Raw genomic sequence first — 50,993 nt, 5'->3', positions numbered from 1 at the left:
CCTGGCTCTACATCCTCTGGCACTGCTGGCACGACGAAGTCGCCTACGATCCCACCCAACACAGGGCCCTCCAAAAGCTGATCAACCAGGATCAACCCAGGGCGGCTTGACACAGGGCAACTCATGCCCGGACTCCTCTGCGCATGGAGAACCGACGCCCGCTGCGCCGAGCCGAAAGCTGGTGTGCAGCACGGTAATCGGCGATGGCCCGGCCGTACCCGGCCAGCAGAGCGTCGACGGTGTGGGACCAGGAGAACGTGGCGGCGTGGTCGAGGGCGGCGCGGCTCATCGCGGCCGCGTCGGCGGCGAGCACCGCCGACAGCGTCGACGCCCATGCGCGGGGGTGGTGGCCATCGACGAGGGCGCCGCTGACACCGTCGCGCACCGCGACCGGGAGTCCGCCGACCGCGGCGGCCACCACCGGCGTCCCACACGCCTGGGCCTCGACGGCGACCAACCCGAAGGACTCCGAGTGGCTGGGCACCGCGACGATGTCCGCGGCCCGGTAGACCTGCACCAGTTGGTCGCGCGACTGTGGGGGAAGGAAGGTCACCCGCTCGGAAATACCCAGCTCCGCGGCGAGATGAACCAGGTTGTCCGGAGTGGCCAGTCCCGACCCCGACGGGCCACCGGCGATGACCACCTGCACTCCCGGCAGCAGGGCGGCCGCGCGCAACAGCACGTCGGGAGCTTTCAGCGGCTGGATCCGGCCGACGAACGCCACGATCTGCGCTTCGATGTCCAGCCCGAGAGCGGCCCGGGCGGCTCTGCGCTCGCCGGGTGTGAAGGTCTTCAGATCGACCCCGGGGTGCACCACGTCGATGCGCGACGGATCGGCCTGGTGCAGCGAAACGAGTTGGTGCTCTTCGTGTTCGGTGTTGACGATCAACCGGTCGGCCTCGTCGACCACCTGCTGCTCGCCGATCGAGCGCATCGGCGGCTCCGCGGTGTCGCCGTCCGCCAGCGACGCGTTCTTGACCGCCGCCAAGGTGTGGGCGGTGTGCACCAGCGGCACGGCCCACCGGTCAGCGGCCAGCCACCCGACCTGGCCCGACAGCCAGTAGTGGGAATGAAGCACGTCGTAGTAGCCGGGTTCGTGGGTGGCCTCGGCGCGCAGGACCCCGGCGGTGAACGCGCACAGCTGCGTCGGCAGGTCGTTCTTGTCCAGCCCCTCGAACGGGCCCGCCACGACGTTGCGCACCAGCACCCCGGGCGCGACCGGCACCACCGGCTGGTCGGACGACGAGGTGGCCCGGGTGAAGATCTCCACGTCGACCCCGCGGCTCGCCAGTTCCAGCGCGGTCTGCAGCACGTAGACGTTCATGCCGCCGGCGTCGCCGGTGCCCGGCTGGGCCAGTGGGGAGGTATGCACCGACAGCACCGCCACCCGGCGTGGCTGGGGCAGTCCGGACGGTAGGCCAGCCGGTTCGGTCGCTAGACGCACATCGTCATGTCTACACCGCCGGGCCGCGGGCCGACCTCAGGCACTGACTTCGGGCCTGCGAGCCGCCCGCCGCATCGCGCCGATCGGGTCCGCGTACAGCCCGCCGAGGGACACGATGCCCGCGCCGGCTTCCTGGATGCGGTTGCCGAACGCCGTCACCCGGATGTCGCGGTGCGGCAGCGCGGAGCGGGCGGCGAACGCGGATTCGACCAGTGGCATGCCTTCGGGGTATTCGGTGAAGGCCTGGCCGCCGACCACCAGGTCGTCGGGGTTGAGCATGTCGCGCAGCAGGGCGACGGCCTCGCCGAGGACCCGCGCCCGTTCGGCCACCAGCGCGGCGGCCTGCTCGTTGCCCTGCCGGGCCGCGCGCAGCACGGCCGTGACGGTCGACGCCGGCCCCTCGGCGGGCACGATGCGCGCCCTGCGAGCCGCGGTCAGTACCGCCTCGTCGCTGACAGTAGACTCCAATTGCCCTGTGCCGCCGAGGAGTTCAGAGAACGCGGGCAGTCCGGCGATGGTGCCCGGACCGCTGGCCGGCGAGTGCACCCGACCCCCGATGGACAGCGCGTAGCCGACGGTTTCGCGGGCGTACACGTACAGGCTGGTGGAGGTGGTGTCGGGCTGGCGGCGCACACCGAGCAGCAGTTCCGCGCCGGCCATCGCGTCGACGTGCGACGCGACCGACACCGGCAAGCCGATGGCCTCGGCGAGCACCGGGCCGACCGGCGCGTCAGACCAGCCCAGGCGCGAGTGGTCGAGATAGCCGGTGGTGCTGTCGACGACGCCGCCGGTGGCCACCCCGACCCACAGCGGGCGGCGACGGTGCCAGCGGCTCAGGTAGCGGCGGGCGCTGCCCGCGATCGCCGTCAGCGCGGCGGACTGGGGGCCGCGCGGGGTCGGCGTCTCCACGACGTCGAGCGTGCGGCCGAATAGATCGGCGGCCACGATGATCGTGGTGCGGGCGCCGATGTGGATGCCCAGCGTCAGGAAGGGTTCGTGGTTGACCTCTACCGGGACACGGGGCCGGCCGATGGCGCCGGACACCGCGAGATCGGCGCGCTCGCGCAGCATGCCGGCGTCCAGGAGCGCGGTGACCTGGCGGTTCACCGTGGCGATGCTGAGGCCGGTGACCTGGGCGATGACGTCACGGGCGATGGGCCCGCGCTGGCGGGCCGCGGCGAACACCGCCGCCGCGGCGGCCTCGGGGACGCGCAGCGCGGGGGCGACGATGTGGTGCAGCAGCGCCTGCGGGTAGCGGCCGCCCCCGGCAGCCGGCTTGACGCTCTTAGGCGGTGCGGTGCGGGAGCGTGGGGCGAGAGTGGCAGTGCTCACGGAGCTGTCCTTCGTCGAGTCGGGGATGGTCTGGCAGATGCCACACCTGGCGACTCAGCAGGACGTGATCAGTCCGGGCGCAGTCAGGCGCGGCGAGGTGCGCAACAACAACACGCACGCCGCGCGGCAGCGGGAACTGCCTGACTGTTCGGAGACATGGCGAGAACTTAGCACGGCTTCGCGGGCCCGCGCGACGGTCGGATGCGTGCGCCTAGGCTTGGCCTCATGACGACGCCATCAGATGCCCGCCGGGTCGCAGTGGTCACCGGAGCCAGCGCCGGAATCGGCGAAGCGACCGCGAGAACGCTTGCTGCACAAGGCTTTCACGTGGTCTGCGTGGCCCGCCGGGAAGCTCCGATCCAAGCGCTGGCCGCCGAGCTGGACGGGACGGCGATTGTGGCCGACGTCACTGATCCGACGGCCGTGGCGGCGCTCGCCGGACGGCTCGACCGCGTCGATGTGCTCGTCAACAACGCCGGCGGAGCCCGCGGACTCGAGTCGGTGGCCGACGCCGACGTCGAGCACTGGCGCTGGATGTGGGAGGCCAACGTGCTGGGCACCCTGCACGTCACCCGCGCGCTGCTGCCCAAGCTGATCGACTCGGGTGACGGGCTGATCGTCACCGTCACCTCGATCGCCGCGGTGGAGATCTACGACAACGGCGCCGGCTACACCTCGGCCAAGCACGCCCAGGGTGTGCTGCACCGCACGCTGCGCAGCGAGCTGCTCGGAAAGCCGGTCCGGCTCACCGAGGTCGCCCCGGGCATGGTGCGAACCGACTTCTCGCTCAACCGGTTCGACGGTGACACCGAACGCGCCGACAAGGTGTACGAGGGCGTGACGCCGCTGGTCGCCGAGGACATCGCCGAGATCATCGGGTTTGTGGCAAGCCGCCCGCCCCACGTCGACCTGGATCTGATCGTGGTCCGCCCGCGCGACCAGGTCAGTGGCGCGTCCGGGTCACGGTTCAACCGGGTGACCTGACCTCCGCCGAAATTGCATTCCACGCGCGTCAAGTCGCACTTGACGCGCGTGGAATGCGATTTCGGCGGGAAAACCGGTCAGCGGCCGGGGCGGTCGCCCACCGGCTGCGGCGCCTCCGACGGCGTCACCGGCGCGGTGCTGGGGATGTTCTCCGGAGCGTCGCGCTCCGACAGCGCCGACATCGAAACCCATTCGTCCCAGGGCACCGCCCAATCCCAGATGTCACCGTCGGCGTAGGACAGCGGGATGCGGGTGCCGGTCACCTCGACGGGATCGCCGTAGATCGCGACGTTGAAGTACTGCTCGGCGTCCTCGAGCGACAGGTTGATGCAGCCGTTGGTGACGTTGCTGTTGCCCTGGGCGCCCGAACTGGCCGGGTTGGCGTGGATGAACTCGCCGTTGTTGGAGATCCGGACCGCGAACCGCTCCCGAACGTTGGCGTAGCCGGCCGCCGGGTTGGTCATGTAGAAGTCCTCGTACTTCTCGGTGACCACGTGGATCCCGCTGCGGGTGACGTTGCGGTCAAGATCTCCCTCGCCGTAGCTGCACGGGAAGTCCATGATCACGCCGGCGTCGGTGAGGACCTGGATCCGGTGTGAGGACGCCTCGGCCTTCACCACCTGGAACCGGCCGACGGAGAAGTCCAGCGTCGAGTCCGCGGCCCCGTAGGCGCCGTCGCCGAACGGCACGCCGTAGAGCTTCGCGTCGACGTGCACGGTGGTGCCCGCCGGGTAGTACTCCCTGGTCCGCCAGTGCACCCGGGACCCCGCGGCCTCGTCGGGCAGCCAGGCCCAGCTGCCCTCCACCGGCGGCGTGGTCGTCACCGTCAGCGCCTTCTCGACTTCGGCGCGGTCGTCGTCGGCGATCGCGGAGTCGAACTGCAGGATGATCGGCGCCGCCACCCCGACGGTCTGCCCGTCGGCGAGCTGAAACCTACCGTTGACCTGCACGGACGGGTCGACGGTGGTGAACGACGCCTCCACCGGCACCGACTTACCGTCCTTGCCGACCGCGGTGCCCGCCCAGGTGTACTCGACCCCGTAGCCGAGCGGTTCGGTGACGGTGAACACGGTGCGGTCCCGGTTCAGGGCGCCCTGGACCACCTTGCCGCCGGCATTGGTCAGGGTGACCTTCTGGAACCATCCGTCGGTGACCTCGACGCTGACCGGCGTGTTGGGTTTGACGTCGTCGGCCGCGTTCGCGGGCTCGAAGCGCAGCGTCGGATCCTTCGCCGCCTCGCCGGCGTCGGATCCGCCGGGCGGGCCGTTGTCGCTGGACGCGCACGCTGCCAACGCACCGGGTACGACGACGCCGACCGCCAGGGCGGCGAGGGCACGCCGCCGCGTGATCGACGGCAGCGATTCAGCAGGGCTCACGTGAAGCCACGGTACCTAGAGAGAGCAGCCGACCAGCACCGGCTCGGGTGTGAGGTCGATCCCGAACGCGGCCCGCACACCGTCGCGCACCGCCCTGGCCAGCGCGATCACCTCCGCGGAGGTGGCGGACCCTCGGTTGGTCAGCGCCAGCGCGTGCTTGGTCGACAGCCGGGCCGGCGCACCGTCCCCGGGATGGCCCTTGGCGAATCCGGCGCGTTCGACGAGCCAGCCGGCGGCGAGCTTCACCCCGCCCGGGGCGGGATAGTTCGGCACCGGACCGTCGACGGACGCGGCGAGCCGGTCGAATTCGGCACGGCTGACCACCGGGTTGGTGAAGAACGAGCCGACGCTCCAGGTGTCGTGGTCGGCGTCGTCGAGAACCATGCCCTTGCCGGCCCGCAACGACAGCACCGCCGCCCGCACCCGGGCCGGTTCGGCACGCTCCCCCGGTGCGACGCCCAGTACGGTGGCCAGCTCCCCGTAGCGCAGCGGCGCGCTGCGTCCCGACGGGTCGAGCGTGAACTCCACCTCCAGCACCACCCAGGCCGACGAGTGCTTGACAATGCTTGTGCGGTAACCGAACTGCAGGGATTCCGGGGTGACCCAGCGGTCCTCACCGGTGCGGCGGTCGAGCAGCCTGACCCCGGTGATGGTGTCGGCCACCTCGGCCCCGTAGGCGCCGACGTTCTGCACCGGCGTCGCACCCGCCGATCCCGGGATACCGGACAGGCACTCCAGACCGCCCAGACCGTGCGCCAACGTCGCGGCGACGACGTCGTCCCACACCGCGCCGGCTTCGGCGCGCACCACGGCGCCGTCGATGTCGATGCCGGTGTTGGCCAGCCGCACCACCGTCAGATCGGCCAGGTCGTCGGCGATGACCACGTTGGACCCGCCCGCCAGGATCAGCGCGTCCGGTCCGGCCTCGCGAACCGCGGGACCGATCTGCTCAGTGGTCTCGCAGGTGATCAGGCAACGCGCCGAGGGACCGACACGCAGCGTGGTCAGCGGTGCGAGCGGCACGTGCTGGGCACACGGCACGCCGCCGGACAACGAACTGACCACGACAGCTAACGGTAGCGTGGCCAGCTATGCCTCGTTCATTCGACATGGCCGCCGAGTACGAGGGCACGGTCGAACAGGTACACAACGCGTTCAGCGACGAGCACTACTGGCTGGTCCGGCTCAGTGACTCCGGTGCCGATCACGCCTCGCTCGACGAGATGGTGGTCGACGAGGCGGGAAACGTCCGCGTCAAAACCACCCAGACGCTGCGCGCCGACCGTCTGCCCGCGGTGGTCACGCAGTTCCACCGCGGTGACCTGAGCTTGGTGCGTGAGGAGATCTGGACACCGATCAGCGACGGGCGCGCCTCGGGGGTGGTGCGCGGCTCGATCCCGGGTGCTCCGGCCGAGCTGACCGGCGAGGCGCAGCTGGGGCCGGCCGGCGCCGGGGCGCGGATGACATTGACGGCCACCGTCGAGGTCCGGGTACCTCTGATCGGCGGCAAGATCGAGAACTTCATCGGCAGTCAGCTGGTGGATCTGGTGATCGCCGAACAGCGGTTCACCACGGTGTGGATCACCGAGAACAGCTGACCGGGTCTCTACCATTCACGCCATGGCTGCCCCGCTCGGACAGGTGACCCGGGGCACCACCGGCCACAACCGGCTTCGGCGCAGCGACCGTTGGCTGGTCCACTCCTGCCGGGTCCGCACCGCGCTGCAGTCGACGGCCGACCCGCTGGTGGTCGACCTGGGCTACGGCGCCAAACCGGTGACCACGCTGGAGCTGGCGATCCGGCTGCGCCGGGTTCGCCCCGACGTACGGGTGATCGGACTGGAGATCGACCCGGAGCGGGTGCGCGCCGGTCAGGCCGCGGTGCGGGACGGGACCCCCGATGGCGTCGAATTCGCTTTGGGCGGCTTCGAACTGGCCGGACACCGGCCGATCCTGGTCCGGGCGTTCAACGTGTTGCGTCAGTATCCGGTCGACGAGGTGGACGACGCCTGGGCCGCGATGCGCCGCGGCGTCGCCCCCGGCGGCCTGATCGTGGACGGCACCTGTGACGAGCTGGGCCGGCTGTGCTGCTGGGTGCTGCTGGACACCGCCTCGCCGGTCAGCCTCACGCTGGCCTGCGATCCGTTCGCGATCGAGCGCCCGTCGGATCTGGCCGAACGCCTGCCGAAGGTGCTGATCCACCACAACGTGCCGGGTCAGCCGATCCACACACTGCTGCGTGCCGCCGATCGCGCCTGGGCCAGCGTCGCCGGCCACGGCGTGTTCGGTCCGCGGATCCGGTGGCGGGCAATGCTGGAATTGCTTGCCGGCGAAGGGTTTCCGGTGACATCGCCGCGCCGCAGTCGGCGCGACGGCGTCCTCACGGTGCCGTGGGACGCCGTCGCACCGGTCAGCTGACGGGCTCGGGCTCGGGTTCCTTCTCGAAGCGGTCCGCATCGTCGAGGACGTCGTCGAGATCCTTGGCGACCTGTATGTCGAGACCCCGCATGTGCGCGGGCGGGGTCATCAGTGCCACCACGACATAGGTCAGCAGACCCGCGAGGAACGCGATGAACGTCGGCCAGCCGTCGAAGGAGGCGCTGATGAGGTCGTTGGGGATGTACAGGATGGTGTTCTCGACACCGAACATCGTCGGGGTGAGCGCGAAGAGCGCGATCCGGACCGCGAAACCGACGGCGATCGCGGCGACGGCCGCGGTGGTGGTCCCGCGCCGCCACACCAGACCGAGGATGAACGGCACGATCAGGCAGGCCAGCATCAGGTCGAATGCCAGCGTGAGCAGAATTCCCGTCTGCTGCACGTAGATCGCGAACAGGATGGAGAACAGGGTCATCGGCGCCATCGCGATGCGCGCGGCGCGCAGCAGTGGATCCTTCTTCCCGGGCACATGCACGCGCCGCACCCCGCCGAGGTTGCGCACGCACACATTCGAGATCGCCAGGATCGCACCGTTGGCGGTCGACATCGACGCGCCGACCAGCCCGCACAGCACCAGCACCGTCAGCCCGGCCGGCGCGTACCGGTCCAGCAGCACGAACAGCACCGGCCCGTCGAGTTCCTCCGGCAGGAACGAATGCGCGGCGAGCACGACCAGTCCGAACGGGATGCAGATCGCCACCGTGCCGGCCGCCGCGGTGAAGCAGGCCTTGCGGGCGGCCTCGGGCGACTTCGCCGAGAACACCCGCGCCATGAAGTCGATTGCGACGATGTCGCCGATCCCCAGCGCAATCAGTGTCGCCCAGTTGATCACCGCACCCTGAGCCGGGTCGGAGAGCTGACCGAGCGCCAATGGTCCCGTGCCCTCGGCGATGTCGAGCCCATGTGTGCTCGTCATCCAGATGAACAGCCCGATCGCGCCGACCAGGATCAGTGCCATCTGGATGATCGCGGTGTACGCGTCGGCGATCAGTCCGCCGGTCCCGGTGTAGGCCACCGCGACGGCCGCGATCAGCACCACCCCGAGCCAGTACGGCATACCGAGGAAGTAGTTGAACAGCAGGCCGCCGGCGACCAGGTTGCCGGCCACCAGCATGCAGAACGCGACCACGAGAAGCAGTGAGGCGCCGATCTCCACCGAGCGACCGAACCGCAGCCGGTAGTAGTCGGGGAACGACGTCAGCCCCATCCGGTTCATCGGCTTGGCGAAGAAGATGCCGGTGATCGTCAGGCACAACGCCAGCCCCAGCGGCAGACAGGCACCGGCCCAGAATCCGAATTCGAAGGCCAGATCGGTGTTTCCGAGGGTGGCGTTGGTGTCGACCGCCGCGCCCATCAACGCACCGCCGACGAGCCAGAACGGCAACATCCGGCCGCCGACAAGGAAATTCGCGCTGTCGCCTTCGATGCGCCGAGACACAGCGAAACCGACGGCCACCACGATGGCGATGCTGATCGCCACACCGAGAAGGATCATTGGGGATCTCCCGAGATCACGCGGAGACCGAGCCTCCACACTTGCGGAAGTCTCCCGGGTTTTTGTCCCGCCGTGGAGCGGCCGGGCTCCGGTGCCGGCCACCTGCGTCTCTCGGACCAGACCCGGCTGCCTGCCGGCGGAACCCTAGGCGCGCCCCACATGCCGATGTGAGTCCCAGCCAGGAAAACTCCCGTGCATTACGTCCGGGCGCACCGGATGTAAACGATGCGTTTCCTGTTCCAGTGGACAGCAATTCACCGACGTGTTGACAATTGTCGCAGGCGCCGTGCGATCCGGCGCCCCGGACGAGGTGCGTCGTACCCGGTCAGCGACAAGACGGCGCGTTGGGAGCTTTCATGTCCGACTATCCCGACCCGTCGCTGCCCAACGCCGAGGGCGCGTGGGCTCAACAGGCCGAGGCCCGGCTCGGCGATCGGCGGCTGCGCGAGGAGATCGACCGCGGCCTGAGCTACGGCCTGGAGGCCGCGCCGACGATCAACGACCGGACGATCTCGACGTTCGTCCGCGGCGAGAAACCCCATTTCGCCGGTGAGCGCGGCACTTTCCTGAAGTGCCCGTTCATCGAGGACGTCAACGAGGTCGACGACGCCGAGGTCGCGATATTCGGTGTTCCGCTGGACGCCGGCGCCACCTACCGGCCCGGAACCCGGTTCGGCCCGCAGGGAATTCGCCGCTCCACCAACCTCTTCGGGACCTACAACTATGAGTCCGGTGTCGATCTGCGCGAACAGCTGAACATGGTCGACATCGGTGATGTGTTCACCATCCCGGGCAACCTGGAGAAGTCGTTCGATCAGATCAGCCAGGCCATGGCCCACGTCGCCCAGAAAGGCGTCATGCCGGTGGTGCTGGGCGGTGATCACTCCATCGGCTTCCCCACCATCCGCGGGTTGGCCCCGTACATGGACGGCAACATCGGCATCATCCACTTCGACCGGCACGTCGACACCCAGGAGACCGACCTCGACGAGCGGATGCACACCACACCCTGGTTCCACGCCACCAACATCAAGAACGCGCCGGCGACCAACCTGGTGCAGATCGGCATCGGCGGCTGGCAGAGCCCCCGCGAAGGCGTGAAGGTGGGCCGGGACCGCAAGTCGACGGTGATCACCGTCGGCGACGTCGAGCGCGTCGGCGTGGAGAAGATTGCAGAAGTCGCCCTTGAAATCGCATGGAAGGACGCCAAGGCGGTCTACCTGTCCTTCGACATCGACGTCATCGACGCCGGGTTCGTCCCGGGAACCGGCTGGCCGGAACCCGGCGGACTGCTGCCCCGGGAGGCGCTCAACCTGGTCAAGATGGTCTCCGAACCCGGCCTGGCCGGCATCGAGGTGGTCGAATGCTCACCGCCCTACGACTGGGCCGAGCAGACCGCGCTGATGAGCTCACGGGTGATCCTGGACAGCCTGGCCGCGCAGGTCCGGTCCGGCAAGCTCGGCAAGAAGGCGGCCAAGGCCAACCGCCCGGCCTGGGGGCCCTAACTAGTCTGGGGGCATGCGTATTGCCTTGGCCCAGATCCGCAGCGGCACCGATCCGCGCGGCAACCTCGCGCTGGTCGAGGAGTACACCGGCCGCGCCGCCGAGGCGGGCGCGTCCCTCGTGCTGTTCCCCGAGGCGACCATGTGCCGCTTCGGGGTGCCACTGGCCCAGGTCGCCGAGCCGTTTGACGGGCCCTGGTCCACCGCGGTGCGCGACGTGGCCGCCCGGGCCGGCATCGTCGTCGTCGCGGGCATGTTCGTCCCGTCCGCCGACGACGACCGCGTCACCAACACCCTGCTGGCCACCGGCCCCGGGGTGGAGGCGCGCTACGACAAGATCCACCTGTACGACGCGTTCGGCTTCACCGAGTCCGCGACCGTCGCACCCGGCCGGGAACCGGTGGTGATAGCCGTCGACAGCGGGTCGGGGACGGTGAACGTCGGTCTGACGCTGTGCTACGACATCCGCTTTCCCGAGCTGTACGTCGAACTGGCCGAACGCGGGGCGGAGGTCATCACCGCGCACGCGTCGTGGGGTACCGGGCCCGGCAAGCGGGACCAGTGGACCCTGCTGGCCCGGGCCCGTGCCATCGACACCAACAGCGTGGTCGCGGCCGTGGGGCAGGCGTATCCGGGTGACGAGATCGCCGCGCTCGGACCCACCGGGGTGGGCGGCAGCGTGGTGGCCTCCGCGCTCGGCGAGGTGCTGGCCTCGGCGGGCGACGAACCCGAGCTCCTGGTGTGCGACATCGACCTGGACGCCGCCCGCAAAGCCCGCGAGACGGTCGCGGTGATGCACAACCGCTCAGGATTGGCTCATCGCGGTAAGGCACAATCGCTGGCGTGACTGATCCCTGGGCCCGTCCGCCGCAGCAACCGCCCGGTCCGCCGCCGATGCCGTTTCCGCAGGACCAGCCCCCCGGCCATGCGCCAGGGCCGACCTCCGCCGCCCCGCAGGAAGGTTCCTCATTGCCGGCGAAACTGAAGAACCTCTTCAGCGACCCCCTTTCGATCGTGCTGGCCGTCGTCATCGTGCTTGCGCTGGTGATCGCGGGCCTGCTCGGCGGTGAGCTCTACGCACGCAATCGCGCCGACACCGTCGTCGCCGCAACCGTGGAGTGCGTGGTGCAGGACGACGCCACCGCGTCGTTCGGGGTGCTGCCGCCGTTCCTGATGCAGCACGTGTCCGGGCATTACACCAACATCCGGATCGAAACCGCGGGCAACCAGGTCCGCGACGCCAAGGGCATGAAGGTGCACCTGGACATCAACGACGTCCGGCTGCAGGACACCGCGAACTCCGCCGGCACCATCGGGTCGCTGGTCGCCAACATCACCTGGAGCGCTGAGGGCATCAAGCAGACCATCCAGGGCGCCATCCCGCTCGTCGGCAGCTTCGTCACCGGGGTGACCACCAACCCGAGCGACGGCACCATCGAGCTCGAGGGCGCCCTCGGCAGCATCACCGCGCGGCCCGAGGTCGCCGACGGCGGCATCGCGCTGCAGGTGCAGCAGGTCACCGGGCTGGGGTTCACACTGCCGCGCGAGGCCGTGCAGCCGGCCTTGGACGCGTTCACCTCGCAGCTGACGCAGGACTACCCGATGGACATCCGCGCCGATTCCGTCGAGGTCACCGATGCCGGTGTGGTGAGCCAGTTCTCGACCCGTAACGCGTCGATCCCGAAGCAGACCGACGATCCCTGCTTCGCCGGCCTGTAAGAGTCGGTCCCGGTAACGGTCAGTCGGGGAAACCAGCGAGCACCGCTCGGGTGCCGGACAATCCGAGCCGGGTGGCGCCGGCATCGAGCATGGCGGTCGCGTCGGCGGCCGACCGGATCCCGCCGCTGGCCTTCACGCCGAGCCGGCCGTCCACCGCGCCGGCCATCAGCTCGACGGCACGGACCGACGCCCCGCCGCTGGGGTGAAAGCCGGTGGAAGTCTTCACGAAATCGGCGCCGGCGTCCTCGGCGACCCGGCACACGTCCACAAGCAGCGGTTCACCGCTGATGCCGAGAATCGCGGCCGACTCGACGATCACCTTGAGCACCGCCCGGGGAGCTGCCTCGCGGACCGCGGTGATGTCGGCGCAAACGGCGCCGAGTTCTCCGGCCAGCGCGGCCCCGACGTCGATGACCATGTCGATCTCCCGGGCACCGGCCTCGGCCGCCAACCGGGCCTCCTCGGCTTTGACCACCGAAAGGTGCTTGCCGGACGGAAACCCGACCACGGAGGCAACGGTGGCGTCCGGCGCCAGCATGGTCACCGCGGTGACGAACGTCGGCGACACGCAGATCGCGAAGACGCCGAGTCCGGCGGCCTCGGTGACCACGGACTCGATGTCGGCCTCGGTGGCCTCGGGTTTGAGCAGGGTGTGGTCGACGAGCGCGGCGACCGCGCCGCGCGTGTAGGAACCCATCAGAAGGGCTCTTCGGTGCCGCCCGGATTGCACCTGGTGGCCATCATCTCGTCGGCGCTGACCTCGGGCCGCCACGGTTCCAGATTCCAGCTCGTCTTACCGGGCTGGACGAACTCGGCGAAGTTCCAGTGGCACAGGAACTGCTCCTGCATCCCGGGGATCGCGGCATCGGGAGACAGCGCGAGCACCTCGGCCCATGCCGCCGCGGCGAGCTCCTGGGTGCCGGCGTGACCGGAGATGCGTCGCGCCGACGCGGTCGGGTACACACGCAGGCTGGACAGGTCCCCCCACTTCGCCCACTCCACGTGGTCGACGTACGGCGGCGCCGCCGGAGCCGGGGTGGCCTGCGCGGTGGGAGCAAACGCCACAGCGGCCGCCGCCGCGGCGACGGAGATCACCACCGTGCGCACTAGCGTGACTTCCCTTGGATCTCCAGGATCTTGGGCCGGACGTCGACGAGGTACACGCCCGCGGCGACCGCGGCGATCGCGACACCGGTGATGCCGAGCACCAGCGCGAGCAGCACTCCGACACCGAGGATCACCAGCCACACCGGCTTGGTGAGCTTGTCGGCGGCCGTGTAGGCGTCGGGGCGCTGCATCGCGGCGTGCACGAACGCGTAGACCGACGTCACCAGGACAGCGACCTGCAACGCGAAGAGGACGTAACCCACAAGGCCTTGGAGCTCCACGCTTCACAGCCTATGCGGGTTACGTCCCCTTTTCGAACTCCACCGCTTACGCGGTGGTGTCGTTACTTCTGGGTGACCTTCTTGGCGGCGGCCTTCTTGGCCGGAGCCTTCTTGGCCGGGGTCTTCTTGGCCGGGGTGGCCGAGGTGGCCGAAGTCGCCTTGGCCGGAGACTTCTTGGCGGGCGCCTTCTCGGCGGCCTTCTTCACCGGCTCGGCGGCCGACTCGGCCCTCTTGGGCAGCTCCACACCGACCAGCTTGGCGGCGCGCTCGCCGACCGCGCGCGTCTGCGACGCGACGTTGCCCAGCGCCTCCTGGGTCAGCTCGACGGCCTGGTCGGTGTACCCCTCGACCCGGCTGGCGGCCTCTTCCAGCGCCGGCTGGCTGCGCAGCCGCTCGATGGCCGCCTCGCCGCGCTCGATGAGCTTGGTGTAGGTGGTCTGCGCCGCCTCGGCGTAGCCCTCGGCGAACTTGCGCAGCTCATCGGAGGTCAGCTTGCCGCGGATGTCACCGAACTGCGAGGGCAGATCCTCCTGCAGCTTGGTGATCCGGGCCCGGCTCTCCTCGACGCGGCTCTCGGCGTCGGTGCGGGCGTCGCCGGCACGCTCACGCAGGGTCGCGACGATCTCGTTGACGCGCTCCAGAGCCAGGTCGGCGGCACCCACCGCGGCGAGCAAGGGGGCCTTCAGGTCGTCGATGTCGAGCTGGTTCTTGGTCTCAGCCATGGCTGTGTCCTTCCGTTTCAAGGTTGAGTTCTGTGATGGATTGCGGAGTCTCGGGGATCTCTAGAGGGCTCTTGTCTTGTTCAGTTGCGGGCTCCTCGTCTGCGTCGCTGACACTGTCCCCTCGCGCCGCGTCCGCTGCTGTGTTCGCTTCGGCGAGGGACGCCTCGTTCTGCTGGCAGAACGAGGTGTAGATGTCGAGCAGCACCTGCTTCTGCCGCTCGTTGATCGCCGTGTCGGTGACGATGGCGTCGCGAACCTGGTTCGTCTCGCTCGGTTCGAGGATTCCGGCTCTGATGTAGAGCACCTCGGCCGAAACCCGCAGTGCTTTGGCGATCTGGTTGAGCACATCTGCGGACGGTTTCCGCAGGCCCCGCTCGATCTGGCTGAGATACGGGTTGGAGACGCCCGCCTTCTCGGCCAGCTGCCGTACCGACACCTGTGCAGCTTCGCGCTGCACCCGGATGAACGAGCCGATGTCCTGTGCGGCGTTGGACACGACAGCGGCAAGATTCTCATCCTGCGACATGGGTTGCCCCCTCGCGCGGTGGGTTATCCGATTACCGACATCTGCCACCGTACGGCGGAGTGCTAACTTTTGCAAGCACTAGTTAGCGCAGGTCAGAAGAGTAGCTGGGCTACCGAATAGATGACCAGGCCCGCCAGCGAACCCACCACGGTGCCGTTGATACGGATGAACTGCAGGTCACGGCCGACATGCAATTCGATCCGGCGACTGGCCTCGTCGGCGTCCCAACGTTCGATGGTGTCGGTGATGATCGTCGTGATCTCCACCCCGTACTCACCGACCAGATGCTGAGCGCCGCGCACGAGCCAGTTGTCGACCTTTTCCCGCAGCTCCGCGTCGTCGCGCAAGGACTCCCCGAGGCGCATCACGGTGTCGGCGATGCGGGTGCGCAGTGACGACGACGGGTCGTCCACAGACTCGAGGATGATCCTCTTGGCCGCGGTCCACGCGGTCTCGGCGGCCCGGGCCACCTCGTCGCGGGCCATGATCTGCTCTTTGACGTTCTCGGCCTTGCGGATCGTCACATCGTCGTGCTGCAGGTCGTCGGCGAACTCGAACAGGAACCGGGTTGCCGAGCGGCGCAGTTCGTGGTCGGGATCGCGGCGCACCTTGTCGGTGAAGTCCATCAGCTCGCGGTGGATGCGGTCCCCGACGAGGTGATCCACCCACCGCGGCGACCACGTCGGCGAATCACGTTCGATGACCCGCTCGATCACCTCACCGGCGTTCAGCGACCACTGGAACGCCCGGTCGGCCAGCAGCTGCAGCAGCGCCTCCTGGCGTCCTTCGGCCAGCAGGCTGGCCAGCACACGGCCGATCGGCGGACCCCACTGCGGTTCGGCGATGCGTTTGACGATCATCCGGTCCAGCACCTGCTGGACGTCCTCGTCGCGCAGCATCTCGACCAGCACCCGCAGCACCGTCGCGGTCTCGGCGGCCACCCGCTCGGCGTGGTTGCGCTCACACAGCCATTTGCCCACCCGACCCGCCACATCGGCGTCGCGCAACTTGGTCTCGACGTTGGCCGGGGACAGGAAGTTCTCCCGGACGAAGCTGCCGAGTCCCTCCCCGAGCTGATCCTTCTTGCGCTTGATGATCGCGGTGTGCGGGATCGGGATGCCCAGCGGATGCTTGAACAGCGCGGTCACCGCGAACCAGTCGGCCAGGGCGCCGACCATGCCCGCCTCGGCCGCCGCGCGCACATATCCGATCCAGGGGGCCGCACCCCCGGATGCCGCCCCCCGCGACTGCGCCCACGTGCAGAGCAGGAAGACCACGCTGGCCCCCAGCAGGAAGCTGAGCGCGACGAGCTTCATGCGCCGCAACGAGCGCTTGCGTTCGGCGTCCGCCGCGGAATCTGCGCCGGCGATCGCCTCGGCGAAACTCGGACGCGCGCCGACGTGCCGGTTGTCGGGGGCGTCTAGTCGGTTAGCCACTCCCCCATCATCCCCGCGCGGGCAACCGGCGACGGCCGGCCACCGTATTATCGAGACGGACTTAGGGAACGGATCACCGCGAACGTGGCACAACAATCCCCGCCGGTGGCGGTCAAAACCGACGGACGGAAACGGCGCTGGCACCAGCACAAGGTCGAGCGCCGAAATGAGCTTGTCGACGGCACCCTGGAGGCGATCCGCCGGCTCGGAAGCAACGTCAGCATGGATGAGATCGCCGCCGAGATCGGCGTCTCCAAGACCGTGCTGTACCGCTACTTCGTCGACAAGAACGACCTCACCACCGCGGTGATGATGCGCTTCGCGCAGACCACGCTGATCCCGAATATGGCAGCCGCACTCTCGTCGAGTCTGGACGGCTACGACCTGACCCGCGAGATCATCCGCGTCTACGTCCAGACCGTCGCGGCCGAGCCGGAGCCCTACCGGTTCGTCATGGCCAACAACTCGGCCAGCAAGAGCAAGGCGGTCGCCGACTCCGAGCAGATCATCGCGCGGATGCTCGCGGTGATGCTGCGCCGGCGCATGGTCACGGCCGGGATGGACACCGGTGGTGCGGAACCGTGGGCGTTTCACATCGTCGGCGGGGTGCAACTGGCCACGCACTCGTGGATGTCGAACCCGCGGATGACGGCCGAAGAACTGATCGACTACCTGACGATGCTGTCGTGGAGCGCGCTGTGCGGCATCGTCGAGGTGAACGGGTCGCTGGACAGGTTCCGCCAGAGTCCCCATCCTTCGCCGGAACTGCCCTCCCGGCTGCTTGACTAGAGGCATGACGCTTCCTGAGCCCGACGATCTGCCGTCGCTGTGGAGCCATGAACCCCACGACTACCTCGCGTTCCGCCCGGGAGACAAGGTGGCCGACATCGACGCCGCCGCCACCCCCGGCTTCCGCGGCTCGAAGTCCGACGCACCGACCCTGCAGGCCGAGCGCAACACCCGCTTCGCCGAGCTGCAGGAGATGCTCTACGCCAACAGCCGTTCCGGGGACACCCGCTCGGTGCTGCTGGTCCTTCAGGGAATGGATACTGCCGGCAAGGGTGGAATCGTCAAACATGTTGTGGGCGGCTGCAACCCGCAAGGGGTGCAGTACCGCAGCTTCGGCAAGCCGACGGCTGAGGAACTGTCACATCACTATTTGTGGCGGATCCGCAGGGCGCTTCCGGAGGCCGGGCACATCGGGGTGTTCGACCGGTCGCACTACGAGGACGTGCTGATCGTGCGCGTGCACAACCTGGTGCCGCCCGACGTGTGGGAGCCGCGCTATGACGAGATCAACGCGTTCGAGCGCGAACTCGTCGACAGTGGAACCACATTGGTCAAAGTCGCGATGTTCGTCTCGCTCGACGAACAGAAGAAGCGGTTGGCGCAACGGCTCGAGCGGCCCGACAAGTACTGGAAGTACAACCCGGCCGACATCGACGAACGCCTGAAATGGCCGGCCTACCAGGAGGCTTACCAGGCAATGCTGGATCGCACCTCCACGCAGTACGCGCCATGGCACATCGTGCCGTGCAACCGGAAGTGGTACAGCAGGCTGGCTGTCACCGAGCTGCTGATCGAAGCGCTCAAGCGCCTCAACATGTCCTGGCCGCCACCGCATTTCGACGTCAAGGCGGAGAAGAAGCGGCTGGCCTCGGCCTGATCGCCGACGTGGGCGCTGTCGGAGGTCGCCGGGGCCTCAGCCTTTGACGAGGGTGAACTGCCCGACGTTGGTGATGCCGCGGCGGAAGAAGTCGGCACAGCCCGTCAGATAGTGCATGTAGCGCTCGTAGACCTCCGGCGAGGTCAACCTGATGGCCTCCTGCTGATTGGCCTCCAGGTTGGCGGCCCACATGTCGAGCGTGCGCGCGTAATGCGGCCGCAGCAGATGGGTGCGCTCGAGCGTGAACCCGGACCCGGCGGCGAGCTTCTCGATGTCCTCGACCGCGGGCAACTGCCCACCCGGGAAGATCTCGGTGCCGATGAACCTCATGAACTTCAGGTCCGAGATCGTCAGCTTGATGCCGTTGTCGCGGAAGAACTTCTGCGTGTGCGCGAGGATGGTGTGCAGGAGCATGCGGCCGTCGGCGGGCAGGATGTCGTAGGCCCGCTCGAAGAACAGCGGATAGCGCTCGGCCTTGAACGCCTCGAACGCACCGATCGAGACGATGCGGTCGACGGGCTCGTCGAACTCTTCCCAGCCCTGCAGCCGAACCTCGGCGTTGCGGTCGGTGTCGAGACCGGCCATCAGCGCCCTGCTGTACTCGAACTGATTGCGGCTCAACGTGATACCGATGACGTTGACGTCGTATTTCTCGACGGCGCGGCGTAGCGCGCCGCCCCAGCCGCAACCGACGTCGAGCAGGGTCATTCCGGGCTCGAGGTTGAGCTTGCCCAGTGCGAGGTCGAACTTCGCGATCTGCGCCTCGTCGAGCGTCATGTCGTCGCGTTCGAAATACGAACACGTGTACCCCATCGTCGGCCCGAGGAAGAGCGCGAAGAACTCGTTGGACACGTCGTAGATCGACTGCGATTCCTCGTAGTACGGCGACAGATCAGATACAGCGTTCGACATGCGGCAGGCAACCCCTTGCGGTTCGTCCGCCGGCCGAGAACGCAGCGGACACCCGGGCGGGCCGCATACGTGCCCTACCGCAGTGCCGGCTACCTTCTGAACCGGCGCGTCAATATTCGGCTACGCAGCCTAGCGAAGTCGCCGGCGGTACGCATATCGCGATTCGGTGGGTCAGTAGGTGTAGAAGCCCTTCCCCGACTTCTTGCCCAGTTGTCCGGCCTCGACCATGCGCTGCAGCAACGGCGGCGGGGCGAAGTTCGGGTCCTTGTACTCGTCGTACATCGAGTCCGCGATCAGCTTCATGGTGTCCAGGCCGATCAGGTCGGACAGCCGCAACGGCCCCATCGGGTGCGAGAGCCCGGCCACGACAGCGGTGTCGATGTCCTCGACGGTGGCGACCCCGGCCTCGGCCATCCGGATGGCCGACAGCAGATAGGGCACCAGCAACGCGTTGACGATGAAGCCCGACCGGTCCCCGCAGCGCACCACCTTCTTGCCCAGCACCTCGCCGGCGAACCGCTCCACCCGCGCGATCGCCTCGTCGGAGGTCACCAGCGTGTTGACGAGCTCGACCAGCGGCAGCACCGGCACGGGGTTGAAGAAGTGCAGGCCCAGCACGCGGCTCGGGTTCTTGGTCGCGGCGGCGATCTTCATGATCGGGATGCTGGAGGTGTTCGACGCCAGCACCGCCTCCGGGTCGGTGACCACCTCGTCAAGCTGCGCGAAGACCTTGGCCTTGACGGCCTCGTCCTCGACGATCGCCTCGATGACCAGCTGGCGGTCGGCGAGGTCGGACAGGTCGGAGCTGAACGTCAGACGGGCGAGCGTGACCTCGAAGTCGTCGGCGGCCAGTTTGCCCTTGGCCCTGGCACGCTCCAGCGACGCGGTGATGCGGTCCCGGCCCGCGTTCGCGAGCTCTTCGCTGGGCTCGTAGACCACGACGTTCACGCCCGCCTTGGCCGCCACCTCGGCGATTCCCGAGCCCATCTGGCCGGCGCCGACCACACCTACGCGTTCGATGCTCATCTGTCCTTCGTCCTCCTCACGTGCGGGAAGTCCTCTGTTGGGGAAGTCCGCGGTTTCCCTGGCTCGCGGTGTCCCGCTTCTGTACGCGTACAGGTTATTTCGCGCCGACACGCGTCAGACCCCGCCCAAGATTCATGGGCGGGGTCTGCGCTGTCAAGCTCGCTGCGAACGCTTCTCGCGTACGCGTTCGTCGCGAGCGTGCACGTTATCTGCGTTTTGCACGGCGTGGCGCCTGCAGGCACGCACGCTCGCGAGCAAGGGGCTTAGCTTAGTGGAACTGGCCCTCTTCGGTCGAGCCGGCCAGCGCGGTGGTCGAGCTGGTCGGGTCCACCGTGGTGGCGATGCGGTCGAAGTAGCCCGCGCCCACCTCGCGCTGGTGCTTGGTGGCGGTGTAGCCGCGCTCCTCGGCCGCGAACTCGCGCTCCTGCAGGTCCACGTAGGCGCTCATCTGGTTGCGGGCGTAGCCGTAGGCCAGATCGAACATCGAGTAGTTGAGCGCGTGGAAGCCGGCCAGCGTGATGAACTGGAACTTGAAGCCCATCGCGCCGAGCTCCTTCTGGAACTTCGCGATCGTGGCGTCGTCGAGGTGCTTGCGCCAGTTGAACGACGGCGAGCAGTTGTAGGCCAACATCTGGTCCGGGAACTCGCTCTTGACGCCCTCGGCGAACTTCTTGGCCAGCTCCAGGTCCGGGGTGCCGGTCTCCATCCAGATCAGGTCGGAGTACGGCGCGTAGGCCTTGGCGCGGGCGATGCAGGGCTCCAGGCCGTTCTTGACCCGGTAGAAGCCCTCGGCGGTGCGCTCACCGGTGATGAACGGCTTGTCGCGCTCGTCGACGTCGGAGGTGATCAGCGTCGCGGCCTCGGCGTCGGTGCGGGCGATGACGACGGTGGGAACCCCGGCCACGTCAGCGGCCAGGCGGGCCGAGGTCAGGGTGCGGATGTGCTGCTGGGTCGGGATCAGCACCTTGCCACCGAGGTGGCCGCACTTTTTCTCCGAGGCCAGCTGGTCCTCCCAGTGCGATCCGGCGACACCGGCGGCGATCATCGCCTTCTGCAGCTCGTAGACGTTCAGCGCGCCACCGAAACCGGCCTCACCGTCGGCCACGATCGGGGCCAGCCAGTTCTCCACCGAGGTGTCACCCTCGACCTTGGCGATCTCGTCGGCACGCAGCAGCGCGTTGTTGATGCGGCGTACCACCTGCGGCACCGAGTTGGCCGGGTAGAGGCTCTGGTCGGGGTAGGTGTGGCCGGACAGGTTGGCATCGCCGGCGACCTGCCACCCGGACAGGTAGATGGCCTTGAGGCCGGCGCGCACCTGCTGGACGGCCATGTTGCCGGTCAGCGCGCCGAGCGCGTTGACGAAGTCCATGTCGTGCAACTGCTCCCACAGCACCTCGGCGCCGCGACGGGCCAGAGTGTGCTCCTCGACGACGTGGCCCTGCAGGGCGACGACGTCGGCCGGGGTGTAGGTGCGGGTGACGCCCTTCCAGCGGGGGTTGTGGTCCCAGTCGTGCTGAATCTGCTCGGGCGACTTCGGCGTGCCAACAGTCGACATCGGCTGCTCCTTCGGTTGTTGCAAATTGCAAAGGCTCTGTGAACCTCGGCGCCTTGTTAACGCTCCAGCATTTCGCTGGCTTGCTAATCCGAGGATGCCCGAAGCTGTTATCGCAGGTCCACCCGTTTCCCCTGCGAATTTCCGCCAAGCAATTCTGCCAAGTTGCAAATCTCGCGAAGACGGAACGACCTGAACCGGTTCAGAAGCTACCGACCAGTAGCGAATTCGCGCAGGTCAGTACGCCCGTACTGTTTGGCAGCGACGATCAGACCGGAAAGATCGCCGCGACGGCCTTGGTCTCCTCGCCCACGGCGTATGTGAGCGTTGTAACAGTCCGATCGGCCAGTTCCTCGCCGAATTTGTCGGTGGAACCCGCCGGGTGGACGTGCCGGATGACCTCCAGCTTGTCGCCCAGCGCCACCGGCAGGTCGTGCTCGATCGTGACCCGCAGCGGCGCCTTCATCAGCTCCGGCTGCGAGTAAAGGTAATCCTCTACGACGCTCCAGTACACGGAGTTGTTCATGTGGTCGAAGATGTCGATGTCACTGACCCGGACCGGGTAATCCCGGATGTGCTCGGCGTCGTCCCGGCTGCCCGGCTTCAGATACGGCTTCCAGCGCAGACGGCTCTCGCCGGTGGTGCGCCGCAGGCCTTCGATGAAGTCGTCGGAGATGCGCGCCGGGCCCTGGGTCTCCCGGTTGATGTTGATCCAGAACGCCTCGGATTCCACGAGTCCGCCCTTGCGGCCCTCGATGCGCACCCGCATCTCGCACCACCGGTTCGACGTGCCCGAACACCAGCGCCGCAGCCGCAACATGTCCTTGAACACGATCGGCTCGATCATGTCGATCATCGTGCGGCGCACGATCCACAGCGGATGGGTCTCCTCGTAGCCCATCTCACGCAGCTGATCGGTGCCGACGTCCTGGATGTGTCGGGTGGCCGCGTCGAATTTGAGCCGGCCCTCACGGTCCACGTCGGCGACCCGCAGCGGCCACTGGACGTCGAAGACATCCGGGTGCGGATCGGGGACGGGCATCATTGTCTTGGCCAGGCCGGTAGCCCCCGGGGTGGTACTCACGAAGGTCGATACTGCCACACCGACCTCCGCTGCCAACGCTGCGAATTATCACTTAGCAGCCATGCTAGGTCCCGGCTAGGCTGACCTACCGTGGCCAAGACGTTCGTCGGCGCTCGCGTCCGGCAACTCCGCAGCGAACGCGGGTTCAGCCAGGCCGGGCTCGCCCAGATGCTGGAGATCTCCCCGAGCTACCTGAACCAGATCGAGCACGACGTGCGGCCGTTGACCGTGCCGGTGTTGCTGCGCATCACCGAGGTCTTCGGGGTGGACGCGACGTTCTTCGCCTCCCAGGACGACACCCGCCTGATCGCTGAGCTGCGTGAGGTCCTGATGGATCGGGACCTCGACGTCGACGTCGATCCGGCTGAGGTCGCCGACATGGTCGGCGCCCACCCGGCGCTGGCGAGGGCGATGGTGAACCTGCACCGCCGCTACCAACTGACCACCACCCAGCTCGCGGCCGCGACCGAGGACCGGTTCAGCGCGGGAAGCGGCAGCGGCTCAAGCTCGGGCTCCGGCTCCATCTCCATGCCCCACGAAGAGGTGCGCGACTACTTCTACCAACGCCAGAACTATCTGCACGAACTCGACACCGCCGCCGAGGAACTCACCGCCGACATGCGGGTGCACCGCGGCGATCTGGCCGGCGACCTGACCGACCGGCTGCGATTCGTCCACGGCGTCACCGTGATTCGTCGCATCGACCTCGGCGAGGGGGTGCTGCACCGCTACGACCCGGCGACCAGGCGCCTGGAGGTCGGCGCGCACCTGTCGTCGGGTCAGACGGTGTTCCGGATGGCCGCCGAGCTCGCCTACCTGGAATGCGGTGGACTGATCGACAAGCTGGTCGAAGAGGGCAAGTTCACCAGCGAGGAGTCGCGCAAGCTGGCACGGATGGGATTGGCGAACTACTTCGCCGCCGCCACGGTGCTGCCCTACGGCCAGTTCCACGAAGTGGCCGAGAAGTTCCGCTACGATATCGAGCGGCTCTCGGCCTACTACTCGGTCAGCTATGAGACCACCTGCCACCGGCTGTCCACGCTGCAGCGACCCTCGATGAGAGGTGTGCCGTTCTCGTTCGTCCGCGTCGACCGGGCCGGAAACATGTCGAAACGTCAGTCCGCCACCGGGTTTCACTTCTCCTCCAGCGGCGGTACCTGTCCGCTGTGGAACGTCTACGAGACGTTCGCCAACCCCGGCAAGATCTCGGTGCAGATCGCCGAGATGCCCGACGGACGCGCCTACCTGTGGGTGGCGCGCACCGTGGAGCGGCGCGCGTCGCGCTATGGTCAGCCGGGTAAGACGTTCGCGATCGGCCTCGGCTGCGAACTGCGGCATGCGCAGCGGCTGGTCTATTCGGAGGGGCTGATGACAGGTGACCCCAATGTCCCTGCGACCCCGATCGGTGCCGGATGCCGGGTGTGCGAACGAGACAACTGCCCGCAGCGGGCGTTCCCCGCGCTCGGCCGCGCGCTCGACATCGACGAACACCGGTCGACCGTGTCCCCCTATCTGGTGAGGCAGCAATGAGTACACCCGCCCGTATCCCGCCCGGCGGGTTCAAGCAACTCGGTCCGCTGAACTGGGCCATCGCCAAGCTCGGCGCCCGCGGTATCCGCAGGCCGCGGTTCAGCCTGATGAACGTGCTGGGCCAGCACCGGCTGCTGTTCCTGACCTGGCTGCCGCTGTCGGGGCATCTGCTGTATGCGGGCAAGCTGTCCCGCCGCGACGCCGAGATCGTGATCCTGAGAGTCGGGCACCTGCGCGACAGCGAGTACGAGCTGCAGCAGCACCGCAGACTCGCCCGCAGCCGCGGCCTCGACGCCACCATGCAGGCGCGCATCTTCGCCGGCCCCGATGCCGAGGGACTGACCGACAGGGAACGCGTCCTGATCACCGCCACCGACGAGTTCGTCGTCACCCGCGGGGTCTCCGCCGAGACGTGGCAGGCGCTCGCCACCCACTACACCAGGCCTCAGCTGATCGAATTCTGCCTGCTCGCAGCACAATACGACGGCCTCGCCGCGACCATCGCCACCCTGCAGGTTCCGCTGGACTTCCCCGATTAGACGGCTCAGCCGCCGCTTTGACATAGCCGGCCACGGCTGTAAACCCCACGGCTACCATGCGTCCATGCTGTCGAATCCGTGGCGCCACCCGCCCGGGGTGCCGCGCTGTGCGCCACCCCGCGCCGAGGGCGCCGTCTTCCTGCCCGACGGTCGCCGCCTCGGTTACGCGGAGTACGGCAACCCGTCGGGGCCGCTGGTGCTGTGGTTCCACGGCACGCCCGGCGGCCGCAGACAGCTGCCCATCGTCGGGCGACGCGCGGCCGAGAACCTCGGGCTGCGGGTGGTCCTCGTCGAGCGGGCCGGTTCCGGGCTCAGCGATCCGCACCGCTACCACCGCATCGGTGACTGGGCCGACGACATGGCCCATGTGGCCGACGTGCTGGGCGCCGACAAGGTCGGCGTCGTCGGACTGTCCGGCGGCGGTCCGTTCGCGCTGGCCTGCGCCGGCATGCCGGCACTGGCCGACCGCGTCGCGGCCGTCGCCGTCCTGGGCGGGGTGACCCCGTCGGTGGGTCCCGACGCCACCTGCAGCGGACCCATCGAGCTGGCGCGCAGGTTCGCCCCGGTGACCTCGGCGCTGCGACGCCCGTTCGCCAGGGTCACCGCGGGGCTGCTCACCCCGGTGATACCGCTGGCGCACCTGGCCTACCGCGGTCTGAGCGCGGCGATGCCCGACGGCGACAAGCAGGTGTTCGCCAACCCTGAGATCGAGGCGATGTTCATCGACGACATCGTGCACGCCGCCGCCGGCGGGTTCCAGGCGCTCCTCGACGACGCCCGGTTGTTCGGCCGGGACTGGGGCTTCCGGCTCGCCGATGTGAAGGTGCCGGTCCGCTGGTGGCACGGCGACGCCGACTCGATCATCTCGCTGGCCGACGCCCAGGCCGCCGCCGAGCACCTGCCCACCGTCGACCTGCTGCTGATGCCCGACGAGAGTCACCTCGGAGGCTTCGCCAAGGCCGACGACGTGCTGGCATTCCTGGCGCACCACCTGAGGACCGACGGGTCAGCGCGCCCCGTTGGTGACGATGACGCGGTCCCCGCCGCACGCCTTGGCCTCGTACATGGCCGAGTCGGCGGCGACGATCACGTCGACAAGGGCTGACTCGGACGGCCGGCACGATGCCACTCCGATGCTCACCGTGATGGCCGGATCGGCCGGCGCCGACACCGCGGAACGGATCCGCTCTGCGACCGTCTCGGCCTGAGGTGCCGGGATCCGGTCCACCACCAGGAACTCCTCGCCGCCCCACCGGACCACCACGGCATCGTCGCGCACACTCTCGCGGATCCGCCTCGCCGTGCGGATCAGCACGTCGTCGCCGACCGCGTGCCCCCGGGTGTCGTTGACCTCCTTGAAACCGTCGACGTCGATCAGCAATGCGCACAGTTGCGCATCACCACGCGCGGCCTCGTTGAGCCGCTTCATCGACACCTCCAACCCGCGGCGATTGGTCAGCTCGGTCAGCGGATCGGTGAACGACTGCTTCGAGCTGCCCTGCAGCAACCAGAACCCGAACTGCAGCGCAGGCAGCACGCATACCGTCACCAGCAACGCGATCACGGCCCGGGAGACGGCCACCTGCAGCCCGTACTCCCCACTGACCGACGCCAGCCACACCGCGATGCCCACGACCGAGACGATGCACCAGCCGATGTGGGCCAGATGCAGCCGAGGACCGTGGAAGAACACCACGTAGCCGCCCGCGCACAACAGGATGGTGATGCCCGACATCGCCAGGTTCGGGTCACCGAAAAGCAGCGCCGACAGCGTCATGAGGACATCGACGAACACCACCAGCCCGGCCGAGGCCCGTGCCGTCGGCCACGGCAGAAACGCCCAGCGCGCCGCCCAGCCCAGCGAACCGATGGCCACCACTGCCCAGCCGATCCGAAACACCGCATCGACCGCTCCCGGCGGCGCGAAGGCATTCACGACCGACAGCGCGCCCATCGTGACGCCGATACCGGCGATCACCCAGCGCAGTACCGACAGCAGTCCGCGGCTCCGCAGAAAATCGATCCGCCACTGGTAGTCATCGCTCTGACCCCACCACTGACGTAGCAAACTGCCGACCGACCCGTCCCGCACCGGACCATTGTGGCCTAGAGGTAGGTCACACCAAGCACAATCAGCGACAGCAACACCGGAGAAACCGGAAGACCCCACAGAAACGCGGCCCAGATCTCGGACCGCCGGTCCTTACGCCGCCATGCCCGCCGGGCCAGCAGCGCCGAGATCAGCCCGATGCCCAGCGACGCAGCAGCGACGACCAGCACCCAGGTGGGCACGTTCGACGACGAGATGGCCGCGGAGATCCCCGCCAGCCACAGGATGTGACCCAGGATCAATCCGCCGACACCGGCAACCCAGATGGCTCTCAATTAGAAGTTGATCATGTGGCCGACCAGACCGTGGAAGCACTCTTGCATCGCTTCCGACATCGTCGGGTGGGTGTGCACGTTGCGAGCGAGTTCGTTGGCGGTCAGGTCCCACTTCTGCGCCAGGGTCAGCTCGGGCAGAAGCTCGGAGACGTCGTGACCGATCAGGTGGCCGCCCAGCAGTTCGCCGTACTTCTTGTCGGCGACGAGCTTGACGAAGCCGGTCGGATCACCGAGGCCGTGGGCCTTGCCGTTGGCGGTGAACGGGAACTTCGCGACGACCACGTCGTAGCCCTCGTCCTTGGCCTGCTGCTCGGTCAGGCCGAAGGAAGCCACCTGCGGCTGGCAGAACGTCGCGCGCGGCAGCATGCGGTAGTCGCCCAGCGCCAGCGTGTCGGCGCCGGCGATGGTCTCGGCGGCGACCACACCCATCGCCTCCGCGACGTGGGCGAGCTGCAACTTGCCGGTGACATCGCCGATCGCATAGATATGCGGCACGTTGGTGCGCATGTAGTCGTCGATGCCGATGGCCTTGCGGTCGGTCAGCTCGACGCCGGCCTTGTCCAGGCCGAAGCCCTCAACATTCGGCGCGAAGCCGATGGCCTGCAGCACCTTGTCGGCCTTGAGCTCGTCGGACTTGTCGTTCTTGCTCACCTTGACGGTGACCTGGCCGCCGTCGTCCTCAATGGACTCGACCTTGGTGCCGGTCAGGATCTTCACGCCAAGCTTCTTGTACTGCTTCTCGATCTCCTTGGAGACCTCGGCGTCCTCGTTGGGCAGCGCGCGCGGCAGGAACTCGACGATCGTGACATCGACGCCGTAGTTCTTCAGCACGTAGGCGAACTCCATGCCGATGGCTCCGGCGCCGGCGATAATGATCGAGCCGGGCAGCTCGCGCGTCATGATCTGGTTCTCGTAGGTGACCACGTTCTCCGACAGCGAGGTGCCGGGCACCAGGCGGGTGCTCGAGCCGGTCGCGATGATCGCGTTGTCGAACTCGACGCTCTCGGTGCCGCCCTCGTTCAGGTCGACCTCGATGCTGTTGGGTCCGGTGAACTTGCCGTACCCGTGGATCTCGGTGATCTTGTTCTTCTTCATCAGGAAGTGCACGCCGGCCACGCGGCCGTCGGCGACCTTGCGGCTGCGGTCGAACGCCGCGCCGTAGTCGAAGGTGGCCTCGCCGCTGATGCCGAACGTCTTGGCTTCCTTGGTGAAGATGTGGGCCAGTTCGGCGTTGCGCAGCAGCGCCTTTGACGGGATGCACCCGACGTTGAGGCACACGCCGCCCCAGTACTTGGGTTCGATGATGGCGGTGCTCAGCCCGAGCTGGGCGGCACGAATGGCCGCGACGTACCCGCCGGGACCGGCTCCGAGAACAACGACGTCATAGTGGGTCACGGTTCTCACCCTAATGGGCGCGGCAAGGCGAGTGCGTGCGCCGCCAGGGCGTCGACCAACGCGGGGTCGTGGCTGACGAGCACGACCGCGGCGCCGTCGGCGGCGAACTCGCCCAGCAGCGACACCACCGACCCGGTGGCGATCGGGTCCAGCATCGCGGTCGGCTCGTCGCACAGCAGGAAGCGGGCTCGCTGGGTGAGGACCCGGCCGAGACAGGCCCGCTGCAGCTGGCCGTCGCTGACCTGGCCCGGGTAGCGGTCCAGCAGTTCCGGTTCCAGGCCGACGCGGCGGGCCACCTCGTCGACGGCGGGCCGCTGTCCGCGGATCACGGCGGGTTCGGCGATGACCCGGGCCAGCGTCCAGCGCGGGTTGCACACCAGACGGGGATGCTGGGCCAGCAGCGCGACCGACCCCTTCGCCGGTGCGGGCGCGCCGTCGTAGCGGACCTCGCCCGCTTCGGCGGGGTGCAGCCCGGCCAGTACCCGCAGAAGCGTCGTCTTACCGCTGCCCGAGGTGCCGGTGACACCGGTGACCGCCCCGGCCGGCGCGTCCAGGTCCACACCCTCGAACACCGGCGCGCCGCGGAAGGACACCGTGAGGCCGCGCGCCTCGATCCCGCTCACACCGGCACCGTCCCGAGCAGCGCTCGCAAATAGGGGTCGGGGTCGGCGAGCGCGTCGGCCAGCGGTTGTCGGGACCGCACGGTGCCGCGGGTCATCACCGCGACGTCGTCGCACACCGCGGCGCGCAGCAGCGACGGCATGTCGTGGGTGATCACCAGCACCGCCGCGCCGTCGGCGGCCGCGGTGCCGAGCAGCCGCCAGACCAGTGCGGCATTCTCGGGGTCGAGCGCCGAGGTGGGTTCGTCGGCGAGCAGCAGTGCGGGACGGCCTGCCAGCGCCGCGGCGATCGCGACCCGCGCAGCCATGCCGCCGGACAGTTCGTGCGGGTACCGGTGCACCACCCCGGCCGGCAGCGCAACGGCCGCGCACAACTGCTCCGGGGTGCTGACGCCCATTTGCTCCTCGCGTCCGCGGACACCGATTTGCTCCTCGCGTCCGCGGTCGCCGATTTGCTCTTCGCGTCCGCTGACACCCAGCCGTGCGCTGATCTCGGCGAGCTGGGAACCGACGGTGCGCACCGGGGTGAACGACGTCGCCGCTGACTGGGGTACCACCCCGACATGCCGACCCCGCAACGCGCGCCAGGACCGTTCGTCGTCGGGACGCAGTTCGCGGTCGCCGATGTGCACGAGGCCGCGGGCCCGGGATCCCGGTGGCAGCAGACCGGACAGGGCAGCCACGACAAGTGACTTGCCGCAACCGGATTCACCGATCAGGGCCGTGACTTGTCCCGCCGGGACCTCCAGGTTCACGTCGTCGAGGACGTTGACGGTGTCCGGGCGGCGTCCGCGTCGCAGCGCGATATCCACCGTCAGACCGGCCAGCCGCGCGCCGGTCACCAGACCCGGCCCGCCGGTGCGCGGTGTCGCTCGCGCACGGATGCGCCTGCCGCGGCGAAGGTCAACGCGGACGCGATGAGTGCCACCGCCGGCACCGCCAAAGTCCACCACGCACCGGTGAGTACGGCGCCACGGGCTTCGCTGAGCAGTGTGCCGAGGCTGGCGCGGTCCGGCGACAACCCGACCCCGAGGAACGACAGCGTCGATTCGTGCCACACCGCGTGCGGCAGCAGCACGACCATCGCGACCAGTGCCTGCGCCAACACCGCCGGCACCAAGTGACTGCGCGCGACGAACCATCGCGAGGCGCCGGCCAGCCGGGAGGTCTGTACCCAACCCGCCTCGGCGACCGCGAGCAGTTCGGCACGCACCACCCGGGCCACAGCCGGCCAGTGCGTCAACGCGATCGAGGCGATGATCGCCAGCGGGGCGCCCCGCCACATCGCGGCGATGACGATCCCCACCACCAGGTGGGGCAGCGCGTTGACGCCGTCGACCAGTCGCATCACCACCGCGTCGAGCCACCCGCCGACCAGCGCCGCGCTGACACCGATGGCCAGCCCGAGGACGGTGGCCGCAACCGCGCACACCGCGGCGATCAGCAGGGACATCTGCAGGCCTTCGGCCGTTCTCGTCAGCAGGTCATAGCCCGAATGATCGGTGCCGGCAGGATGTTCGGCGCTCGGTGACTGCAACGCGGCGGAGAAGTCCGCCACCTGGTCGCCGGCGGCCAGCGGGATCCCCACCGCGACGACGACGATGACGCCCAGCACGATCCAGGGCGCGTCCCTCTTCATGCGGCCATCCTGATCCGCGGGTCGATCGCGACCGCAGCCGCATCCGAGAGAGCCGATCCGGCCAGCACCGCCACCGCGGCGGCAACCGTCAACGCAGCGAGCAGCGGAAAGTCCAGCGCTGCAGCAGAATCCACCAGCACAGCGGCCATGCCCGGCCAGCCGAAAACGGTCTCCACGATCGCCGCGCCCGCGATGAGCTCCGGAAGCCGGGTGCCCAACAACGCCAGGGTGGGAAGCACCGAGACGGGGGCGATATGCCCGCGCAGCAGCGCCCACCCGTGCACACCGCGTGACCGGGCGCCGCGCACCGCGTCGGAGTCGGCGCTCGCCGCCACCGCAGCACGGGTGGTCAACAGCAGCCACGGGATCATCGCCACCGTGAGTGCGACCCAGGGCAGGATGCCATGGCGCACAATGCCTTCCACCGTGTAGTCGGCGCCCGGTGCAGCAGCTCCGGAGGCTGGCAGCCAGCGCAGACCCACTGCCACGACCACCACGAGAGCCAGCGACACCACGAACGGCGGCACGGCCGCTAACGTCACCGAAACCCCGGTGACGGCTCGGTCGATCAACCCGCCGCGGCGCATGCCGGCCACGCAACCCAGCGCGAGAGCCACCGCCGTCGCGCTCAGCAGCGCTGCACCGGACAGCGTGAGCGTGAACGGCAGACGCTCGGCCAGCACGGTGGCCACTGGCTGGGACTGCGTCGACGACCACCCCAGCTCACCGCGGACCAGACCGCCGAGCCACTGCAACCAGGCCTGGTACCAGGGCTGGTCGGTGGCGTAGGCCGCGCGCATGGCGTCGCGTTGAGCCTCGGTGGCGAACTGGTAGTTGCCGCCGAGGTAGGCGGCCAGCGGGTCGAACGGGGACAGGGACGCGACGGCGAAGATCGCCGCCGAGATGGTCAGCGTCAGCGGGATCGCGATCGCGGTTCGGACCGCGAGCAACCGGACGGCCGCGCGCGAGCGCCGGACAGGCCGTCCCGCCGGGGGATGTTCGCCGGCCTCGGAAACCGCCGCCGAGGTCACCGCGTCCACGCTCCGGCTGCCTACCGCGTCCACGCGGCGATATTCCACCACGGACCCCAGGACACCCCGTGCGAGTGCGGCTCCATGATCGGCGCCGTCTGGTTCCAGCCTCGGTCCCGATAGGCGTAAGCGTGATCGAGGAAGACCAGAAACACCTGCGACGGCTGAGCCGCGTAGCTCGACTGAATGTCGCGATAGAGGCGGTCTTTCGCGGGGCCGGGGGCCGATCGGCTCGCCTCTTCGAGCATCCTGTCCAGGCCCGGTGCGGTGAAGTTCCCGGGGTTCGAGTACGGCGACGAGTCGGGCACCCGGGTGTGCAAGGTGTCGTAGGCCTGAGCATCGATGCTGTACGGCGTCGCGCCACCGCCGAGCAGCACCGCCGAGTCACCGAAGCGGGTGTCGATCTCGTCCCAGCTGGTGCCGCGGGGTCTGACGTCGACCCCGAGCGGTTTCATCGCGGCCGCATACGCGACGGAGAGGTCACGCCGCAAGGTGTCCTGCGCGTTGTACAGCAGTTCGAAAGATGCTCTCGCTCCGTCTTTTTCGCGGATCTGCCCCGCCCCAGGGCGCCAACCGGCTTCGTCGAGAACGGCTTTGGCGCCCTCGGGATCGAATGCGTATTGCGCGTCGGGGTTGTAGGCGTCGCCGTACGCCGGCGCCACCGGGGTACTCGCGGGACGCCCGTAGCCCACCAACACGTCACGCACCATCGCCGCGCGGTCGACACCGAGATTCATCGCGAACCGGGCGCGCACGTCCGCGGTGAACGGGTTCCCGGCGGGCAGGGCCACGCCGCGCCAGTCCGCGGACTGCACACCTACGGTCTGGATGTCGTCGCTGTCGATCGAAGCGATCAGCCGCGGCGGCAGGGTGGTGCCGTCCACCGCGCCTGCGACCATGCTCTGGGCGCGGGCGTTGTCGTCGGGGGTATAGGTGTACACAAGCCGCTTCACCTGAGCCGGCCGACCCCAGTAGTCGTCGCGCGCGACCAACACCGCCTGGTCAGGCCGCAAGCTGTCCAGCCGGTATGGCCCCGTGCCGACGGGCGCGGTGTTGACCGCCCAGTCCGCGGCCGGCGTCTCCTCGACCTTCTCCGACGGCAGGATGCCGATCAGCAGGTAGGGCTTCGGGTCGGCGGCGGTGTCCATCTCGATGACGACGGCGCCCGGACCGTCGGCGGTGATCGACACGATGGGGGCCACCGACGTCGATATCTGGGATGCCACCTGCGGGTCGCGCACGGCGGCGTAGGTCGCGACGACGTCGGCCGCGTCGAACGCGCTGCCGTCGGAAAACGTCACGCCGGGGCGCAACGGTATGCGCCAACGGTTGGGGCCCGCGGGTTCGGGTTCCGCACCGGCCAGCGCCGGTGCCAACCCGGGGACCGTGCTGTCGGCGTCCGCACTGGGGCGGTAGAGCCCTTCGTAGATCGGTGAGACCCCGGACTCGGAGTAGCCGTTGACCGGGTTGTATCCGCCGAGCTCGTAGCTCTCGGCGAGCACGATCTGCTCGGCCTGCTGCTCGTCCGCTTCGCCGGCGCACGCCGTGACGACAAGCGTGCTCATGACACAGACCAGCGCCGGACGCAATTTCATGTGTCTATCTGAACACATGAACTACATGACGGCGCAACTACCCGGGTGGACGGTTGCCTATCTGGGGATCCAGCCGAACACGTACGCGCCGTACAGCAGCGCCGCACCCGCCGCCGCGGCCAGCGGCGCCGACATCATCGCGAGCGCCATCGCGGCGATGCCGGGCCGCTCCTGCACCATCGCGGTCAGCAGACTGCCGACGACGCAGGCCACCACGAACACCAACACCGCGAACACCGGCACATCCTTGGCCGGCGAGTGAAACCACCAGAAGTACAGTCCGGCGCCGGCCCCGGCGCCGACGAGCCACACGCCGGTGAGGACGAGCAGGAAGCGCCACCGGCTCATGTACTGCGCGGCCGGGGGGATCGCGACAGGCTGCGCGGGTGGCGGCGGGATGGCCCCCGTGTCCGCCGGGTCGTCGAGGGCGACCTGATGCTCAGCCACCGGAAGCCACCTGGATCGCGGTCAGCGCGCCGAACCAGCCCGGACCGATGGCCAGGATCATCGCGCCGAGGGCGGTGACCCACCGCTTGCCCGACAGCAGGATCACCGACATCCCGATGACGCTCGGCACGCCGATCACCACGCCGATGGCGATGTCGGGACGGATGGTCGCGGTGACCTCGACCGCGGCGACGAGCGCGGCCATCATGCCGAGAGCGACGCCGATGATCATCACTCCGGCCAATACCGATGCTCGGGGCAGCGGGATCACGATGTCGACGATAACGCCGCGGCGGGCCCGAACCCGGGCGGCGCGCCCGAACGCGGAAGCGCGTTCCTGGTCGAGACCCGGGCCGGTTTGACCGCCAGGAATGCTATTCCGCGACGGGGAGCGCGCAGGCGTCGACCGCTTCGGCGACGACGTGCGTGCCGCTCGTCGCGGGCCGTTCCCCGCGTTCGTAGGCGGCCCCGGTGACCGGTGGCGCGCCTTCCAGCGCCCGGTTCTCGTCGCCGGTGAACGCGCGGCCCCGCGACAGGAATCGCTTGCCCTCGGGGGATTCCAGGCTGAAGCCGCCGCCGCGCCCGGGCACCACGTCGATCACCAGCTGGGTGTGCTTCCACGCGTCGAACTGCGGACCCGAGATCCACACCGGCACCCCGTCCTCGCCGACATCGAGCACCGCCAACAGCACGTCGCGGTCGCCGACCAGGAACTCCCCGGCGGGATAGCACATCGGCGACGACCCGTCGCAGCACCCGCCCGACTGGTGGAACATCAACGCGCCGTGCCGCTGCTGCAGTGTGCGCAGCAGTTCGGCCGCGGCCTCGGTCACCAGTGCCCGCTTCGGGATCTCCACGTCAGCCATTCTCGCCCTTCGTCGTCGCGGTTGCGCCGGCCGTGCGCGCAGTGCGGATCGCCGGGGCCACTGACGGTGGCAGCAGCAGCCGACAGTCGGCCGGGTAGTGCACCTGCAGGTCGATCGAGCCGGCGAACCGGTACGGCTGCGCCGCGAGCAGTCCGGTGAACTGTTTGCGCAGCCGCGACATCTCCGCGCGCACGGTGACCACCCGGGACCGGTCGCCGTACAGGTCCTCGGCGAGCTGCGGCGCGCTTCGACCCTGCGGTGAAATAGCCAGTGCACAAAGGATTTCCGCGTGCCGCAGGGTCAAGTCGTGGCGCCAGCTGCCGAAGTGTCCGGTCATCATCAGCGACGGCGAGTCCGGATCGGTGAAGTCGAGGGTTACCTGTGACACCCGCGCGTCCGCGCCGTCGGGCTCGGCCAAGCGCACCAGCCACCCACCGGGGAGCGGTTCGACGGCGCACATTCCCAGCGCGGTCAGCCAGACCCGTCCCGGCTCCATCTGTTCGGGTAACAGGATCCGGTTGTGCAAGGGCATCGCGTCGACGGCGGCCACCCAGCCCTCGGTGTCGACGGCCAGCGCGGGACTGCCCATCCGCGCCAGGATCGGGGCGGCCACCGCCCGCAGCCGGTTGAGGGTGCGGTCGTGTTCCTGCCGCAGGTGCGATTCGGCCAGCCGGGCGACGGCGTCGACGAGCGCGACGGTGGTCGGGTGCACGGTCGCCGCCGGGCCGGACACGTCCACCACGCCGATGACCTGGCCGGTGCGGGGATCCCGGATCGGCGCGCCCGCGCACGTCCACGGGTGATGGCTGCGCAGGAAGTGCTCGGCGGAGAACACCTGCACGGCGCGTTGCGACACCAGCGCAGTGCCGATCGCGTTGGTGCCGACCGCGCCCTCACCCCAGTTCGCACCTTCGACGAAGCCGAGCCGGTCGGCGTTGCTGAGCACCGCCGGCGACCCGGAACGCCACAGCACCCGACCGTGGGCGTCGGCCACGACGAGGATGTTGTCCCCGTCGGCGACCAGCGACTCCAGCCCGTGAGAGATCTCGTCGAGCACCTCCATCAGCCCCGACGACCGGCGCAGCATCTCCAGCGCACCGGTTTCGACGACCGTCGGCGTGTGGTCATCGCGGGTCCGGTTGTGCATGCCGCTGGCCATCAGGCGCTGCCAGGAGTCGCCGATGACGTCCCGGGGCCGCGCCGGCGCCCGGTGGCCGGCCATCGTCGCGTCGTAGACAGCCGACATCAGCCGCGCGTAGTCGCGCGGGTCTTCCCCGACGGCCACCGCGGGTTCAGGCACGGGCGAGCTGCCGACATTGCTGGGCATCGGTACCCATAGTGCTCCCCATCTCAGCGGTAGACCAGGCCGCCGTCGATCAAGCCGGACTGGCCGGTCATGTAGTCGGCGTCCGGGCCGGCCAGGTAGGACACGAAGCCGGCGACGTCCTCGGGTGTCTCGGCACGGCCGAGCGCGATACCGCCGACGAACTTCTCGTAGGTCTCCCCCTCGGCGGCGCCGGTCAGCTCGGCGAATCGCTTGTCGATCTCGACCCACATGTCGGTGCCGACGACGCCGGGGCAGTACGCGTTGACGGTGATCCCGTGGGCGGCGTGTTCCTTCGCGGCGGCCTGGGTGAGCGCGCGCACCGCGAACTTGGTCGCGCTGTACGGGCCGAGCATCGCGAAACCGTCGTGGCCCGCGATCGATGAGGCATTGATGATCTTGCCTTTGGTGCCGTTCGCCGTGAACTTCGCGACCGCGGCCTGGATGCCCCACAGCACGCCGTTGACGTTGATCGCCCACAGCTTCTCGACCTGCTCGGGAGTGACGTCGGCGATGGGCCCGACCAGCGCGATGCCGGCGTTGTTGACCATGATGTCGAAGCCGTCGAGCGCAGAGTCCGCATGGTCGACGGCGGCGAACACCTGTTCGCGATCGCTGACGTCGGCCACGAACGTCGTTGCCTTGCGGCCGATCTCGGTGATCTCGTCGGCGACGGCCGCGATGCCGTCGGGCGCCACGTCAACCAGCGCCACGTCGGCGCCGTCGCGGGCCAGGCGCAGCGCGATGCCACGCCCGATGCCACGCGCGGCGCCGGTCACCAGGGCCACCTTGCCGTTGAGTGTCATGATTCTCCGTTCGGATCGACGAGCACTTTCATCTTGGTGCCGGCATGCAGTGCCTCGAAGCCTTCGTCGACCACGTCGTCGATCGGGATCCGGGTCACCCAGCCGGTGGTGTCATACCTGCCCTGCGCCATCAGCGCGATCACCGCTTCGAAGTCGGCGCCGGTGTAGCACAGCGACCCCTGGATTCGGGACTCGTTCATCACCAGATTCAACAGCGGTGTCTCCAGCGGCTTTTCGTAGATCGCGACGCTGATCATCGGTCTGCGCGAGCCGATGCAGGCCAGTGCCGTGCTGACGGCTGGGGTGACGCCGGCCGCGTCGAACACGGCGTCGGCGCCGTCACCGCGGGTGTGATCGGCGACGAACGCCGGCACGTCGACGCTCGTCGGGTCCAACGTGGTGGCACCGAGCGCCTCGATGGCGGCGCGCCGGGTCGGTGACGGTTCGACCACGAGCACGTCATCAAGGCCCTTGCCGCGCAACGCGAACCACAAACCGATCCCGATCGGTCCGGCCCCGAACACCATCGCGGTGTCCCCCGGCTTCACGTCGCCGAGCGTCGCGGCGTGGTAGGCGACCGACATCGGCTCGACCAGAGCGCCGAGTTCCAGCGACACATGGTCGGGCAGCTTGTGCAACATGCCTGTCGGCACCACGGTGTACTCGGCCATGCCGCCGTCGGACATCAGGCCGTGGAAGCCGATCTGCTGGCACACGTTGTAGTTGCCGGCCCGGCACGGGCCGCAGCGGTCGCACTTGTAGATCGGTTCGACCGCCACCCGGTCGCCTTCACTCCAGCCGCTCACCCCGGCGCCGACCGCGGTGATGGTGCCGGAGAACTCGTGACCCATGGTCAACGGCAGTTGGGCACCGGTCAGTGGATGCGGCGAGGTCGGCACGAAGATCGGCCCGGCGTAGTACTCGTGCAGATCGGTGCCACAGATGCCGTTGAACCCGACCTTCAGCTTGACGGTGCCCGGCCCGGGTTCGGGTTCGGCGACGTCGCCGACTTCCAGCTTGTTCGGTCCGTAGTACACCGCTGCTCTCATGGCCGCATTTCTATGTGACCACGGCCACACCGGGAAAGGGTTGCAGGGGGTTGCAGCGGGAGTCGCCCCCGCACACTCGGTGTCATTGCAACGCTTCGCAACTCTTGCCGACCGGCACAGCAGCGGTGTGTCCTGGCTCACATGACTTCGACTCTTGACCCTCAGACCACCACCCAGCTGAGCCCGCAACAGCGGGTCGAGTACTGGCTGGCCGATTTCGAGGCGGCGCTGGCCGTCCGCGACATCGAACGCGCTGTCGGCATGTTCGCGGTGGACAGCTTCTGGCGCGACCTGGTGTCCTTCACCTGGAATCTCAAGACCCTGGAAGGCCGCGATCAGATCGCCGACATGCTGGGCGCACGGCTGGCCGAGACGGACCCGACCGGCTTCCGGACCCGCGAGGACGCCACTGCCGACGGTGATGTCGTCTCGGCGTTCATCGAGTTCGAGACCGCCGCCGGCCGCGGCACCGGGCATCTTCGGCTCAAAGGCGACTCGGGGACCGACCAGGCCTGGACGCTGCTGACCGCGCTGCAGGAACTCAAGGGGCACGAGGAGCGCAAAGGGCCCACCAGGGTGCTGGGAGCGGTGCACGGCGACGCCCCGGACCCGCGGTCGTGGGCCGAGAAGAAGGCCGCCGAGGACGCGGAGCTGGGCCGGACGGTCCAGCCGTATGTGCTGGTGATCGGCGGCGGGCAGGGCGGTATCGCGCTCGGCGCCCGGCTGCGCCAGCTCGGGGTGCCCGCGATCGTCGTCGACAAGCACGAACGCCCCGGCGACCAGTGGCGCAAGCGCTACAAGTCGCTGTGCCTGCACGATCCGGTCTGGTACGACCACCTGCCCTACCTGCCGTTTCCGCCGAACTGGCCGGTGTTCGCGCCGAAGGACAAGATCGGCGACTGGCTGGAGTTCTACACCCGGGTGATGGAGGTGCCGTACTGGTCGAAGACCACCTGCCTGTCCGCGTCTTACGACGAGGCGTCGCAGACCTGGACCGTCGAGGTCGACCGCGACGGCGAGCGACTGACCCTGCGCCCAACTCAACTGGTGCTTGCCACCGGCATGTCGGGCAAGCCGAACGTGCCGACGCTGCCGGGGCAGGACGTGTTCCGCGGCGACCAGCACCATTCCAGCGCCCACCCCGGCCCGGACGCGTACGTCGGCAAGAAGGCGGTGGTGATCGGATCGAACAACTCCGCCCACGACATCTGCAAGGCGCTCTACGAGAACGGCGTCGACGTGACGATGGTGCAGCGGTCGTCGACGCACATCGTCAAGTCCGACACCCTGATGGACATCGGGCTGGGCGACCTGTACTCCGAGCGGGCGCTGGCGGCGGGGATGACGACCGAGAAGGCCGATCTGACGTTCGCGTCGTTGCCGTACCGGATCATGCACGAGTTCCAGATCCCGCTGTACGACCGGATGCGGGAGCGCGACAAGGAGTTCTACGACCGGCTGGAGGCAGCCGGATTCCAATTGGACTGGGGCGCAGACGGTTCCGGGCTGTTCATGAAGTATCTGCGCCGCGGGTCGGGCTACTACATCGACGTCGGCGCCTGTGACATGGTGGCCGACGGCCGGATCAAGCTGGCCCACGGGGAGGTCGACCGCCTGACGGAGGACTCGGTGGTGCTCGCCGACGGCACCGTGTTGCCCGCCGACGTGGTGGTGTACGCGACCGGCTACGGCTCGATGAACGGGTGGGCCGCCGACCTCATCGGCCAAGAGGTTGCCGACAGGGTGGGCAAGGTGTGGGGTCTCGGTAGCGACACCCCGAAGGATCCGGGCCCGTGGGAGGGCGAGCAGCGCAACATGTGGAAGCCCACCCAGCAGCCCAATCTGTGGTTCCACGGCGGCAACCTGCACCAGTCACGGCACTACTCGCTGTACCTGGCGCTGCAGCTCAAGGCCCGTTTCGAGGGGATGCCGACCCCGGTGTACGGCCTGCAGGAGGTTCACCACCTCAGCTGAACTCGGCTCAGCTTCCGCCGAAATCGCATTCCACGCGCGTCAAGTTGCCTGACGCCCGCATGGAATGCGATTTCGGCGGTTGCGCAGAATGGGTGGCGTGACGGATACCCGCAGCGAGCACACCGACACCGACCCGCATCTCTGGCTAGAGGACGTCACCGGCGACGACGCGCTGAGGTGGGTGCGCGAGCACAACGAACCGACGCTGGCCGAGCTCGCCGGTGAACGCTTCGAGCAGATGCGGGCCGAAGCGCTGGAGGTGCTCGACACCGACGCGCGGATTCCGTATGTCCGCCGGCGCGGCGATTACCTGTACAACTTCTGGCGCGACGCCGAACATCAAAAGGGCGTCTGGCGGCGCACGACCCTGGACAGCTACCGCACCGAACAACCGGACTGGGACGTCATCATCGACGTCGACGAACTCGCGGCGGCCGACGGCGTGAACTGGGTGTGGGCCGGCGCGGACGTCATCGAGCCGGACCATTCACTGGCCTTGATCAGCCTGTCGCGGGGTGGATCCGACGCCGCCGTGGTGCGCGAGTTCGACATGCTCACCCGCAGCTTCGTCGAGGGCGGGTTCGAATTGCCCGAGGCCAAGTCACAGGTCTCCTGGGAGGACGAGAACACCCTGCTGGTCGGCACCGACTTCGGCGAGGGATCGCTGACCGAGTCGGGCTACCCGCGACTGGTCAAGCGGTGGCGGCGCGGGCAGCCGCTGGCGGAAGCCGAAACCGTGTTCAGCGGTGCGGAATCTGATGTGCTGGTGGCCGGCTCGCGCGACCGCACCGAAGGATTCGAGCGCACGCTGGTCAGCCGCGCGCTCGATTTCTTCAACGAGCAGGTCTACGAGTTGCGCGACGGCGAGCTGATCCGTATCGACGCCCCCACCGACGCCAGCATCTCGGTCCACCGCGAGTGGCTGCTGATCGAACTGCGCACCGACTGGACCTACGGCACCACGCCCTTCCCCGCCGGATCGCTGCTGGCCGCCGATTACGAGACATTCCTCGGCGGCACCGCCGAACTGCAGGTGGTGTTCACCCCCGACGAGCACACCTGCCTGCACCACTACGCGTGGACCCGAGATCGCCTGGTCGTCGTCACGCTGGCCGACGTCGCCAGCCGAGTGCAGGTCTACACGCCGGGGCCGTGGACAGCCGAGCCGGTGACCGGGCTGCCGGACAACACCAACACCTCGATCGTCGGCGCCGACAGCCTCGGCGACGAAATCTTCCTGGACTCTTCGGGTTTCGACACCCCGTCCCGGCTGCTACACGGCCCGGCCGGCGGTGAGCTCACCGAGATCAAACGGGCGCCTTCGTTCTTCGACACCGCCGACATCGACGTCTCGCAGCACTTCGCCACGTCCGACGACGGAACGCAGATCCCGTACTTCGTCGTCGGTCACCGGCATGTCGAGGCAGCCGGCCCGACGCTGCTCGGCGGGTACGGCGGTTTCGAGGTGTCCCGCACCCCGGGTTACGACGGAGTGCTGGGGCGGCTGTGGTTGTCCCGCGGCGGCACCTACGTGCTGGCCAACATCCGTGGCGGCGGAGAGTACGGCCCCACCTGGCACACCCAGGCCATGCGCGAAGGGCGCCACCGGGTCGCCGAGGACTTCGCCGCTGTGGCAAAGGATCTGGTGGCCCGCGGCATCACGACGGTCGAGCAGCTCGGTGCGCAGGGTGGGAGCAACGGCGGCCTGCTGATGGGCATCATGCTGACGAAGTACCCGGAGCTGTTCGGGGGCCTGGTGTGCAGTGTGCCGCTGCTCGACATGAAGCGGTTCCACCTGCTTCTCGCGGGGGCGTCCTGGGTGGCCGAGTACGGCGACCCCGACGATCCCGAGGATTGGGCGTTCATCTCCGAATATTCGCCGTATCAGAACATTTCGGCCGACAAGCGCTACCCGCCGGTGCTCATCACGACGTCCACCCGCGATGACAGGGTGCATCCGGGTCACGCGAGGAAAATGACCGCGGCGCTGGAGGCCGCCGGGCACCCGGTGCGCTACTACGAGAACATCGAGGGCGGCCATGCGGGCGCCTCCGACAACCCGCAGATCGCGTTCCGTTCGGCGTTGATCTTCGAATTCCTGCACCGAACGCTGAGCGGGCACTGAACATGACCGCGCCATGGAGGCCGCTATTCGCCGTCGCGGTGACGACGTTGGCACTGACCGGTTGCGCAGAGCAGATCACCGGAACGGCGGTGACGGCGGTGGGCGATGCACCCGCGGCGGCGACATCCGGCGGCGGCGAGGGCCTGTGCACGGCGGTGGACGCGCCACTGGAGGACATCCCCAGCGACGACGCCCGTGAACCACGCTTGCGTATCCCGGTACCGGACGGCTGGGAGCGCAACACCATGATGGACAGCCAGATCATCCGCTACACGATCGTCTCGACCGATCTGGTGGCCGACCGCTTCGCCACCAATGCCGTCGTCACCCTGGAATCGACCCGCGGTAATCCGTCGCCCGACGAGATATTCGAGCAGAACCGCGGCAACCTGAAGACCTTGATGGGCGCCTTCGATCTGGAGACCCAGGACAACACCACCTGCGGATTCCCCTCTGAGACAACTCACTACACGGCTCCCACGCTGGGGCCGGCCCCGGAGCGGCCGATCATCATGCATGCGGTCGCGGCCGAGGCGGGCGGCGCTACGTACCTGGCGACGCTGACGATTCAGACCACCGACCCGATCAACCCGAAATACGTCAAGGATTCCCAAGAGATCGTCGACGGGTTCCAGATGCTGTTGCCGAGTTCATGAGCACCGTCTCGTGGGTGTTGCTGGCTTCGGGCGCCCTCGCGCTGCTCCTCGGCGCCGTCGTCCCGGGATGGGACACCGCCACGGTGGCGGCTCGCGCGAGAAAACGCCGAATCTACTGGGCTGGAACTGTTCTCGGAGTGTTGTTGCTGTTCCTGGGGGGTCTGCCCGACGTGCAGAGTTCGGTCGCGTTCACCGCCGCCGCGGTGATCCTGATGACCGGCTGGGCGTACTTCCGCACACCCAACATCAAAATCGGCGGACGAATTCACTCGGCCTACGAGCCGTACCGGCAACCCGATCCACCGCCCCGAGGGTGACCACGGAGGCCGCCGGGATCAGGCGGCGTCGAAGGCGACCGGAATACGACACTGGTTCTCAGCGGCTGTCCAGCGCAATGCCAGGAAGATGTCGTCGGTCCAGTCCGAGAACGCCTGCCAGTCCTCCGGACGGCATTCCTTGTGAAGACAGAAACACTCCCCGCGGCACCCGAAACCGGGGATCACGCAACACCCTGCGCGCAAGGTGATAGCTGAGCAATTCCGGTCCATGGCTACCGATCGCGATCGGGCCACACGCTCGCGCCTGCGCGATGAGCCGATGGGCTTCGAGCGGGTCTTCCACGTGGTGGTAAGCCAACATCGGTAGCCCGGCGTCGAAAACACAAGGCAGAGCCCGCATGGCCGTCGTGTCAATCGTCATGGATTTCAGTGTTGCTGCAGCTCCGAGCCCGAACATCAGTACTCGGGTACCGAGATTTCGGTACCCGAGAACCTCTTTATCTCGCGCAGCTCAGGCTTCTAGGCTTGGCGTGTGCGGTTGACATGGCCGCTGACCGGCCGCTCCGATGAGACGCGACAGATCGAAGCCGCGCTGCTGGATTCCGCCTCGGCGGGCATCGTGGTCAGCGGTCCGGCGGGTGTCGGCAAGAGCCGCATCGTGCGGGACGCGCTCGCGGCGTTCACCGCTCGCGGATGGCAGGTGCGCTGGGTGGTCGGCACCTCGGCCGCGCGCAACCTGCCGCTGGGTGCGCTCACACCGTGGGCCCGAGCATCCGGCAACGACAGCCTGCAACTGATCCACGACGTGATCACGGCGCTGACCGCCTCGCCCGAGGGCGCCCCCGTGGCACTCGGGGTGGACGACGTCCAGCTGCTCGACGACCTGTCCACCGTCGTCGTCCATCAGACCATCCAGCGCGGACTGGCGCAGGTGGTGCTGACGGTCCGCGACGACGAACCCGTTCCCGCGGCCACCCAGGAGCTGTGGAAGTGCGGAGAGCTCGACCGGCTGGAGGTCGGCCCCCTCTCGGAGTCACAGACCGCCAGACTTCTCTCGGAAACCCTTGGCGGACAGTTGGATCCGGATGCCGTCAACCGGCTGTGGACGTTGACCCGCGGCAATCCCCTGTACCTGCGCAACATCGTCGAACAGGAGGTGTCCGACGGGCGGCTGGCGGTCCGCGGCGGTGTGTGGGCCTGGCACGGCAACCCCGTGATCCCGCGGCGCCTCGTGGAGCTCGTCGAGGCCCGCATCGGCGGGCTGTCCGACGCGGTCAGCACCGTCGTCGACGTCGTCGCCGTCGGCGAGCCGATCGCGATGCGGTCCCTGACCCGAATCACCGATCCGGCCGCAATCGAAGAGGCCGACCGCCGGGGGCTCGTCTCGTTCGAACCCGGCGGCGACACGGTCGAGGTCAGGCTCGCGCATCCGCTCTACGGCGAGGTGCGCCGGAGCCGGGCGCCGCAGACGACATTGCGGCGGCTACGAGGACTGGTGGGCGCCGAGCTGGGTGGCTCCGACCACCACGACGACATCCACACCGTGGTGCGCCGCGGCGCTCTGAGTCTGGACTCCGATCTGCCGCCCGATGTCGATCTGCTGCTCACCGCCGCCCGCGGCGCGGCCTGGATGATGGACCTCGCACTGGCGGACCGGTTGGCGGAGGGAGCCATCCGCGCCGGCGGAGGACCCGAAGCGCGTATCGTCAGGGCTTTCGTGCTGTCACTGCAGGGGGCGGGCAGTGAAGCCGAAGAACTTCTCGCCGAGGTGGATTCGACCCGACTCACGGACCGGGACCGAGCCCGGCTGACGTTCTTGCGCGCGGTCAACCTGTTCTTCACGATGGCCCGGCCGCGGCGCGCCAAGGAGTTGATCGACGACGTCTCAGCCCTCGCGATCCCGCAACACCCGTCGCTCAACGCCTTCAGCTGCGTGTACTGGGCGGGCATGGGCAATCCGACAGCCGCCCTGGAGTGCGCAGCGGCGTTCGAGCCGGCCCAGTTGCCCGACGACTTCCAGCGCAGATTGACCGCGTGGGCGGTCACGGTGGCGCACGGTGAGGGCGGACGCACCACCGAGGCCGTCGCCGCCGCCACGGCCGGATATCCGATCCCGGTGCGCGCGTTCATCATCATCGCGGACGCACACACCAACGCGCTGGCCCTGGCCGGTCGGATCGCCGACGCCGAGGCGGTCGCGGCGCTGATGCGCGACCAGGCGATCAACTCCCGGGCTGCGCCGTTCGGTCAGGTAGCGGTCGCGGTCAGCGGTCAGGCCGCCCTGGCCGCCGGGGGCCTCGACCGGGCGTGCGCACTGCTCACCAAGGTGGTCGAGCGGGCGGCGACGCGGAATCCGGCCACCGGTTTCAACTACCGTTATCGGATTCTGCTGACGACGGCGCTGGCGATGCGGGGCCTGACCGAGCACGCCGCGGTCGCGCTCGAGTGCCTGGAACACGCCGTCCATCCGAGCTGGCGGTATCTGGACTACGCCCGCGCGATCGCCGGCGGATGGGTGGCCTGCTGCAAAGGCGCCACCAGCGACGCAATCGAGACGGTCCGCGCCGCCGCCGAAACAGCCTGCCGCCGGCAGCAATTCGCCGCGGAGGTGCTGTGCCTGCAGACTGCGACCCAGTTCGGTGACAGCTCGACCGCCCCGCGCCTGGCCGAACTCCGCTGCATCGTCGAGGGCCCCCGCGTCGAGCTCGCCAGCCTGTTCGCCGCCGCCCTGGGGCGTGCCGACGCCCCGCAATTGGAAACTCTCTCAGGGAGTTTCGAACAGATGGGCGACCTGGTCGCTGCCGTCGACGCGGCCGCCTATGCGGCCGTGTGCTTCCGCAAGCAGAGCCTGCGCGGATCCGCTCTGCGGTGTTCGGCACGCGCCGAGACCCTCGCCCGGACCGCCGGTGGAGCCTGCACACCCGCGCTCCGGCAGGCCGTCGAACGGCTGCCGCTGACCGATCGCGAACGCGAGATCGTCATGCTGCTCACCGAGCCGATGTCCAACCGTGACATCGCCGACCGGCTTCAGCTGTCGGTGCGCACCGTGGAGAGCCACATCTACAACGCCATGGCCAAGACCGGAACCACCAGCCGCGACGAGCTCGCCGGCCTGCTGGACCACGTCAAGCGTCAGCCGAGCTGACAGCTCGCCCCTCAGAAATCACGGGTAACGGGTGCGTCAAAGGTCAGTACGGCGCTACTGATGTCGAGTGCCACTGACGGGGACGACGATGACATACACGCAACTGATCGAGGGGAGTACGACGATGACGATCACCATGCCTGCAAGAGTTAAAGCGCTGGTGCACTGGAGAAGTCATCATCCGAGGCGCGTCCGCACCGACTGGGATCTGCACGGCCACCCGCACCACCTGAACTTCGTCGAAAGTGCGTTGCTGTCGCGCGAGATGGACCGACTGTAGACGCACGCGTGCGCCGCCCCGCCGATGGTCGTGTAACCGGCCGAGGTGGAGGCGGCACTGCGGGGAGCGGTCGTCAGGCACGTACGGCTGGTGATGCGGGCCGGCGCAGCGCGCCGCCCACCGCGGCGCTGAGCACTCCGAGGATCACCAGCCCGCCGCCGGCGAGCAGGGTGTAGTTGAGCCACTGATGCAGGCTGTTCTCGGCGGCGGCCACCATCACCTCGGCCACGGTCCGGATGTTGCCGGTCGTCCGGTTCAGCGCGGCGTCCACGTACCTACCGCCGACCTCGATGGCCGCCCACCCTGCGGCGCCGACGAGAAGGGCCGAGACACCAAGCGCGGTAAGTGCTTTGCCGCGTGACCGGGCCGCGGCAAGGGTCAGCAGCGCGAACACGCCGGTGAGCACCGCGGCGCCGACGCTGGCCCACGGCCCCCAGGTCGCCAACCACCTCAGCTTGCCGGGCTGCAACTGCGGGGTGTCCACGGTGATGGGCACCGTGAGAGTGGGCGGTATCTGCAGGTCCAGGTTGCCGAGCGTGGCCGAGAACGACGGGTCGGACAGCATCGGCGCGACGTCGATGAGCCACTGGTCGGTGGAGTTGCCGCTGGGCACGGCCCCGGTGAACATCCACCGATGCGCGATGCGGTTGGCCTGCGCGAACTGTCCCGGGAAACCCGAGTTGCGCGTATAGGACTCCGCCACCTGCCGAACCAGCTCAGGATTGAGCGGATAACCGTTGGCGGCGCCCAGAGCGACGATCTGGGTGGTCAGCTCGGCGGCCATCGCGTCCTGCAGCCGCCGGTCTCCGGCAGCCGCCGCGGCCAGCGACGCGTAGCCGTCCTCGGACACGACGTGGGTCTGCACCCACACCGCGGGCACCGCCGCGACCAGCGCGACCGTCGTGAGCAGCCACAGCAGCAGCGCGGCGAGAAAGCGCACGGACGCGTCCTCCTGTCTCCTGCTGCGGGTCGCCGCCGTGGCGGCTCCGGGACGCGCGGGCTCAGTCGGAAAGGGCGCGCCCCACGATGAGCGGATCGGGCCTGCCCACCACGTCATGGTCCTTGTTGTCGTAGTCGAATCTACTCAGCACGTGCCGCATCGCGTTGATCCGGGCACGTTTCTTGTCGTTGCTCTTGACCACCGTCCACGGCGCGGTCTCGGTGTCCGTCCAGGCGAACATGTCCTCCTTGGCCGCGGTGTAGGCATCCCACTTGTCCAGCGACGCCAGGTCGGTGGGCGACAGCTTCCACTGCCGCACCGGGTCGACCTGACGGATCGTGAAACGGGTGCGCTGCTCGGACGCCGTCACGGAGAACCACAGTTTGGTCAGGCTGATGCCGTCGTTGACGAGCATCTGCTCGAAGAGCGGCACCTGCCTGATGAATTCGGCATGCTGCTTCGATGTGCAGAACCCCATCACCCGCTCCACACCGGCCCGGTTGTACCAGGACCGGTCGAACAGGACCATCTCACCGGCCGACGGCAGGTGCTGCACATAGCGCTGGAAGTACCACTGCGTACGTTCCTTCTCGGTGGGCTTCTCCAGCGCCACCACCCGGGCGCCGCGGGGGTTGAGGTGCTCCATGAACCGCTTGATGGTGCCGCCCTTGCCCGCTGCGTCACGTCCTTCGAACACGATGACGTGCCGGTGCCCGTGGGATTGACTCCACTTCTGCAGCTTCAACAGCTCGATCTGCAGCAGGCGCTTCTGTTCCTCGTACTCCGGCCGGCTCATCCGCTCGTCATACGGATAGTTCTCGCGCCAGGTGTCGACGACCTGCCCGCTCGGCTGCAGCAGCAGGACGGGGTCGTCGTCATCGTCGTCGACGACGGTGTAGCCGGACAGGTCCAGAGTCACCGGCGCAAGCTACCCACCACGACGGACCGGGAGGTGACGCGCCGGTGAACAGCCGGGATGAGCTACTTCGCCACCCGCCGCGGACGGATCAACGCGAGTTTGGTCATCAGCGTGTTCATCCGCTTCAGCGCGCGCGGGGAGTTGTTGTAGTAGTTGCCGCCCGCGCCGACGCGCGTGCGCGGGCTGACCACCGTCTCGATCCGGCAGTACTTGCGCAGACCTTCGGGCCCGCCGAAGCGGGCACCGATCCCCGAGGTCTTCCAGCCGCCCATCGGGGCGGTGGTGCACATCAGGTTGGAGATCACGTCATTGACGTTCACCCCGCCGCAATCCAGTTGCACCGCAATCGCTTCAGCACGCTCGACGTCCTTGGAGAACACCGCCGCCGACAAACCGTAGGGGCTGTCGTTGGCCAGCCGGACCGCCTCTTCGACCGAGGACACCTTCATGATCGGCAGCGTCGGCCCGAACGTCTCCTCGGTCATGCAGGCCATCGAGTGGTCGACGTCGACCAGCACGGTGGGTTCGTAGAAGCTGCCGGGCCCGGTTCCGCGTTTGCCGCCCGTCAGCGCGCGGGCGCCCTTGGCCAGCGCGTCCTGAACATGGCGGGCGGTGATCTCGACCTGGCTGTCGTCGATCAGCGCGCCGAAGGCGTGCCCGTCCCCCGCACCCATCTTCAGGTTCTGCACGTCGCGGACCACGGCGGCGACGAACTGGTCGTAGACCTGCTCGAGCACATACACCCGCTCAACCGACACGCAGGTCTGCCCGGCGTTGAACATCGCACCCCACACCGCGGCGTGGGCGGCCAGGTCGACGTCGGCGTCTTCGAGCACGATCATCGGGTCTTTGCCGCCGAGTTCGAGGCTGACCGGGGTGAGCCGGCGCGCGGCCCGCTCCATGACCTTCGCACCGGTCGCGCTGGATCCGGTGAACTGGATGTAGTCGGAGTTGTCGATGACGGCCTCGGACACCTCGCGCGCGCCCTGGGCCAGCGCCAGCACGTCGGGGCCGCCGGAGTCCAGCCAGCCGCGCAGCAGCAGTTCGGCGGTCAGCGGGGTCCGCTCGGACGGTTTGAGCAGCACCGCGCAGCCCGCGGCGAGCGCGCCGATCGCATCCATCAACGCGTTGGCGACCGGGTAGTTCCACGGCGCGATGATGCCGACGACCGGGCGGGGCCGGTAGTGCACGGTGATCTTCTTGATCGACAGGAACGGCAGCGACGCCGGGCGGGACTCCGGCGCCAGCGCCTTGGCCATGGTCCGGACGTAGTACGACGTGATCATGATGATCAGCGGGACTTCCTGTGCCGCGTCCCCGGCCGACTTGCCGGTTTCGGCGATCAAGAGCCGCTCGATCTCGTCCCGGTGCTCGCCCAGCCACACCGCGTAGCGGGCCAGCACCTTCGCGCGTCCCTTGGCGCCGCGCGCCTCCCACTCCCGCTGAGCGGTGCGCAGGCCGGCCGCCACTCGGGTCACGTCGGCGGGATCAGTCCAGCGCACCTCTCCGGCGATCGCGCCGGTAGCAGGGTTCCTGATCGTTGCGGTGCCGGTGAAATCGGTGGAGGTGCCGGCGTCAGACGTCGCTGTCATTCCTCCATGCTAACGACCGGTGTGATCCAGCCCGCATTCGGGTTTGACGCCTGTCAAGTCTCGCGGCGGGCACGGCCAGGCACGCCAGCGCGCTGCCCAGCAACAGAGCGCCGACCGCATCGGTGAAGTAGTGATAGGCGACGGCCTGCCCGATCACCGCGAGCGCCAGGAATGCCGCGGCGCCCACCACAGCCCACACCGTCACGCCCACAAGAAGAACCGTCATCGCCACCACCACGACCGTCACCGTCGTGTGCCCGCTCGGATAGCACAACCCGCCTTCCTTCACTCGCCCGAACAGGGTCTTGCCCAGTCGGGCGGCCAGCACGCCGGCAAGCGGCGTCACCGCGGCGATCACGGCGAGCCGCCGTCGCCGCTGGATGAGCGCCGCCACGATGACGACCGCCGACACCGCCATGAGCAGTCGGCCGTCGCTGGCCAGCAACAGGTATCTGAGTTCCGGGTGCCGACGGCCGAGTTCCTGAAACCAGTCGTCGACCGGTGTCGAACCCTTGCCGACCGCCAGGCCGAGCACGATCAGCCCGGCCAGACCGATCGCCGGCCACCACCTGATCAGCGGCCTCAGCGCACCAGACCCCGGATGTAGGCCGCCTGGCCGAGGTGCTGCGCGGCGTCGTCGATGATGCTGACCAACCGCGCGCTCGCCGTCACCGGTGGGGTCCACCGGCGGTCGACGATGCGGGCGAGTTCGTCGGCCGTCACCGACGCGACGTATTCCAGCGAAAGCTTGTGCACCGCATGGTAGTAGCCGGCGAGGAGTTTCGCCGGTGCGCGCACCTTGGCCACCTCGTCGGGGGTGTGCCCGTAGCCGTGCGCGTCGCGGGGCAGATCGAGGGCGAACTTGTCCACCCAGCCCTCGCGGAACCACACCTGTTCCACGCCGGCAAGATCGCACAGCTGGGCGTCCTGGATTCGGGCGCTGTGCCAGATCAGCCACGCGATGGTGTTGGCGTCCGGCGCCGGCCGGTAATAGGCCACCTCGTCGGTCAGCCCGTCGGTGAGGTCGTCGACGTGCTCGATGAGGCGGGTGAACGAGTCGCGAAGCAGTTCCCTGGCGGCATCTATTTCGGCCATGCCCGCCAAGCTACGCCCCGTGGAAGACCGCCTCTAGTGTCCTGAGTCATTAATTGCGATCTAGTTGTTAGACTGGGTTGTGCCGACACCTCATGCCGCGAAGATTGTCTTGACCACTGACGAGCGGGCCGAGTTGGAGGGGTGGGCGCGGCGACGATCC

General features: G+C 68.5%; 52 protein-coding genes and 2 riboswitches. Of the genes, 17 read left to right on the top strand and 35 right to left on the bottom strand.

The genetic code is table 11. The features are described 5' to 3' along the window. Window positions 1-121: 121 nt before the first annotated feature. Complete coding sequence (mshA, locus tag ACTWP6_RS23105) at window positions 122-1,444, bottom strand: D-inositol-3-phosphate glycosyltransferase (RefSeq protein ID WP_443188890.1); 1,323 nt, start codon at window positions 1,442-1,444, stop codon at window positions 122-124. A 36-nt stretch (window positions 1,445-1,480) separates the two neighbouring features. After that, complete coding sequence (locus tag ACTWP6_RS23100) at window positions 1,481-2,776, bottom strand: ROK family protein (RefSeq protein ID WP_313901369.1); 1,296 nt, start codon at window positions 2,774-2,776, stop codon at window positions 1,481-1,483. Window positions 2,777-3,001: 225 nt separating this feature from the next. On the opposite strand from ACTWP6_RS23100, the gene ACTWP6_RS23095 reads away from it, so the two are divergent. Further along, entirely contained in the window at window positions 3,002-3,760 is a 759-nt protein-coding gene (locus ACTWP6_RS23095; RefSeq protein ID WP_260756833.1) for an SDR family oxidoreductase, read from the top strand. Between the two features lie 77 nt (window positions 3,761-3,837). Here the strand turns inward: ACTWP6_RS23095 and ACTWP6_RS23090 are convergent, their stop codons facing one another. Both ACTWP6_RS23090 and ACTWP6_RS23085 read right to left on the bottom strand, forming a co-directional pair. Further along, the gene (locus ACTWP6_RS23090) at window positions 3,838-5,136 is read right to left on the bottom strand and encodes a L,D-transpeptidase (RefSeq protein WP_443188889.1); all 1,299 of its coding nucleotides are present in this window, start codon (window positions 5,134-5,136) and stop codon (window positions 3,838-3,840) included. Window positions 5,137-5,151: 15 nt separating this feature from the next. Then, window positions 5,152-6,201, bottom strand: a complete 1,050-nt coding sequence (locus tag ACTWP6_RS23085; protein WP_443188888.1) for a UDP-N-acetylmuramate dehydrogenase — start codon at window positions 6,199-6,201, stop codon at window positions 5,152-5,154. 26 nt (window positions 6,202-6,227) lie between these two features. Between ACTWP6_RS23085 and ACTWP6_RS23080 the strand changes: the two genes are divergently transcribed. Together ACTWP6_RS23080 and ACTWP6_RS23075 are read left to right on the top strand one after the other, a co-directional pair. Then, window positions 6,228-6,734 carry a DUF2505 domain-containing protein gene (locus tag ACTWP6_RS23080; protein ID WP_260756830.1) on the top strand — a complete coding sequence of 169 codons (507 nt, stop codon included), beginning with the start codon at window positions 6,228-6,230 and terminating at the stop codon, window positions 6,732-6,734. Between the two features lie 22 nt (window positions 6,735-6,756). After that, window positions 6,757-7,554 (top strand): class I SAM-dependent methyltransferase, encoded by a 798-nt coding sequence (locus tag ACTWP6_RS23075; protein WP_260756829.1) that lies wholly within the window; start codon window positions 6,757-6,759, stop codon window positions 7,552-7,554. On the opposite strand, the gene ACTWP6_RS23070 is transcribed toward ACTWP6_RS23075, so the two are convergent. Beyond that, the gene (locus tag ACTWP6_RS23070; RefSeq protein ID WP_443188887.1) at window positions 7,547-9,070 is read right to left on the bottom strand and encodes a sodium:solute symporter family protein; all 1,524 of its coding nucleotides are present in this window, start codon (window positions 9,068-9,070) and stop codon (window positions 7,547-7,549) included. The two genes, ACTWP6_RS23075 and ACTWP6_RS23070, sit on opposite strands and share 8 nt — an antisense overlap. 49 nt (window positions 9,071-9,119) lie before the next feature. After that, window positions 9,120-9,229: riboswitch (guanidine-I (ykkC/yxkD leader) on the bottom strand. Window positions 9,230-9,347: 118 nt separating this feature from the next. Then, a riboswitch (guanidine-III (ykkC-III) riboswitch) is annotated at window positions 9,348-9,416 on the top strand. 10 nt (window positions 9,417-9,426) lie between these two features. Here ACTWP6_RS23070 and ACTWP6_RS23065 point away from each other — a divergent pair. From ACTWP6_RS23065 to ACTWP6_RS23055, 3 genes are read left to right on the top strand one after another with little or no spacing between them, the layout of a single operon-like run. Continuing rightward, window positions 9,427-10,575, top strand: coding sequence for an agmatinase family protein (locus ACTWP6_RS23065; protein ID WP_260756826.1), 1,149 nt, complete (start codon window positions 9,427-9,429; stop codon window positions 10,573-10,575). 13 nt (window positions 10,576-10,588) lie between these two features. Then, on the top strand, window positions 10,589-11,419 hold the full coding sequence (locus ACTWP6_RS23060) for a carbon-nitrogen hydrolase family protein (protein ID WP_443188886.1): 831 nt from the start codon (window positions 10,589-10,591) through the stop codon (window positions 11,417-11,419). Further along, the gene (locus ACTWP6_RS23055; RefSeq protein WP_260756824.1) at window positions 11,416-12,291 is read left to right on the top strand and encodes an LmeA family phospholipid-binding protein; all 876 of its coding nucleotides are present in this window, start codon (window positions 11,416-11,418) and stop codon (window positions 12,289-12,291) included. Before ACTWP6_RS23060 ends, ACTWP6_RS23055 begins: the two co-directional genes overlap by 4 nt. A gap of 19 nt (window positions 12,292-12,310) precedes the next feature. Here the strand turns inward: ACTWP6_RS23055 and deoC are convergent, their stop codons facing one another. The 6 genes from deoC to ACTWP6_RS23025 all read right to left on the bottom strand — a co-directional run bounded on the left by deoC (window position 12,311) and on the right by ACTWP6_RS23025 (window position 16,363). Next, complete coding sequence (gene deoC / locus ACTWP6_RS23050; RefSeq protein ID WP_260757921.1) at window positions 12,311-12,991, bottom strand: deoxyribose-phosphate aldolase; 681 nt, start codon at window positions 12,989-12,991, stop codon at window positions 12,311-12,313. Beyond that, window positions 12,988-13,398, bottom strand: coding sequence for a DUF2599 domain-containing protein (locus ACTWP6_RS23045; RefSeq protein ID WP_443188885.1), 411 nt, complete (start codon window positions 13,396-13,398; stop codon window positions 12,988-12,990). The genes deoC and ACTWP6_RS23045 overlap by 4 nt, the downstream gene beginning before the upstream one ends. Next, window positions 13,398-13,679, bottom strand: coding sequence for a DUF2516 family protein (locus ACTWP6_RS23040; RefSeq protein ID WP_067958449.1), 282 nt, complete (start codon window positions 13,677-13,679; stop codon window positions 13,398-13,400). The genes ACTWP6_RS23045 and ACTWP6_RS23040 overlap by 1 nt, the downstream gene beginning before the upstream one ends. Window positions 13,680-13,741: 62 nt before the next feature. Continuing rightward, window positions 13,742-14,401 (bottom strand): heparin-binding hemagglutinin, encoded by a 660-nt coding sequence (locus ACTWP6_RS23035; protein WP_260756821.1) that lies wholly within the window; start codon window positions 14,399-14,401, stop codon window positions 13,742-13,744. Continuing rightward, complete coding sequence (locus ACTWP6_RS23030; RefSeq protein WP_443188894.1) at window positions 14,394-14,927, bottom strand: helix-turn-helix domain-containing protein; 534 nt, start codon at window positions 14,925-14,927, stop codon at window positions 14,394-14,396. The genes ACTWP6_RS23035 and ACTWP6_RS23030 overlap by 8 nt, the downstream gene beginning before the upstream one ends. Before the next feature lie 92 nt (window positions 14,928-15,019). Then, a complete protein-coding gene (locus tag ACTWP6_RS23025) occupies window positions 15,020-16,363 on the bottom strand; it encodes a DUF445 domain-containing protein (protein WP_443188884.1) in 1,344 nt (447 codons plus the stop codon). Window positions 16,364-16,447: 84 nt separating this feature from the next. Here ACTWP6_RS23025 and ACTWP6_RS23020 point away from each other — a divergent pair, with 84 nt between their 5' ends. After that, window positions 16,448-17,152, top strand: coding sequence for a TetR/AcrR family transcriptional regulator (locus ACTWP6_RS23020; protein WP_260756818.1), 705 nt, complete (start codon window positions 16,448-16,450; stop codon window positions 17,150-17,152). 4 nt (window positions 17,153-17,156) lie between these two features. Continuing rightward, entirely contained in the window at window positions 17,157-18,029 is an 873-nt protein-coding gene (locus ACTWP6_RS23015) for a polyphosphate kinase 2 family protein (protein WP_443188883.1), read from the top strand. 36 nt (window positions 18,030-18,065) lie between these two features. Here ACTWP6_RS23015 and ACTWP6_RS23010 read toward each other — a convergent pair whose 3' ends face one another. The 4 genes from ACTWP6_RS23010 to ACTWP6_RS22995 all read right to left on the bottom strand — a co-directional run bounded on the left by ACTWP6_RS23010 (window position 18,066) and on the right by ACTWP6_RS22995 (window position 22,564). Continuing rightward, window positions 18,066-18,941 carry a cyclopropane mycolic acid synthase family methyltransferase gene (locus tag ACTWP6_RS23010; protein WP_260756817.1) on the bottom strand — a complete coding sequence of 292 codons (876 nt, stop codon included), beginning with the start codon at window positions 18,939-18,941 and terminating at the stop codon, window positions 18,066-18,068. A 171-nt stretch (window positions 18,942-19,112) separates the two neighbouring features. Then, window positions 19,113-19,967 (bottom strand): 3-hydroxybutyryl-CoA dehydrogenase, encoded by an 855-nt coding sequence (locus tag ACTWP6_RS23005; RefSeq protein ID WP_260756814.1) that lies wholly within the window; start codon window positions 19,965-19,967, stop codon window positions 19,113-19,115. Between the two features lie 268 nt (window positions 19,968-20,235). Continuing rightward, window positions 20,236-21,522 carry an isocitrate lyase gene (gene aceA, locus ACTWP6_RS23000; protein WP_443188882.1) on the bottom strand — a complete coding sequence of 429 codons (1,287 nt, stop codon included), beginning with the start codon at window positions 21,520-21,522 and terminating at the stop codon, window positions 20,236-20,238. A gap of 265 nt (window positions 21,523-21,787) precedes the next feature. Next, complete coding sequence (locus ACTWP6_RS22995) at window positions 21,788-22,564, bottom strand: acyl-ACP thioesterase domain-containing protein (protein ID WP_443188893.1); 777 nt, start codon at window positions 22,562-22,564, stop codon at window positions 21,788-21,790. A 129-nt stretch (window positions 22,565-22,693) separates the two neighbouring features. On the opposite strand from ACTWP6_RS22995, the gene ramB reads away from it, so the two are divergent. The 3 genes from ramB to ACTWP6_RS22980 all read left to right on the top strand — a co-directional run bounded on the left by ramB (window position 22,694) and on the right by ACTWP6_RS22980 (window position 25,777). Next, complete coding sequence (ramB, locus tag ACTWP6_RS22990) at window positions 22,694-24,133, top strand: acetate metabolism transcriptional regulator RamB (RefSeq protein WP_443188881.1); 1,440 nt, start codon at window positions 22,694-22,696, stop codon at window positions 24,131-24,133. Beyond that, window positions 24,130-24,672 carry a carboxymuconolactone decarboxylase family protein gene (locus tag ACTWP6_RS22985; protein WP_443188880.1) on the top strand — a complete coding sequence of 181 codons (543 nt, stop codon included), beginning with the start codon at window positions 24,130-24,132 and terminating at the stop codon, window positions 24,670-24,672. The genes ramB and ACTWP6_RS22985 overlap by 4 nt, the downstream gene beginning before the upstream one ends. Window positions 24,673-24,736: 64 nt before the next feature. Beyond that, window positions 24,737-25,777: an alpha/beta fold hydrolase gene (locus tag ACTWP6_RS22980; protein ID WP_443188879.1), complete on the top strand. Its 1,041-nt coding sequence runs from the start codon at window positions 24,737-24,739 to the stop codon at window positions 25,775-25,777. Here the strand turns inward: ACTWP6_RS22980 and ACTWP6_RS22975 are convergent. The 14 genes from ACTWP6_RS22975 to ACTWP6_RS22910 all read right to left on the bottom strand — a co-directional run bounded on the left by ACTWP6_RS22975 (window position 25,679) and on the right by ACTWP6_RS22910 (window position 37,829). Continuing rightward, window positions 25,679-26,764: a diguanylate cyclase gene (locus ACTWP6_RS22975; protein WP_443188878.1), complete on the bottom strand. Its 1,086-nt coding sequence runs from the start codon at window positions 26,762-26,764 to the stop codon at window positions 25,679-25,681. The two genes, ACTWP6_RS22980 and ACTWP6_RS22975, sit on opposite strands and share 99 nt — an antisense overlap. 14 nt (window positions 26,765-26,778) lie before the next feature. Next, window positions 26,779-27,057 (bottom strand): hypothetical protein, encoded by a 279-nt coding sequence (locus ACTWP6_RS22970; RefSeq protein ID WP_260756807.1) that lies wholly within the window; start codon window positions 27,055-27,057, stop codon window positions 26,779-26,781. Then, window positions 27,058-28,452, bottom strand: a complete 1,395-nt coding sequence (lpdA, locus tag ACTWP6_RS22965) for a dihydrolipoyl dehydrogenase (protein ID WP_443188877.1) — start codon at window positions 28,450-28,452, stop codon at window positions 27,058-27,060. It abuts the gene before it with no gap. A gap of 5 nt (window positions 28,453-28,457) precedes the next feature. After that, window positions 28,458-29,075, bottom strand: a complete 618-nt coding sequence (locus tag ACTWP6_RS22960; RefSeq protein ID WP_443188876.1) for an ABC transporter ATP-binding protein — start codon at window positions 29,073-29,075, stop codon at window positions 28,458-28,460. After that, window positions 29,072-29,917, bottom strand: coding sequence for an ATP-binding cassette domain-containing protein (locus ACTWP6_RS22955; protein WP_443188892.1), 846 nt, complete (start codon window positions 29,915-29,917; stop codon window positions 29,072-29,074). Before ACTWP6_RS22955 ends, ACTWP6_RS22960 begins: the two co-directional genes overlap by 4 nt. After that, a complete protein-coding gene (locus ACTWP6_RS22950; RefSeq protein WP_443188875.1) occupies window positions 29,911-30,711 on the bottom strand; it encodes an ABC transporter permease in 801 nt (266 codons plus the stop codon). The genes ACTWP6_RS22955 and ACTWP6_RS22950 overlap by 7 nt, the downstream gene beginning before the upstream one ends. Next, window positions 30,708-31,661 (bottom strand): ABC transporter permease, encoded by a 954-nt coding sequence (locus ACTWP6_RS22945; RefSeq protein ID WP_443188891.1) that lies wholly within the window; start codon window positions 31,659-31,661, stop codon window positions 30,708-30,710. The genes ACTWP6_RS22950 and ACTWP6_RS22945 overlap by 4 nt, the downstream gene beginning before the upstream one ends. A 101-nt stretch (window positions 31,662-31,762) precedes the next feature. Then, window positions 31,763-33,337: an ABC transporter substrate-binding protein gene (locus ACTWP6_RS22940; protein WP_443188874.1), complete on the bottom strand. Its 1,575-nt coding sequence runs from the start codon at window positions 33,335-33,337 to the stop codon at window positions 31,763-31,765. A 57-nt stretch (window positions 33,338-33,394) separates the two neighbouring features. Continuing rightward, on the bottom strand, window positions 33,395-33,784 hold the full coding sequence (locus ACTWP6_RS22935; protein ID WP_260756801.1) for a hypothetical protein: 390 nt from the start codon (window positions 33,782-33,784) through the stop codon (window positions 33,395-33,397). Continuing rightward, window positions 33,777-34,055 (bottom strand): putative holin, encoded by a 279-nt coding sequence (locus tag ACTWP6_RS22930; protein WP_260756800.1) that lies wholly within the window; start codon window positions 34,053-34,055, stop codon window positions 33,777-33,779. Before ACTWP6_RS22930 ends, ACTWP6_RS22935 begins: the two co-directional genes overlap by 8 nt. A gap of 103 nt (window positions 34,056-34,158) precedes the next feature. Beyond that, entirely contained in the window at window positions 34,159-34,650 is a 492-nt protein-coding gene (locus ACTWP6_RS22925) for a DUF779 domain-containing protein (protein WP_396885010.1), read from the bottom strand. Beyond that, complete coding sequence (locus ACTWP6_RS22920; protein ID WP_443188873.1) at window positions 34,643-35,977, bottom strand: GAF domain-containing protein; 1,335 nt, start codon at window positions 35,975-35,977, stop codon at window positions 34,643-34,645. Before ACTWP6_RS22920 ends, ACTWP6_RS22925 begins: the two co-directional genes overlap by 8 nt. Window positions 35,978-36,000: 23 nt before the next feature. Next, window positions 36,001-36,780 carry an acetoin reductase gene (locus ACTWP6_RS22915; protein ID WP_443188872.1) on the bottom strand — a complete coding sequence of 260 codons (780 nt, stop codon included), beginning with the start codon at window positions 36,778-36,780 and terminating at the stop codon, window positions 36,001-36,003. Beyond that, on the bottom strand, window positions 36,777-37,829 hold the full coding sequence (locus tag ACTWP6_RS22910; protein ID WP_443188871.1) for a 2,3-butanediol dehydrogenase: 1,053 nt from the start codon (window positions 37,827-37,829) through the stop codon (window positions 36,777-36,779). The genes ACTWP6_RS22915 and ACTWP6_RS22910 overlap by 4 nt, the downstream gene beginning before the upstream one ends. A 141-nt stretch (window positions 37,830-37,970) precedes the next feature. Between ACTWP6_RS22910 and ACTWP6_RS22905 the strand changes: the two genes are divergently transcribed. From ACTWP6_RS22905 to ACTWP6_RS22890, 4 genes are all read left to right on the top strand, one after another. Next, window positions 37,971-39,803 (top strand): NAD(P)-binding domain-containing protein, encoded by a 1,833-nt coding sequence (locus ACTWP6_RS22905; RefSeq protein WP_443188870.1) that lies wholly within the window; start codon window positions 37,971-37,973, stop codon window positions 39,801-39,803. An 88-nt stretch (window positions 39,804-39,891) separates the two neighbouring features. Then, window positions 39,892-41,928, top strand: a complete 2,037-nt coding sequence (locus ACTWP6_RS22900; RefSeq protein ID WP_260756794.1) for a prolyl oligopeptidase family serine peptidase — start codon at window positions 39,892-39,894, stop codon at window positions 41,926-41,928. A 2-nt stretch (window positions 41,929-41,930) separates the two neighbouring features. Next, window positions 41,931-42,584 carry an LpqN/LpqT family lipoprotein gene (locus ACTWP6_RS22895; protein WP_443188869.1) on the top strand — a complete coding sequence of 218 codons (654 nt, stop codon included), beginning with the start codon at window positions 41,931-41,933 and terminating at the stop codon, window positions 42,582-42,584. Beyond that, window positions 42,581-42,901 carry a hypothetical protein gene (locus ACTWP6_RS22890; protein WP_443188868.1) on the top strand — a complete coding sequence of 107 codons (321 nt, stop codon included), beginning with the start codon at window positions 42,581-42,583 and terminating at the stop codon, window positions 42,899-42,901. The genes ACTWP6_RS22895 and ACTWP6_RS22890 overlap by 4 nt, the downstream gene beginning before the upstream one ends. Window positions 42,902-42,959: 58 nt before the next feature. On the opposite strand, the gene ACTWP6_RS22885 is transcribed toward ACTWP6_RS22890, so the two are convergent. Then, window positions 42,960-43,283: a hypothetical protein gene (locus ACTWP6_RS22885; RefSeq protein ID WP_443188867.1), complete on the bottom strand. Its 324-nt coding sequence runs from the start codon at window positions 43,281-43,283 to the stop codon at window positions 42,960-42,962. A gap of 111 nt (window positions 43,284-43,394) precedes the next feature. Here ACTWP6_RS22885 and ACTWP6_RS22880 point away from each other — a divergent pair, with 111 nt between their 5' ends. Together ACTWP6_RS22880 and ACTWP6_RS22875 are read left to right on the top strand one after the other, a co-directional pair. Then, window positions 43,395-46,007 (top strand): LuxR C-terminal-related transcriptional regulator, encoded by a 2,613-nt coding sequence (locus ACTWP6_RS22880; protein ID WP_443188866.1) that lies wholly within the window; start codon window positions 43,395-43,397, stop codon window positions 46,005-46,007. Between the two features lie 124 nt (window positions 46,008-46,131). Next, on the top strand, window positions 46,132-46,287 hold the full coding sequence (locus ACTWP6_RS22875) for a hypothetical protein (protein WP_443188865.1): 156 nt from the start codon (window positions 46,132-46,134) through the stop codon (window positions 46,285-46,287). Window positions 46,288-46,360: 73 nt separating this feature from the next. Here the strand turns inward: ACTWP6_RS22875 and ACTWP6_RS22870 are convergent, their stop codons facing one another. From ACTWP6_RS22870 to ACTWP6_RS22850, 5 genes are all read right to left on the bottom strand, one after another. Continuing rightward, a complete protein-coding gene (locus ACTWP6_RS22870; protein WP_260756786.1) occupies window positions 46,361-47,227 on the bottom strand; it encodes a hypothetical protein in 867 nt (288 codons plus the stop codon). A gap of 61 nt (window positions 47,228-47,288) precedes the next feature. Next, window positions 47,289-48,146: a polyphosphate kinase 2 gene (ppk2, locus tag ACTWP6_RS22865; RefSeq protein ID WP_443188864.1), complete on the bottom strand. Its 858-nt coding sequence runs from the start codon at window positions 48,144-48,146 to the stop codon at window positions 47,289-47,291. A 62-nt stretch (window positions 48,147-48,208) separates the two neighbouring features. Then, complete coding sequence (locus ACTWP6_RS22860) at window positions 48,209-49,738, bottom strand: aldehyde dehydrogenase family protein (protein WP_260756784.1); 1,530 nt, start codon at window positions 49,736-49,738, stop codon at window positions 48,209-48,211. After that, complete coding sequence (locus tag ACTWP6_RS22855) at window positions 49,722-50,273, bottom strand: PA-phosphatase (RefSeq protein WP_443188863.1); 552 nt, start codon at window positions 50,271-50,273, stop codon at window positions 49,722-49,724. Before ACTWP6_RS22855 ends, ACTWP6_RS22860 begins: the two co-directional genes overlap by 17 nt. Before the next feature lie 47 nt (window positions 50,274-50,320). Beyond that, entirely contained in the window at window positions 50,321-50,833 is a 513-nt protein-coding gene (locus ACTWP6_RS22850; RefSeq protein ID WP_443188862.1) for a mycothiol transferase, read from the bottom strand. Between the last annotated feature and the right edge of the window lie 160 nt (window positions 50,834-50,993).

The organism is Mycobacterium sp. 4D054, from assembly GCF_052245755.1.
Taxonomy (GTDB): Bacteria; Actinomycetota; Actinomycetes; order Mycobacteriales; family Mycobacteriaceae; genus Mycobacterium.
The sequence above is the reverse complement of the archived record's forward strand: the minus strand, read 5'-3'. Positions and strand labels throughout refer to the sequence as shown.

Coding starts and splice junctions, on each gene's coding strand:
- ACTWP6_RS23095 (WP_260756833.1), top strand. CDS start 3,002: ATGACGACGCCATCAGATGCCCGCCGGGTCGCAGTGGTCACCGGAGCC.
- ACTWP6_RS23080 (WP_260756830.1), top strand. CDS start 6,228: ATGCCTCGTTCATTCGACATGGCCGCCGAGTACGAGGGCACGGTCGAA.
- ACTWP6_RS23075 (WP_260756829.1), top strand. CDS start 6,757: ATGGCTGCCCCGCTCGGACAGGTGACCCGGGGCACCACCGGCCACAAC.
- ACTWP6_RS23070 (WP_443188887.1), bottom strand. CDS start 9,070: ATGATCCTTCTCGGTGTGGCGATCAGCATCGCCATCGTGGTGGCCGTC.
- ACTWP6_RS23065 (WP_260756826.1), top strand. CDS start 9,427: ATGTCCGACTATCCCGACCCGTCGCTGCCCAACGCCGAGGGCGCGTGG.
- ACTWP6_RS23060 (WP_443188886.1), top strand. CDS start 10,589: ATGCGTATTGCCTTGGCCCAGATCCGCAGCGGCACCGATCCGCGCGGC.
- ACTWP6_RS23035 (WP_260756821.1), bottom strand. CDS start 14,401: ATGGCTGAGACCAAGAACCAGCTCGACATCGACGACCTGAAGGCCCCC.
- ACTWP6_RS23030 (WP_443188894.1), bottom strand. CDS start 14,927: ATGTCGCAGGATGAGAATCTTGCCGCTGTCGTGTCCAACGCCGCACAG.
- ACTWP6_RS23015 (WP_443188883.1), top strand. CDS start 17,157: ATGACGCTTCCTGAGCCCGACGATCTGCCGTCGCTGTGGAGCCATGAA.
- ACTWP6_RS23010 (WP_260756817.1), bottom strand. CDS start 18,941: ATGTCGAACGCTGTATCTGATCTGTCGCCGTACTACGAGGAATCGCAG.
- ACTWP6_RS23005 (WP_260756814.1), bottom strand. CDS start 19,967: ATGAGCATCGAACGCGTAGGTGTGGTCGGCGCCGGCCAGATGGGCTCG.
- aceA (WP_443188882.1), bottom strand. CDS start 21,522: ATGTCGACTGTTGGCACGCCGAAGTCGCCCGAGCAGATTCAGCACGAC.
- ACTWP6_RS22995 (WP_443188893.1), bottom strand. CDS start 22,564: ATGATGCCCGTCCCCGATCCGCACCCGGATGTCTTCGACGTCCAGTGG.
- ACTWP6_RS22985 (WP_443188880.1), top strand. CDS start 24,130: ATGAGTACACCCGCCCGTATCCCGCCCGGCGGGTTCAAGCAACTCGGT.
- ACTWP6_RS22980 (WP_443188879.1), top strand. CDS start 24,737: ATGCTGTCGAATCCGTGGCGCCACCCGCCCGGGGTGCCGCGCTGTGCG.
- ACTWP6_RS22950 (WP_443188875.1), bottom strand. CDS start 30,711: ATGAAGAGGGACGCGCCCTGGATCGTGCTGGGCGTCATCGTCGTCGTC.
- ACTWP6_RS22940 (WP_443188874.1), bottom strand. CDS start 33,337: ATGAAATTGCGTCCGGCGCTGGTCTGTGTCATGAGCACGCTTGTCGTC.
- ACTWP6_RS22925 (WP_396885010.1), bottom strand. CDS start 34,650: ATGGCTGACGTGGAGATCCCGAAGCGGGCACTGGTGACCGAGGCCGCG.
- ACTWP6_RS22920 (WP_443188873.1), bottom strand. CDS start 35,977: ATGCCCAGCAATGTCGGCAGCTCGCCCGTGCCTGAACCCGCGGTGGCC.
- ACTWP6_RS22915 (WP_443188872.1), bottom strand. CDS start 36,780: ATGACACTCAACGGCAAGGTGGCCCTGGTGACCGGCGCCGCGCGTGGC.
- ACTWP6_RS22910 (WP_443188871.1), bottom strand. CDS start 37,829: ATGAGAGCAGCGGTGTACTACGGACCGAACAAGCTGGAAGTCGGCGAC.
- ACTWP6_RS22905 (WP_443188870.1), top strand. CDS start 37,971: ATGACTTCGACTCTTGACCCTCAGACCACCACCCAGCTGAGCCCGCAA.
- ACTWP6_RS22900 (WP_260756794.1), top strand. CDS start 39,892: ATGGGTGGCGTGACGGATACCCGCAGCGAGCACACCGACACCGACCCG.
- ACTWP6_RS22895 (WP_443188869.1), top strand. CDS start 41,931: ATGACCGCGCCATGGAGGCCGCTATTCGCCGTCGCGGTGACGACGTTG.
- ACTWP6_RS22890 (WP_443188868.1), top strand. CDS start 42,581: ATGAGCACCGTCTCGTGGGTGTTGCTGGCTTCGGGCGCCCTCGCGCTG.
- ACTWP6_RS22885 (WP_443188867.1), bottom strand. CDS start 43,283: ATGACGATTGACACGACGGCCATGCGGGCTCTGCCTTGTGTTTTCGAC.
- ACTWP6_RS22875 (WP_443188865.1), top strand. CDS start 46,132: ATGACGATCACCATGCCTGCAAGAGTTAAAGCGCTGGTGCACTGGAGA.
- ACTWP6_RS22860 (WP_260756784.1), bottom strand. CDS start 49,738: ATGACAGCGACGTCTGACGCCGGCACCTCCACCGATTTCACCGGCACC.
- ACTWP6_RS22850 (WP_443188862.1), bottom strand. CDS start 50,833: ATGGCCGAAATAGATGCCGCCAGGGAACTGCTTCGCGACTCGTTCACC.